This window comes from Delftia sp. ASV31 (assembly GCF_016428765.1).
Classification (GTDB): domain Bacteria; phylum Pseudomonadota; class Gammaproteobacteria; order Burkholderiales; family Burkholderiaceae_C; genus Comamonas; species Comamonas acidovorans.
On record NZ_JAELTK010000042.1, the window covers coordinates 1 to 51,236 of the forward strand.

At 64.0% G+C, this 51,236-nt stretch carries 44 protein-coding genes; 2 read left to right on the forward strand and 42 right to left on the reverse strand.

The window, feature by feature from the left end:
- The 15 genes from JHD82_RS16035 to JHD82_RS16105 all read right to left on the reverse strand — a co-directional run.
- Positions 1-859, reverse strand: an 859-nt coding sequence (locus tag JHD82_RS16035; RefSeq protein ID WP_199137393.1) for an acetyl-CoA C-acyltransferase, incomplete at its 3' end; no start/stop codon positions are given.
- Positions 860-1,042: 183 nt separating this feature from the next.
- Positions 1,043-3,445 (reverse strand): 3-hydroxyacyl-CoA dehydrogenase/enoyl-CoA hydratase family protein, encoded by a 2,403-nt coding sequence (locus JHD82_RS16040; RefSeq protein ID WP_199137395.1) that lies wholly within the window; start codon positions 3,443-3,445, stop codon positions 1,043-1,045.
- A gap of 54 nt (positions 3,446-3,499) precedes the next feature.
- Entirely contained in the window at positions 3,500-3,940 is a 441-nt protein-coding gene (locus JHD82_RS16045) for a DUF2147 domain-containing protein (RefSeq protein WP_012203268.1), read from the reverse strand.
- An 80-nt stretch (positions 3,941-4,020) separates the two neighbouring features.
- On the reverse strand, positions 4,021-5,826 hold the full coding sequence (locus JHD82_RS16050) for an acyl-CoA dehydrogenase C-terminal domain-containing protein (protein WP_012203267.1): 1,806 nt from the start codon (positions 5,824-5,826) through the stop codon (positions 4,021-4,023).
- A 63-nt stretch (positions 5,827-5,889) separates the two neighbouring features.
- On the reverse strand, positions 5,890-6,597 hold the full coding sequence (locus tag JHD82_RS16055; RefSeq protein WP_012203266.1) for a TetR/AcrR family transcriptional regulator: 708 nt from the start codon (positions 6,595-6,597) through the stop codon (positions 5,890-5,892).
- A gap of 149 nt (positions 6,598-6,746) precedes the next feature.
- The gene (locus JHD82_RS16060; RefSeq protein ID WP_074920489.1) at positions 6,747-7,289 is read right to left on the reverse strand and encodes a hypothetical protein; all 543 of its coding nucleotides are present in this window, start codon (positions 7,287-7,289) and stop codon (positions 6,747-6,749) included.
- A complete protein-coding gene (locus JHD82_RS16065) occupies positions 7,286-8,422 on the reverse strand; it encodes a hypothetical protein (protein WP_199137397.1) in 1,137 nt (378 codons plus the stop codon). Before JHD82_RS16065 ends, JHD82_RS16060 begins: the two co-directional genes overlap by 4 nt.
- Positions 8,422-9,123, reverse strand: a complete 702-nt coding sequence (locus JHD82_RS16070; protein ID WP_199137399.1) for a hypothetical protein — start codon at positions 9,121-9,123, stop codon at positions 8,422-8,424. The genes JHD82_RS16065 and JHD82_RS16070 overlap by 1 nt, the downstream gene beginning before the upstream one ends.
- The gene (locus JHD82_RS16075) at positions 9,101-10,036 is read right to left on the reverse strand and encodes a hypothetical protein (RefSeq protein WP_071954353.1); all 936 of its coding nucleotides are present in this window, start codon (positions 10,034-10,036) and stop codon (positions 9,101-9,103) included. Before JHD82_RS16075 ends, JHD82_RS16070 begins: the two co-directional genes overlap by 23 nt.
- Entirely contained in the window at positions 10,033-15,027 is a 4,995-nt protein-coding gene (locus JHD82_RS16080; protein WP_199137401.1) for a tape measure protein, read from the reverse strand. Before JHD82_RS16080 ends, JHD82_RS16075 begins: the two co-directional genes overlap by 4 nt.
- A gap of 70 nt (positions 15,028-15,097) precedes the next feature.
- Positions 15,098-15,388 (reverse strand): DUF1799 domain-containing protein, encoded by a 291-nt coding sequence (locus JHD82_RS16085; protein WP_012203260.1) that lies wholly within the window; start codon positions 15,386-15,388, stop codon positions 15,098-15,100.
- Positions 15,389-15,417: 29 nt separating this feature from the next.
- A complete protein-coding gene (locus JHD82_RS16090) occupies positions 15,418-15,873 on the reverse strand; it encodes a hypothetical protein (RefSeq protein WP_012203259.1) in 456 nt (151 codons plus the stop codon).
- 43 nt (positions 15,874-15,916) lie between these two features.
- On the reverse strand, positions 15,917-16,843 hold the full coding sequence (locus JHD82_RS16095; protein WP_012203258.1) for a phage tail tube protein: 927 nt from the start codon (positions 16,841-16,843) through the stop codon (positions 15,917-15,919).
- Between the two features lie 129 nt (positions 16,844-16,972).
- Positions 16,973-17,458 (reverse strand): hypothetical protein, encoded by a 486-nt coding sequence (locus JHD82_RS16100; protein ID WP_199137403.1) that lies wholly within the window; start codon positions 17,456-17,458, stop codon positions 16,973-16,975.
- 440 nt (positions 17,459-17,898) lie between these two features.
- Positions 17,899-18,513, reverse strand: a complete 615-nt coding sequence (locus JHD82_RS16105; protein ID WP_026062523.1) for a S24 family peptidase — start codon at positions 18,511-18,513, stop codon at positions 17,899-17,901.
- A 146-nt stretch (positions 18,514-18,659) separates the two neighbouring features.
- On the opposite strand from JHD82_RS16105, the gene JHD82_RS16110 reads away from it, so the two are divergent.
- Positions 18,660-19,172 (forward strand): Mor transcription activator family protein, encoded by a 513-nt coding sequence (locus tag JHD82_RS16110; RefSeq protein WP_199137405.1) that lies wholly within the window; start codon positions 18,660-18,662, stop codon positions 19,170-19,172.
- A gap of 102 nt (positions 19,173-19,274) precedes the next feature.
- Here JHD82_RS16110 and slmA read toward each other — a convergent pair whose 3' ends face one another.
- The 6 genes from slmA to JHD82_RS16140 all read right to left on the reverse strand — a co-directional run bounded on the left by slmA (position 19,275) and on the right by JHD82_RS16140 (position 25,300).
- Positions 19,275-19,970 (reverse strand): nucleoid occlusion factor SlmA, encoded by a 696-nt coding sequence (gene slmA, locus JHD82_RS16115; protein WP_012203254.1) that lies wholly within the window; start codon positions 19,968-19,970, stop codon positions 19,275-19,277.
- 82 nt (positions 19,971-20,052) lie between these two features.
- On the reverse strand, positions 20,053-21,540 hold the full coding sequence (locus JHD82_RS16120) for a sensor histidine kinase (RefSeq protein ID WP_199137407.1): 1,488 nt from the start codon (positions 21,538-21,540) through the stop codon (positions 20,053-20,055).
- Between the two features lie 37 nt (positions 21,541-21,577).
- Positions 21,578-22,297, reverse strand: coding sequence for a response regulator transcription factor (locus tag JHD82_RS16125; RefSeq protein WP_012203252.1), 720 nt, complete (start codon positions 22,295-22,297; stop codon positions 21,578-21,580).
- A gap of 120 nt (positions 22,298-22,417) precedes the next feature.
- Positions 22,418-23,308 carry an acetylglutamate kinase gene (gene argB / locus JHD82_RS16130; protein WP_012203251.1) on the reverse strand — a complete coding sequence of 297 codons (891 nt, stop codon included), beginning with the start codon at positions 23,306-23,308 and terminating at the stop codon, positions 22,418-22,420.
- 109 nt (positions 23,309-23,417) lie between these two features.
- Entirely contained in the window at positions 23,418-24,521 is a 1,104-nt protein-coding gene (locus JHD82_RS16135; RefSeq protein ID WP_012203250.1) for a glycosyltransferase family 4 protein, read from the reverse strand.
- 5 nt (positions 24,522-24,526) lie between these two features.
- Complete coding sequence (locus JHD82_RS16140; protein ID WP_199137409.1) at positions 24,527-25,300, reverse strand: glycosyltransferase family 2 protein; 774 nt, start codon at positions 25,298-25,300, stop codon at positions 24,527-24,529.
- Positions 25,301-25,644: 344 nt separating this feature from the next.
- Between JHD82_RS16140 and JHD82_RS16145 the strand changes: the two genes are divergently transcribed.
- The gene (locus JHD82_RS16145; protein WP_199137411.1) at positions 25,645-29,436 is read left to right on the forward strand and encodes a methyltransferase domain-containing protein; all 3,792 of its coding nucleotides are present in this window, start codon (positions 25,645-25,647) and stop codon (positions 29,434-29,436) included.
- Here the strand turns inward: JHD82_RS16145 and JHD82_RS16150 are convergent.
- The 21 genes from JHD82_RS16150 to gspE all read right to left on the reverse strand — a co-directional run bounded on the left by JHD82_RS16150 (position 29,414) and on the right by gspE (position 51,100).
- A complete protein-coding gene (locus JHD82_RS16150) occupies positions 29,414-30,514 on the reverse strand; it encodes an acyltransferase (RefSeq protein WP_199137413.1) in 1,101 nt (366 codons plus the stop codon). The two genes, JHD82_RS16145 and JHD82_RS16150, sit on opposite strands and share 23 nt — an antisense overlap.
- A 23-nt stretch (positions 30,515-30,537) precedes the next feature.
- Complete coding sequence (locus JHD82_RS16155) at positions 30,538-31,569, reverse strand: acyltransferase (RefSeq protein WP_199137414.1); 1,032 nt, start codon at positions 31,567-31,569, stop codon at positions 30,538-30,540.
- 7 nt (positions 31,570-31,576) lie between these two features.
- Entirely contained in the window at positions 31,577-32,437 is an 861-nt protein-coding gene (locus tag JHD82_RS16160; RefSeq protein ID WP_199137416.1) for a bifunctional 2-polyprenyl-6-hydroxyphenol methylase/3-demethylubiquinol 3-O-methyltransferase UbiG, read from the reverse strand.
- A 40-nt stretch (positions 32,438-32,477) separates the two neighbouring features.
- A complete protein-coding gene (locus JHD82_RS16165; RefSeq protein WP_199137418.1) occupies positions 32,478-33,377 on the reverse strand; it encodes a bifunctional 2-polyprenyl-6-hydroxyphenol methylase/3-demethylubiquinol 3-O-methyltransferase UbiG in 900 nt (299 codons plus the stop codon).
- Between the two features lie 42 nt (positions 33,378-33,419).
- Complete coding sequence (locus tag JHD82_RS16170; RefSeq protein ID WP_199137419.1) at positions 33,420-34,493, reverse strand: acyltransferase; 1,074 nt, start codon at positions 34,491-34,493, stop codon at positions 33,420-33,422.
- Between the two features lie 3 nt (positions 34,494-34,496).
- A complete protein-coding gene (locus tag JHD82_RS16175; protein WP_199137421.1) occupies positions 34,497-35,780 on the reverse strand; it encodes an ABC transporter ATP-binding protein in 1,284 nt (427 codons plus the stop codon).
- Positions 35,777-36,577 (reverse strand): ABC transporter permease, encoded by an 801-nt coding sequence (locus JHD82_RS16180; RefSeq protein ID WP_199137465.1) that lies wholly within the window; start codon positions 36,575-36,577, stop codon positions 35,777-35,779. The genes JHD82_RS16175 and JHD82_RS16180 overlap by 4 nt, the downstream gene beginning before the upstream one ends.
- A 246-nt stretch (positions 36,578-36,823) precedes the next feature.
- Positions 36,824-37,687, reverse strand: coding sequence for a peptidylprolyl isomerase (locus JHD82_RS16185; RefSeq protein ID WP_307838103.1), 864 nt, complete (start codon positions 37,685-37,687; stop codon positions 36,824-36,826).
- 149 nt (positions 37,688-37,836) lie between these two features.
- On the reverse strand, positions 37,837-39,552 hold the full coding sequence (locus tag JHD82_RS16190; RefSeq protein ID WP_199137440.1) for a cell surface protein: 1,716 nt from the start codon (positions 39,550-39,552) through the stop codon (positions 37,837-37,839).
- A 211-nt stretch (positions 39,553-39,763) separates the two neighbouring features.
- The gene (locus JHD82_RS16195; protein ID WP_199137442.1) at positions 39,764-40,201 is read right to left on the reverse strand and encodes a hypothetical protein; all 438 of its coding nucleotides are present in this window, start codon (positions 40,199-40,201) and stop codon (positions 39,764-39,766) included.
- Positions 40,202-40,271: 70 nt separating this feature from the next.
- The gene (gene gspD / locus JHD82_RS16200; RefSeq protein WP_199137450.1) at positions 40,272-42,845 is read right to left on the reverse strand and encodes a type II secretion system secretin GspD; all 2,574 of its coding nucleotides are present in this window, start codon (positions 42,843-42,845) and stop codon (positions 40,272-40,274) included.
- A gap of 37 nt (positions 42,846-42,882) precedes the next feature.
- Complete coding sequence (locus JHD82_RS16205) at positions 42,883-43,569, reverse strand: hypothetical protein (protein ID WP_199137452.1); 687 nt, start codon at positions 43,567-43,569, stop codon at positions 42,883-42,885.
- On the reverse strand, positions 43,566-44,138 hold the full coding sequence (gspM, locus tag JHD82_RS16210) for a type II secretion system protein GspM (protein ID WP_097203741.1): 573 nt from the start codon (positions 44,136-44,138) through the stop codon (positions 43,566-43,568). Before gspM ends, JHD82_RS16205 begins: the two co-directional genes overlap by 4 nt.
- A complete protein-coding gene (locus JHD82_RS16215; RefSeq protein ID WP_199137454.1) occupies positions 44,138-45,271 on the reverse strand; it encodes a PilN domain-containing protein in 1,134 nt (377 codons plus the stop codon). Before JHD82_RS16215 ends, gspM begins: the two co-directional genes overlap by 1 nt.
- 65 nt (positions 45,272-45,336) lie before the next feature.
- On the reverse strand, positions 45,337-46,074 hold the full coding sequence (locus JHD82_RS16220; RefSeq protein WP_233174762.1) for a general secretion pathway protein GspK: 738 nt from the start codon (positions 46,072-46,074) through the stop codon (positions 45,337-45,339).
- Positions 46,075-46,121: 47 nt separating this feature from the next.
- Complete coding sequence (locus JHD82_RS16225) at positions 46,122-46,805, reverse strand: prepilin-type N-terminal cleavage/methylation domain-containing protein (protein WP_199137458.1); 684 nt, start codon at positions 46,803-46,805, stop codon at positions 46,122-46,124.
- Entirely contained in the window at positions 46,802-47,206 is a 405-nt protein-coding gene (locus tag JHD82_RS16230) for a type II secretion system protein (protein WP_012203233.1), read from the reverse strand. The genes JHD82_RS16225 and JHD82_RS16230 overlap by 4 nt, the downstream gene beginning before the upstream one ends.
- Entirely contained in the window at positions 47,206-47,652 is a 447-nt protein-coding gene (locus JHD82_RS16235) for a GspH/FimT family pseudopilin (RefSeq protein ID WP_199137460.1), read from the reverse strand. The genes JHD82_RS16230 and JHD82_RS16235 overlap by 1 nt, the downstream gene beginning before the upstream one ends.
- Before the next feature lie 58 nt (positions 47,653-47,710).
- Positions 47,711-48,151, reverse strand: coding sequence for a type II secretion system major pseudopilin GspG (gspG, locus tag JHD82_RS16240; RefSeq protein WP_016446465.1), 441 nt, complete (start codon positions 48,149-48,151; stop codon positions 47,711-47,713).
- A 32-nt stretch (positions 48,152-48,183) separates the two neighbouring features.
- Complete coding sequence (locus JHD82_RS16245; RefSeq protein ID WP_199137461.1) at positions 48,184-49,401, reverse strand: type II secretion system F family protein; 1,218 nt, start codon at positions 49,399-49,401, stop codon at positions 48,184-48,186.
- Positions 49,394-51,100 carry a type II secretion system ATPase GspE gene (gspE, locus tag JHD82_RS16250; RefSeq protein WP_199137463.1) on the reverse strand — a complete coding sequence of 569 codons (1,707 nt, stop codon included), beginning with the start codon at positions 51,098-51,100 and terminating at the stop codon, positions 49,394-49,396. The genes JHD82_RS16245 and gspE overlap by 8 nt, the downstream gene beginning before the upstream one ends.
- Positions 51,101-51,236: the final 136 nt, after the last annotated feature.

The window sequence follows — 51,236 nt, forward strand, 5'->3', positions numbered from 1 at the left end:
TGCTGGCATAGCTCACGAAGCGCGCCAGCGGCGTGAGGCCGAAGCGCTGCACGGCGGCGCCGCTGGCCAGGATCAGCACGCCTGCGCCATCGCTGGTCTGCGAGCTGTTGCCGGCCGTCACCGAGCCGCGCGCCGCGAACACGGTGCGCAGCTTGGCCAGGCCTTCCAGGCTGGTGTCGGGGCGTGCGCCCTCGTCCAGCTCCACGGTGCGCGTGCGTACCACGGGTTCGCCCTTGGCCAGGTCCAGGCCCCGGTCGGTGACCTCGATGGGCGTGATCTCGTCCTTGAACTCACCGGCCTGCTGCGCGGCCAGGGCACGGCGGTGCGACTCCAGCGCAAAGGCGTCCTGCGCATCGCGCGAGACCTTCCACTGCTGGGCCACCTTCTCGGCCGTCAGGCCCATGCCATAGGCAATGCCCACGTCGCCATCGCGCTCGAAGATGGACGGCGACAGCGAGGGCGCGTTGCCCATCATGGGCACCATGCTCATGCTCTCGACGCCGGCCGCGATCATCACGTCGGCCTCGCCCACGCGGATGCGGTCCGCCGCCATGGCCACGGCCGACAGGCCCGAGGCGCAGAAGCGGTTCACGGTGATGCCGCCCACGCTGGTGGGCAGGCCCGCCAGCACGGCGCTGATGCGCGCCACGTTCAGGCCCTGCTGGGCCTCGGGGATGGCGCAGCCGCAGATGATGTCCTCGATGGCAGCCGGGTCCAGCCCCGGCACCTGGGCCAGCGCGGCCTTCAGCGTGGTCGCCAGCAGGTCGTCGGGACGGTAGTTGCGGAAAAAGCCCTTGTGCGACTTGCCGATGGGCGTGCGCGTGGCGGCGACGATGTAGGCGTCTTGGATTTGTTTCATGGAGGTTGCTCCTCGATCTCAGTTATTCATCACCCCCGCAGCCCCCGAAAAGGGCGCGCCCCAGACAACTGGCGTGCTCCAGACCAGGGACAGCGAGCAAGGGCCTAAGCTGGCCGCGCCGCCCCGCCGCGAGGCTGTCGTCCCCCTGGGGGGGAAGGCGCGAAGCGACTCAGGGGGGACATATCAATTCCGGACGGGCTTGCCGGTGTTCAGCATTCCGAGAATGCGTTCATGGGTCTTCGGATGGCCGATCAGGTGGCAGAACGCCTTGCGTTCGAGCTTCATCAGATAGGCCTCGTCCACCAGGGTGCCCGCATCCACGTCGCCGCCGCAGACCACGTTGGCGATCAGGCTGGCCACATGCTGGTCGAACTCGCTGATGAAGCCGCCGTCACGCATGTTGACCAGCGAGCCCTTGATGGTGGCCACGCCGCTGCGTCCCGCCACGGGGAAGCTGCGCGGCAGCGGCGCGCGCCAGCCGCCTGCGGCCATGGACTTGGCCTCGTTGATGGCGACGAAGAGCAGCTCGTCCTTGTGCGGCACGATGAGGTCGCTGTCCAGCAGGTAGCCCAGCTTGCGCGACTCGATGGCGCTGGTGCCCACCTTGGCCATGGCCGCGGCCGTGAAGCCTTCGGTCAGGAAGGGCAGCAGGTCCTTGCCCGTGCTGGTGGCGGCGTTCTCTGCCGCACGGCGCGCGATATAGGTCAGGCCACCCGCGCCGGGCACCAGCCCCACGCCGACTTCCACCAGGCCGATGTAGCTTTCCATGTGCGCCACGCGGCGCGCGCTGTAGACGGCCAGCTCGCAGCCGCCGCCCAGCGCCATGCCATGGATGGCCGCAACCACGGGCACCTGGGCGTAGCGGATGCGCAGCATCAGGTTTTGCAACTCCTGCTCCACGCTTTCGATGGCGTCGGCGCCGCCGATCACGAAGGCCGGCATGGTGGCTTCCAGGTCGGCGCCCACGCTGAACGGCGCATCGCCCGACCAGATGACCATGCCCTGGAAGTCGGCCTCGGCCACATCCACGGCTTCCATCAGCGCTTCCATGACTTCGGGGCTGATGGCGTGCATCTTGTTCTTGATGCTGGCGATCAGGATCTGGCCGTCCAGCGTCCAGGTGCGCAGCGCCTTGGATTCGGCGATCGTGGTGCCGGCCGTCTTCCAGTCGGGCAGGCTGTCTTCGCCCAGCAGCTTCTCGGGGAAGATCTGGCGCTCGTAGACGGGCAGCACGCGGCGGGGCACGAACTGGCCCTTGGCAGGGCTCCACGAGCCCTGCGCCGTGTGCACGCCGCCGGCCTCGGCCACCGGGCCTTCGAAGACCCACTTGGGCAGGGGCGCCTTGCTCAATGCCTTGCCGGCATCGATGTCCTCCTGGACCATCTTCGCCACTTCCAGCCAGCCGGCTTCCTGCCACAGCTCGAACGGGCCCTGCTTCATGCCGAAGCCCCAGCGCATGGCCTGGTCCACGTCGCGTGCGGACTCGGCAATGCTCTCCAGGTGGATGGCCGCGTAGTGGAAGCTGTTGCGCAGGATGGCCCACAGGAAGCGGCCCTGCGCGCCCTCGGCATTGCGCAGCAGCTTCAGGCGCTCGGCAGCGGGCTTCTTGAGCATGCGGCCATAGACCTCGTCGGCCTTGCCACCTGCGGGCACGTAGTCCTCGCTGTCCAGCTCGAACTGCAGGATGTCGCGGCCGACCTTCTTGTAGAAGCCCTTCTTCGCCTTCTGGCCCAGATTGCCCAGCTCGATCAGCTTGGCCAGCACGCGCGGCGTGCCGAAGCTGGCGTAGAAGGGATCGGTCTCGGCGCTGAGGTTGTCCTGCAGCGTCTTGATCACATGGGCCATGGTGTCCAGGCCCACCACGTCGGCCGTGCGGAAGGTGCCGCTGGATGCGCGGCCCAGCTTCTTGCCGGTGAGGTCATCGACCACGTCGAAGGTCAGTCCGAAGTTCTCGACCTCCTTCATGGTGGCCAGCATGCCCGCGATGCCGATGCGGTTGGCGATGAAGTTGGGCGTGTCCTTGGCGCGCACCACGCCCTTGCCCAGGCCGCTGGTGACGAAGGCTTCGAGCTGGTCCAGCACCACGGGCTGCGTGGTCGGCGTGGCGATCAGCTCCACCAGCGGCATGTAGCGCGGCGGGTTGAAGAAGTGGATGCCGCAAAAGCGCGGCTTGATCGCGTCGGGCAGCGCCTCGGACAGCTTGGTGATGGACAGGCCCGAGGTGTTGGACGCCACGATGGCGTGCTTGGCCACATGGGGAGCGATCTTGGTGTACAGGTCGAGCTTCCAGTCCATGCGCTCGGCAATGGCCTCGATGATCAGGTCGCAGCCCTTGAGCAGCTTGAGGTGCTCCTCGTAGTTGGCGGGCTGGATCAGGTCCGCGTCCTCGGCCACGCCGATGGGCGAAGGCTTGAGCTTCTTGAGGTTGGCGATGGCGCGCTCGGCGATGCCGCTTTTCGGACCTTCCTTGGCAGGCAGGTCGAACAGCACCACGGGCACCTTGACATTGACCAGATGGGCGGCGATCTGCGCCCCCATCACGCCAGCGCCGAGCACGGCGACTTTCTTCACATTGAATCGGGACATGGATGTTCCACAAGTGGGAGGAAGGCGGCCGCTGCGGCCGCCCTCCGGAATGGTTTACTGCACGCGCACCCAGGTCTGGGTGCGGCCGAAGGGGCCGATGGAGCCACGCACTTCGAGCTTGGCCCCGCCTTCGATGGGCGTCAGGCGCAGCGTGTAGGTCTTGCCGTTTTCGGGGTCGAGGATCTTGCCGCCTTCCCAGACGTCCTTGCCCTCGGCCTTCTTGGCACCGCGGATGATCTCCAGCCCCTTGAGCGGCTGGCCCTTGCGGTCGTCAGAACATTCGGTGCAGGTGGCGGCCGGATCGGCGCCCTTGCGCAGGATCTGCTCGATGCGGCCCGTGACCACGCCGTCGTTCTCGGCCACGCGGATCTCGGACTTGGCCTCGCCGCTCTTGTCGTCGACGCTCTTCCACAGGCCCACGGGCGTCATCTGCGCCTGCGCTGCGGCAGCCGTGAGGCCCAGGACCATTGCTGCCAGTGCTTGATATGCCTTCATTTCAAACCCCCTTCGCCTAGAAAGGTGCGCAGGCCAGGCTGATGCGCACAGCCCGCGCTCCCATGTTGGAGTGAAGCCGTTCAGGCCAGCGCTGCGTCCGTGTCCATCAGCGACTTGCTGCCCGCGCGGGCCGTGCGCATCAGCGTGGCGGTCTCGGGCAGCAGCTTGGCGAAGTAGAAACGCGCGGTCTGCAGCTTGGCCTGGTAGAACGGGTCGGTGTTGCCCTTGGCGATTTCGCGCAGCGCCACCTGGGCCATGCGGGCGAAGAAGTAGCCGAACACCAGGTGGCCCGCCACACGCAGGTAGTCCACGGAAGCGGCACCCACCTCGTCGGGGTTTTGCATGCCCTTGAAGCCGATCTCGGTGGTGAACTTGGTCATCTGGTCGCCCAGGTAGGCGATGGGATTGATGAACTCGGCCATCTTCTCGTTGACGCCCTCTTCCTCCACCAGTTGCGCCACCAGCTTGCCGAACTTCTTGAGCGATGCGCCCTGGTTGCCCAGCACCTTGCGGCCCAGCAGGTCCAGCGCCTGGATGCCGTTCGTGCCTTCATAGATCATGTTGATGCGCGCATCGCGCACGAACTGCTCCATGCCCCATTCGGTGATGAAGCCATGGCCGCCATAGACCTGCTGGCTCATGGTGGTGGCCGTCCAGCCGTTGTCGGTGATGAAGGCCTTGACGATGGGCGTCAGCAGCGCCACCAGCTCGGCGCTGTCCTTGCGCACCTTCTCGTCGGGGTGGTTGAACTCCTTGTCGATCAGGAAGGCGCAGTAGGTCACCAGCGCGCGGCCGCCTTCGGCATAGGCCTTGGCCGTCAGCAGCATGCGGCGCACGTCGGGGTGGACGATGATGGGATCGGCCGGCTTGTCCTTGGCCTTGGTGCCCGACAGGCTGCGCATCTGCAGGCGGTCCTTGGCATAGGCCAGGGCGTTCTGGTAGGCCACCTCGGTCAGGCCCAGCGACTGGTTGCCCACGCCCAGGCGGGCGGCATTCATCATCACGAACATGGCCTGCAGGCCCTTGTTCGGCTGGCCCACCAGGGTGCCGATGGCGCCGTCGATATTGATCTGTGCCGTGGCATTGCCATGGATGCCCATCTTGTGCTCCAGCGCGCCGCAGAAGATGGGGTTGCGCTCGCCCAGCGAACCATCGGCCTTGACCACGAACTTGGGCACCACGAACAGGCTGATGCCCTTGGAGCCGACCGGCGCATCGGGCAGGCGGGCCAGCACCAGGTGGACGATGTTGTCGGTGAAGTCGTGCTCGCCCGCGCTGATGAAGATCTTGTTGCCGGTGATCTTGTAGGTGCCCTCGGGCGCGCCGGCCACGGGCTCGGCCTTGGTGCGCAGCAGGCCCAGGTCGGTGCCGCAATGGGGCTCGGTCAGGCACATGGTGCCGGTCCACTCGCCGCTGGTCAGCTTGGGCAGGTACAGCTTCTTTTGCTCTTCCGTGCCGTGCACATGCAGGGCCTCGTAGGCGCCGTGCGACAGGCCCGGGTACATGGTCCAGGCCTGGTTGGCGCTGTTGAGCATCTCGTACACCGCCGAGTTCACCGCAAAGGGCAGGCCCTGGCCGCCGTAGGCCGTATCGCAGGACAGCGAAGGCCAGCCGCCTTCCACATACTTCTGGTAGGCCTCCTTGAAGCCCTTGGGCGTGGTGACCTCATGGGTTTCCTTGTTCAGCACGCAGCCCTCGGCATCGCCGCTGATGTTCAGCGGAAACGTCACATTGGCCGCAAACTTGCCCGCCTCTTCGAGCACGGCATTGATGGTGTCGGCATCGACCTCGGCATGCGCCGTCATCTGCTGGTAGTCGTCCGTGACCTTGAACACCTCGTGCATGAGGAATTGCATGTCGCGCAGGGGCGGGTTGTAGCTGGGCATTTGTCTTCTCCTGTGATGGCGGGGTTTGCAGTGGATGCGGTGAAAACGGTGGAAGCGAAAAAATCAGGCCGGGCTGGCGTAGCGCGCCAGAATGCTCTCGAAGCCGTCGATGGCGCGCTGCATGGAGCCTTCGTTGCGCAAAAAGCGCGCCTCGTAATGCAGGGCCAGGATCAGGCCGTGGATCTCGAACAGCAGCTGGTTCTCGTCCAGGTCGGCACGCAGGTCGCCGCTTTCGCGGCACTGCACGATGGTGCGGCGCATGGCTGCGTGCCAGGTCTGGACCGAAGCCGTCAGCGCATCGCGCACCGGCCCCGTGCGGTCGTCGAACTCCACGGCGCCGCTGATATAGATGCAGCCCGAGTCCAGCTCGATCGACGTGCGCTTCATCCAGTTGTCGAACAGCGCCCGCAGACGCGCCACGCCGCGCGGCGCCTGAAGCGCCGGAAAGAACACTTCCTGCTCGAAACGGTCGTGGTACTCATGCACCACGGAAATCTGCAGCTCCTCGCGCGAGCCAAAATGCGCGAACACGCCCGACTTGCTCATGCCCGTCAGCTCGGCCAGAGCGCCGATGGACAGACCCTCAAGCCCGATGTGCGTGGCCAGGTTGAGGGCAGCCTCCACAATGGTGGCCTTGGTCTGCTGCCCCTTGTGCAGCGCACGGCGCGGCGCGGGCGCGGCAGCTTCGTGCACGGAAGAGCCCGCCTTGGGATCGGCCGTGGCGTCAGCGGTCAAACGGGTGGTGCGGCGTGGGGCGGAAACGCTGGACATGCAAAATTCTTGTTAAAACGAACGTTCGTGCTATTTTGCATGGAAAGCTTGTCGCGGCGAAGACATGCGGGGGAAAACACCTAGCTTGTGGGCAGGCGAAAAAAAGCCGGCAGGTGCCGGCTTGGTTGTTTGTCAAGCCTCAGAGCAAGTCATGCCTCCACGGCAAATACCTTGATGCCCTTGAAGCGCATGTGGCGTTCGGGAGGAAGGTCGGAATTGACCATGGCTTCGGTCACTTCCCAGACCCGACTGTCTTCGAAGTGGACAGAGAAACGGATGAAGCCCTTGGCCATGGAGGCCAGCACCACGCGCTCGCGGCCATCGCGCGACCGGATGGGCAGTCGAAAGCTGTCATCCTTGGCCAACACCTGCGCGCCTGCCCGCAGCTCGGCAGAGAAGGCCAGCGTGGCGCCCACCGGCACCGTCGCATCGGTGAAGTCGGGAGTATGTACAAAGTCCTCCTTGTCGGCCGCGATGCCGGTGATGACGATCTCCGGCATCGCGGGTTCGGGCACCGGCTCGGGCGGGGCCTCATAAGGCAGTTCGACCCAGGCCAGGCCCGTGAAGTTGCTGCGCGGGCGGCCCGCTATCTCGTGCGTCTGCATGTTGTCGGGCGGCAGTGTCGTCGTGCGCGCGCCGGGCGTGGTGGACATGCCTGCGTACCAGCCCCAGAGGTTGAATTCGTAGTTCATGCGGCACCCAGTTCGTAGTAGAAGTCGCGGTCGTTGCTCATATCGGAGGTGAGCCCGAAGTCGTTGTTCAGCCCGGGCGCGTAGTAAAGGCCTTTACCGGGAGCCAGGGGACATAACAGCCCGGCATAACCACCCGTGGATGTCATGCGTCCGGCACTGATGCACGAAGTGGAGTTCCAAGTCAGCCCGGCATCCGTTGAAACCAGCAAACGGGAACGCTGTACGTTCTGCGCGTCGGAGCACGTGGCGCGAGCATAGATGACGCCTTCAACCACACAGGCATGGGTGACGGCCTGGATGTCATCACCATCTTCCGTGTTGAGTAATTGCGAATGCACGTTGAACCAGCGCCCATTGTCCGAACGCAGTGTGCACAGGCGTTTTCCATTGCCACCGACCAGCACGAATGTTGTGCCCACAACTACTGCCTGTGTGGGGCGGCATGTACTGGGCAGTTGGTTTAGGGCCGTACTCCATCCATCGGAGACAATAAACGAGGCCCCACTGTCCGAAAAGGCGGATGACCTTCCATAGCTTGCCAAATCTGCCAGGGCAAGGTAAACGCTTCCGTTGTGCAGCATTTGGTTCCAGTAGGCCATGCTAGGCATGGGTACCGTGGCCCAGGGCGATTCAAGCCCTGTCGCAGACCGGTAAATGCTGGATACCCCAGATTGCCCTCTTGCTGCGCCGAAGAAATACTCTCCAGCGCTCATCATGTAGTGTCCAAACCAAGAATCCGTGAAAGATGCGCCATCATTGGTACTGATCTTGGAAATGTTCATAGGAGTGATCCCCGACATATAGGACATTCCCACGATGATGGTTCCCCCCCGCTGCACGACGGAGGTGATCGCACCATAGTCATTTGGTGCACCCGGCACAGAAAAGCGTAGCGTTAGAGTTTTGAAATCCGGCGTGGTGTAGACCTCCTTGCCGAAAACCAATACATGGACACGACCGTTGAACACGCAAAAATCGGGCGGGGTATTTTTGATCGGGAGGAAGCCGGTATGCATCTGAAAGTCGTTTTCCTGGAGAACGCTTACGCTCGGCAGCTTTCGCTCCTCCCCGCTCCAGATACGCCGACGCATCAGCGCAGCAGGTTGTCCATAGATATTGTTGAAGGAAAGCATCAGATCCACCCCAGGGTTGCGGTTTGAGTAAATACGCGGTCGGCATAGCGCGAGTCCAGCGCCAGGTCGTCCTCGATTCCGGAAAACTTGCCCCCGTTGCGTCTGAGCACGGGCGTCAGCGCACCGGAGCGGTTGGTGACGCGCAGTTGCTCCTGCGGCGCGGACCCGGCCGGCATCAGGCATTCGCACTGCGGGTGCAGGACGATGTAGTGCATGCCGACGATCAGGTGATGGGGCCCAGCCGTTGTCAGCTCCTGCTGCGGCATGGACTGCGGTGAACCGGACAGCCGCCAGCCCGCGGGATCCTGGGCCGGGTCGAGCGCGCTAGCCGTGGTGCCGGCTGGTACGCGCCGATAGGTCAGCAGCGACTGGGGCGACCACACGGCGTCGCCCTGGGAGTAGCTGCCCGGCGCCCATCGGGAGGCACCGGCGACAATGGCAGCGTTCTGGGCGCTGGTCGCGGCGGCGGAGGCGGCGGCCTGCGCAGCGTTCTTGTTGCCCTCGACCGTCAGCATGGCCTGGGCCATTTCCGTCAGAAACGTCGTGAGCCACGTCACCAGGCCCGCCGTCCAGTTACGAAAGCCCGTCAGCCAGTTCAGATAGACATCCGTCTTGACGTCGAAGACGTCCTGCGGGTCCGTGCGGCGATTCGGGATCGCCACCGATTCCTCGGGTGCACTAGGTGGGGGTGTGAAGTTCATCGTCTTCCAGTCCTTCAATGGTTAGGTTGCAATCGGAGAAGCCATGGGCCACCAGAACCTGGTCGAAACCCGTGATGTAGCCGTAGGTGGTGAGCACGCCGTAGCCGCGCGCACCTATCCAGACGACCGGTCTGGCGCGATACGCCAGGATTTCGTTGCGCACGCGCTCGTACTGCGTGCCGTGAACGAGGACCTGCAGCTTCAAGCGGTCGCTGTAGGCGCCGGGCTCGGCCATCCAGCCGCCCCAGTCGTCGCGCTTCTTGAGGCTCCAGTCGTCGAAGCTGACCGAGGGCCTCCACTGCGTGTTGCCCAGCCAGACGGCACGGCCGATGACGACTTCGGCGCAGCGCGCCTTGGCCCCCAGGTTGGCGATGCGTATCGTGATGCTGGCCTGCGTGTAGGCCGGCAGTCCCGAGATGGACAGCTTTCGTTCGCGCTCTATGGGGTTGAAGAAGTAGCCCCAGTGCGAATTGCCAGAAGGGCGCAGCACCAGGCGCTGCCCGCTGTGGAACACCTCGCCGGCCACGGGGTCGGTCATCACCACCTCGACCGTGTGCGCCTGCAGGCCCAGCAGCTCGATGTCCGTGACCACGCGGCCGGGCTTGATGGTGACCTCGATAAGGTCATCGGCCTCGGTGTAAGAGCCCAGGCTGGCATCGAACATGCGCAGCCGGTTTTCCACACCGCGCCTTTGCCACTTGCCTTCCGAACTGGCGGGGTCATTGCCGGTATTGCTGCCGGCCATGCTGCGCCAGATCACGCGCGAGGCGTCGATGATCTCGTCGTTGAGCGCATAGGCCTTGCTGGCGGACCAGGGCTGCAGCCCGCTTGCGGCGACGTTCGTGCTCATGTTGTCGAGCGTGATCGGCAGGGGCGGCACAAATCCCATGCCGCGTGTGAATTCGTCGTTCATGCGGTCTCCCTTTGCTTGACGCCGATGGCGTCGCTCTTGCGAGCCATCTTTTCGAGGCTTTGCAGCAGCACGATCTGCTGGCGCCCCAGGTCATAGGTCAGACGCTGCAGGGACTCGAGGGCCCTGTGCAGGTCGCCGCCCTGCATGCCCTCCAGCAGGCGCCGCGTCTGCTGGGCGCTGTGGATCCGTGAAGGTCCGGTGAACTCGAGTTCGGGGCCGTTTTCCCCGACCAGGCGCAGGCCGCCGAAGTGCTCGCCACCCGAGGCGAAGCGCGGAATGCCGAACTGATCCAATGCCGCCAGCACGTCGCGCTCCGAGTAGCCATACAGATAAGCAAGATCCAGCGCCGTGCCCCCCTGGGCCTTGATGTCATTGGCCAGTCCCACCAGGTCTCCGGTGCCGTCGTACTTATGGAAGGTTGGCGAGAGCGCATCGAGCTTCTTGACTCGCTCGGGATCCGTTTCGTAGTCGTAGATCGCGAAGCCATCACCGAGCACGGCAACAGGCATCTTGTACTTGCTGTGCACGGTGGAACGGCCACCCCCACTTCCAGGACCTGGCCCAGGACCAAAGTCCGCACCCCCGCTGCCGCCACCGGAACTGCTTTCACCAGAACCAGCACCACCTCCGGTATCCGCTCCTTCCTTGAGCAGTGCAGCGCGGAATTCCGCCCATGCGAGATCGGACGACAGCAGCCGCGTGTCGATGCCACGCGCTATATCCAGCGCCTCCTTCTCGGTCTTGAGCAGCCGCTCCAACGCATCGACCTGGCTTTTTTCCTGCTCCAGAATCAATTCATCGGCAGACAACTGCTCGCCCGCCGCGTCATGCAGCACTTCGAGCTTGTTGGCCAGGATCAACTGCGCGGCCTCATAGTCCAGGCGCGAGCGGAAGCTGCCCGAGGAAATACCGCCGCGCGCAACCGAGACGGCCTCGCCGATGTCAGCCGATTCGGGCAGATAGCCCGTGCGCCGGTACGCAGCCAGTGCCTGGTCAATGACCTCGTTGGCTCTGGCCAAGGCCATGGCCTGGGTGCTCTCTATCTGGCCGCGCAGTTCGACGACATGCCCGCGCAAGGTGTCCATGAGGGCGCGCTCGGTATCCACGCGCTCCTGCGCGACATCGATGCGTGCCTGTATGGCCGAGCGCTCCGCATCGACGGAACGCTGCAGCAGGCTCCACGCCGCATCCGTATCGGCCTCGTTCTTCTTCCTCGCCTCCTGCGCCTGCTCCTCCTGCTTGCGCTTGGCTTCCTCGGCCTGCTTGGCAGAAGCCGCCGCAGCATCCTCGGACGTCTTGGTAACGGCCTTGAACGTGTCGTTGAGCTTGAGCAGCTCGGCAGCGGTCTCGGCCGAAGATTTGCCGGTGCCGCCGATATTGCCGATCAGCTTGTCCATACCGGCAGTAAAGTCGGCCAGCGACGTGCTGGTGTTCGCCAGGTTCTCGAGATCGGCCGCGAGTTTTCCGATATCGCCCGAACCTTCTCCCAGGGTGGAGCTGGCCCAGTCCTTGAAGGCGCCGCTCTTGGCCATGTCCTTGAGGCCTTGCGTGCCCTGGACCTTGGAGATGGCGTCCTTCAATACCTTGGCATTCGCCTCCTCGGAGTTGGCTGCCTTGAGCTTGTCCTCCACCAGCTTGCGGAACCGGGCCTGGGCGTCGTCGGCATCCAGGTCGATGTCCACGCCCAAGTCCTTGAGCTTGCTGCCCACCTCGCGCTTGGCGATGGTCTTGCGCTCGTCCTCGCTGTAGAAATTCTGGTAGAAGCTGCCGGCGTTGGCGTTCAGCGCCTCGATGCCGCCCGAAGCCTTGATCAGGGACTCGAAGGCCAAGTCGGTCAGGTCGGCAAAGCCCGTGATCTTCTTGCCCAGTTCGTCAAAGGAGCGGCCGATCAGGTCGATGGTCTGGAAGGCGGCCTGCAACGCCTCGACATTGGGTGCTTCGCCCAGCGAGTCCAGCGTGGTGCGCATCCAGCTGGGCAGGTCCGCCTTCTTGAGTTCGGACACCAGCAGGGAACCGGTCTGGCCCAGGAAGGCCTTGTAGGCCTCTTCCGGGTTGTTGCCCAGCGAGCGGTTTTCGAAGCCGGCCAGGATCATGCCGGTCGTCTTGTCGATGATCTTGGCGTAGCCGTAGGCGTCCTCGTCGGTGTACTTTCCGTTGGCGGCAAAGCCGCCCACCAAGTCGATGTCGCGCACTCCGCCCGTGGCGTACTTGCCCAGGGATCCGTAGACCAGGGCCAGTCCGTCCAGACTGGTCTTGAGCTGCTTTTCGATGCCATCGCTGTGGCGGCGTGTCAGATCGTCATACCAGTCGCCTGCCGCGCGGCCGAACAGCTGCTCGGCCGCCTTGTCATTGCCAATGCCGGCCGTGCTGTAGGCCGCGCCGCCATGGTTGGCGCCGCGGGAGCCGAAGGCCTTGTCGAGCGCTCCACCGAGGAAGCTGCCGATCATCGAGCCGATGCCCGGAAGAATCCAGGTTCCCACCGCCTGACCCGCAGCGGCTCCGTACTGTCCTTGGGACAGGCTGTACAGGCTTCCCAGGTAACCGGCAGCAGAGCCAATCCCTCCCTGGAAACCGGGAATGTCTTTCAGCCAGGTGTCGAACCGGCCCACGGTCTTGCCCAGGTCCTGCAGTGCTTCACCGGCCATGTTCCAGCCATTGGACATGAGCTTGAGTGCGGATTCATTCAGGTACTTCTGCGCCGAGGTACCCCAGGTGGACCAGTCCGTCAATCCACCGCCCAGGCCCGTGCCCTGCGCATCACCAGCGCCCGCTGTTCCCGGAGCACCGCCTTGACCGAGGAAGTTGCCGACGAACCCCCTGAGCTGAGCGAAGACAGGCACGAGAAACGGCCGCGCAAACGCCTTGTACATCTCATCGGCCACAGAGGCCTTGAACGTCGCACTCAGGCTCTTGGTAAAGGTGCGCCAGCCTTCGGTGCCGTTGGCCAGCATGTCCGTGAAGCCCTTGCGGAACATCTCGTCCATCTGGTCGACCGATTTCTGGGTCTCCTGCATGCGGACACGTTCGGCAACATTGGCCTTGGCCTGGTTGGCTGCGGCCGTGGCGTCGTCCTTGAGTTTCTGGGCGCCAGCCGCATCATCCGGATTCTTGGCCGAGATGTCTTCGAGCTTTTTCTTGAGCTCGATCGCGACCTGGTACTGCTCCAGCGCGATCTTGCGGTCGCGTTCCGACATGGCTGCCAGAGACTGCTCGAACTGCACCGCCTCACTGGCCGCCTTCACGCTTTTGGTGTACTCGTCCACCTTGCTGGCAGACTCGTTGTAGCCCTTGACGCGGGCGAGTTCGCGCGTGGCATCGGCCTCTTTGCCCACGGCCTCGGCGACGTCCTTCGAGCATCGGACGCTCTCTTGCTTGGCTGCGTTGTCTTGCAGTTCCGCGATGGTCTTTTCGACCTGCTCCTGCCGCAGCTGTCCCAACGCATCGCCAGTCAGACCGATCGCGAGGGTCTCCTGCCGGGCGAGGTCCAGGTTCTTTTCGGCCAGTTCGGCCTTGGTCTGGTGTTCCTTGACGAGCTGCGCCACCTCCTGCTGCCTTTTCTGCAGTTCCTGATCGCGCTTGAGCTCCTCATTGTCCTGCTGCGTTCTGGCTGGCGCGGCCGGTGGCGCGTAGCTGACGGTGCGGGGTACCGCAGGCGGCTCTTTCTTCTGCGCAGGCGCATCGGTTTTCTTGCTTTGCTCCTGCGGCTGTGGCTGTGGCTGTCCCACCAGCGGCGGGTTGATGAACCCGCGGCCGCCGCCTGCATTGCGCTGACCCTGTGCCGCCATCAATTCGCGCTGCACCTGCTGCAATTTTTCGACCAGGCGCTGGGCATCGTCATGGGCCGTGCGCACCCATACGTTGCGCGACGTTGCAGCCCCCTTGGCCTGCAGCATCTCCAGTTCAGCCCTGGCGCGCGGAAGCTCCTTGGCCAGATAGGCTGCCTTTTCCGCATTCGACTGGAAGGCCGTGCTGACATATTGCAAGCCCACCGCGCGCCCGGCGATGTTTCCCAGCCCGCTGCTGATCTGGCCCAGGAAGCCCGACCCGTTGTCACGCGCGCGCGACATGGACTCCGAAAAGGCGTTCATGTCGTTGGCCGCTGCATTCATGCCAAAGGAGATCATCTGGCTGATGCCGGAATCTCCCACGGCGGACTTGAGCTTGTCCCAGGCGTTGGCCATGCGTTGGGTGCCGGCATCCAGCCTGTCCGCCGCCTTGTCCGTCCCCTCTCCCAGGGAGCTTTGCAGCGCCTGCGAGAAACGGGGCAGAAAGTCCTGCGTCACGATCTCGCCGGTCTGCAGCATCTGGGAGAACCGCTCCTGTGTCACACCCAGGGCCTGAGCGCCGACCAGCGCCGCATTCGGGATATGTCCCAGTTTCTCGCTGAAGTCCGACGCGCCTATCGTCCCCTTGCCCATCAGGTCGAGTACGGCTGCCAACGAGGCATTGCCCTGCTCCACGGAAAGGCCCATGGCCGCGTTGGCCGAGGCAATCCCCGTGAAGATGGTCTGCACCTGCGCGCCTTCCAGCGCCGTACCACGCGCCTTGGTGGCGAAGTCGGCGTAGGCCTGGCCGGTGGCATTGAGCTGCAGGCCCAGCCGATCGGCCAGGGCCGTGACATAGGCCAGTTCCTGCGCGCCCTTGCCGCCGGTGGCAAGGTCCAGCCGTGTACGCAGATTCTCTGTCTGGGCACTGGCCGTGTAGAGCGCCTCTCCCACCTTGGCCGCCGAACCCGCCACCTCCAGCAGGGCATTGGCGCGGCCTGCAATCTTGCCCATGGAAGTAGACAGGCTCTCGACATCGACGCTGGCACGCGCCGACACAAGTGCCGTGTCCGTTGAGGCACCTGCGAACTGCGACATGCCGGCATACGCCTGCTGCAGCTTGCCGTGGAGTTTGTCGAGCTCCTGGGAGAACTGGGCATTCTGCGCACGCAGCTCGCTCAGGCTGGGCGTCTCGGCGATGCCTATGCTTTTGACCGCTGTACTCATGCTGATCTCTGTTCGGTATGCTTGACCGCTTGTGTTTGTCTTGAAAGGCCGGAGCCGAGGCCCCTATGCCTCAGCCCCGGTTGAGCTGGCGCAGCGCCTGCGCCTCCAGTACCTGCAATTGCGCGAAGACCTCGCCGCGCTGCGCGGCGGGCACCGCGTAGCGGCGCATCACGATCTCGGCCCCGGCGTAGTCCAGCCCGTCCCAGTGCCACTGGCCCCAGGGCGTGGCCGTCCTGCGCCACTGGGTGGAGCAGCCGAGGTACACGCTCCAGGCCATCGCATGCTCCGGCCACAGTTCGTAGTCCTCGGGGTGCTGGCGTTGCAGATCGCCGGGCACCATCCGGTCGGGGTCGATCCCCATCTGCGCGCACTGGGCGCGCAGCTCATCGTCTACGAGATAGCGGTCTGCGCCGTCGAGGCCGAGGTGATGCCGGACAGCGCCACGGAGTTTTTTGTGGCGGCATCCCGCTGGTGCACGTTGAGTCCGTCGAACCAGGCCACGGCCATGGCCTGCTCCAGTCCCGGGTAGGCCTCCTCGGCCGCCAGGCGCTCGTCGCGGCTGTAGGGCACGGGTGTTCCTTCGTCGCCCAGCATCCCCTCCCAGCCCACAACCACTTCGTCGAGCAGCTCAGGGATGGTCATGCGCCGTACCTCCTGCGAGCCATCGGGCTGCGTGGCGGGCTTGCCGACGACGATGAGTTCATTGATCTCGTCGCGCCGCGCCTTGCCCAGGCGCTTGAACACGACGGCAAAGTGATGGGCTCCGAACCTGCCCTCATCGACGGGCAGGTACAGCGTTGCGGGAACGGAGATGGTGGGCTTGAGCCCGGAAATCTTGACGGCCATGGTGATCCTTGGATGTGTAGTTGTCAGGCAGGGAGGTGAGGCGTCAGATCTCGATGGACCACTCGTCGTTGCCCGCGTCGGAGGGAATGAACGACAGGGGGATCGTGATCATCTGCACGCCATCGCTGTCGCTGTAGGTCGGCTTGCCGATCTGGGCGCGCGCGCTCTTGAAACTGACGGTGTTGGTGGCGCCGGGGCCGTGCTTGAGCGTGACGGGCACGATGGCGCTGGCACGCGCCAGGCCGATCCAGTCCTTGGTGGCCACGCTGGTGTTCTCGAAGGTGACGCTGCCCGTGGACTTGCGGTCCGTGATTTCCACGGTGTCCACGTTCATCAGGTCGCGCTTGACCACCTGGTTGCCGCACTTGAAGCTGAAGGCGCTGCAGGCCACCGCCAGGCCGTCGAGGGTCAGTTGGGTGTTGGTCTTGTTGACGCCCAGGGGAGCGACGAAGTCGCTGTAGTCCACTGCCGGCAGGGCCTCATCCACGGCGGGGACGAAGGAGCCCGTGAACTCGAACTTCCACTTGGGAATGGCCTTGGCATCGGTGCTGAACTCCACCTCGCCGCGTGCACCATGCATCTTGTAGAGGGTGCCGTCCACGTTGCCGTAGATGGTCACGCTCTGGATGCCGTCGGTCACGGGAGAGAAGACCGTCTTCACGCCAGTCTCGGTGCTGGCGCTGGCGGCGCACGCACGCAACAGGTCGGTCACGCCGGGACGCTCGCCCGCTGCGGCCACACCCGCGAATTCCACGGAGAACGCCACCTTCTGGTATTCGGTGACCAGGGTGCTGCCGCTGGAGCCGAAGAAGGGACGGATGTTATTGCGCTCGACCACGTCGCCCTCGATGGGGGTGAGGGTCACGTCGCTGACCAGCATGGCATTGGCCGCCAGCGGTACGACGGCCGTGCCGACAACAGTTTCAACCAGGGCCAGGAGGGCCATCTTGCGCATGATCTTTGCTGCCATTTGGAAAATCCTTTGAAGAGATGAGGAGAGGTTTCGCGGCCTTTGGCGCCGTTCTCCAGCGCCGCAGACCACAGGGGTTGCGGGAAAGTTGCGGGTATCCGGTCTAGGCCCGGTTCGGTGGTGTGCAGGTCACAGGTAGCTCCAGGTTCTGAGTTGCAGGACAACGGAGTGGCAACGCACTCCCGCGAAATCCACAGGCTCGGCACGCATGACCTGCACGCCATCGGTGCTGTCGTCGCTGCCTGCCAGGGGACCGGGCTGGCAAACGCCACCCAAGGTCGGATCGGCTCGCACCAGGGCGCGGAACTGCTCGACCAGGTCGTCCAGCAGCAACTCGCTGGCCTGGGCGTCGGCGATGGCCAGGTAGCCATGCAGCGTCCACTGGTGCACGCTTACCGTGCGGGCCGTGCTGCTGCCGTGCTCGGCCGTGCTGCTTCTGCGCAGCCACCAGCCGCGGACATGGGCCGTGCCTGCTGCAGGCGGCGTATACGTGAACAGGGCGGCCAGCTCGGCATCGCTGGCGGCATGGCGTTCGCGGTCCTGCACAACGCCGATCTGCGGCACCGAGGCCAGGATGGCCACGATGGCGTTGCGATGCTGGGCCAGGGCATTCATGGGCGCAGCACCGGAAAGGCCGCTGCCACGCTCGCCGCAGCCTCGGCCACGATGGGCCGCAGATGGGCGGCAAAGAGCAGGAACAGTTGTGCGATGGCGTACATGGGTCACTCCGTGGGAGACGCAGAAAAAGATGCGTCGTTGCGATGGAGTGACTGTGCCGAGGTAGGCAAAAATGAATAAGGCCTGCATATGCAGGCCCGATTTCAGCGTCCACAGGAGCGCGCCTTCTCAGGCGCAGCAGATCTGGATGCCAGGCACATGTGCCTTGGCCCGGCACATCCCAACGGCCAGGCAAGCGCAAACGTCCTGCCGCTCGGGCAGGCACAGACGCACGAAAGAGGAGGACGAGAAAGGCAGGGAGAAGACGGAAGCGCGCAGGCTGGCCTCAGGCCTGCGGCAAAGTCTCTGGAGCGATGCCGGGCGGCGCGGCCCGGGGGCTAGAGTTCTCCGCCGTGCCAGAGAACCCGGCCGCAGATGCGCAGCCGGTTGGCCGCTTCGCCTTCCAGAACCTGGGGCGGATAGGCGGGGTTGTAGCTGACGATACGCACACCGCCCGTGCTGAAGTCGCGCTCCAGCAGCTTGACGTAGTTCTCACCCTCCAGCTCGATCACATAGACACCATCCTGGGTCAGCGTATCGACCGAGGTGTTGACCAGCAGGATGTCGCCATCGTTGATGCGGTCCGCCATGGATCTTCCACGGGCACGCACGATCTTGGCGTTGTGCCTGCCCAGTCCTTTGGACTGCAGCCAGGACGAACGGAAGGCGAAGCGGCCTATCACCTCGTCGGGGCCGTTGACGGCCCCATGCCCTGCGCTGACGTGCGCATCGAGCATCTCGATCTGCGTGAACTCGTCTTCGGCCGCCCCACCATGCCGAGCGACAGGCTTAGCCGCGCCCGTGCCGTTGAAATACTCCAGCGGCCGGCCCGCTCGCTGCGAGGCCCGCAGCAGTTGCCGTGCTGGCACTTCCCCGCGCTTGCGCCAGGTCCGCACCGTTTCAGGCTGAACCTCCATGCCCGCCATCCAGTCGGGGCCCAAGGCTTCAGCCATGCGCGCCAGTACCTCATCAACGTTGGATGTAAGCGCATCAGTCACAGGTTTTGCAGTCATGGCGAATCTTGACAGTGGTTCGTTATGGACCAAGAATATGGTTCAAATTGAACCGTTTCCTTTTGAACCAAGAGCGTACAGCCAAAATGCATTCCGAACACCATCCGGCACCTGCCTTCCAGGGCTTTCGGCCTGCTGCCCTGCCTCCCGCCATCGGCATGCACACGCCCGCGTCAGCCGCCTCGCACCCGCACCATGGCACTTGCAGCGATCTGCTTCCACCGCTGCTGCAGGACTTCGAGCGCCTGATCGGGCTGCAGCCCACGATGGCCCTGGTGCAGCGCTGGGGTGGACTGCGCATCTACATTCCCACACCGGACAAGGTCACAGCCGAGCATCCCTATGCGGCCACCATCGGCGTGCCAGCCTTGCTCCAGCTCGCACGTGAGTATGGCGGCCTGCCCCACTTCCAGCTGCCCAGGGCAGCGCGCGCACTGCAGGCACTGCGCAACCAGCGCATCGCCGCAGACTACGCCACGGACAAGACGGCCCGGCAACTGGCTGCCGAGCATGGGATTACGGAAGGCCAGGTGGGGCGCATCGTTGCGGCGCTGGGCGTGACAGCACCGGCCAGGCGACGGCGCAATCTCGTGGGCTGAGCACGGCCCCCGCGACGAAGCAAGGCCTGGTCGCAAAAAAAGCCACCGGCGCAAGCGGGTGGCTTTGCTGCAAAGCGGACCCTGGGGTCCGCTGGGCCATGTTCAGACCATCAAGGCCAGGCTGGCTTCCAGATGCTCGGTCGGCAGGCGGCGGAAACCCGAGCGCGCGTAGCGCTGCAGGCGGCCCAGCGCGAACGATGTCAGCACGCTGGCGGCCACCTGTGCATCGACCGTCGGGGCGGAAGAGCCCAGCGCACCGGCGGCGGGGCGCAGGCACTGGCGCAGCGTGGATTCGATGCGGTCGAAGAACTGGTTCATGCGGGCCTGAAGGCGCTCGTGCTCGAAGACGATGGCATCGCCCACCATGACGCGCACCATGCCGGGGTTGCGCTCGCCAAACTGCAGCACCAGGGAGATCACGCGGCTGGCCTGGCGCATTCCGTCCACTGCGGGCCGCTCTTCCTCCGGCACATCCCGCCCGACGATCTGCTGCACCAGCGTGAAGACGGATTGCTCGATGAACTCGATCAGTCCTTCGAACATCTGGGCCTTGCTGGCGAAGTGGCGGTACAGGGCTGCCTCGCTGACGCCCAGATGGGCTGCCAGCGCTGCCGTGGTGATGCGTTCTGCGCCCGGCTTCTCCAGCATGGCCGCAAGCGCCTGCAGGATCTGCTCGCGCCGCTCCCCGGGTTTGGGGCGTTTGCGCGCAGGCGTAGGGGCGGAAGCGGAGGCGGCTTCGTCGGAAACGACATCAGCGCCAGGAGCGGATAAAGGCGACAGAACTTCAGACTCGGACATAAGCAGATCAACTATTTGTAAGTAATTCTCTCACAGCCCTCGGCGGCAACTCCGCACAAAGCTGTCCCCATGAGCGCAACCGTCAGGATCGCTTGCCTGTTGCTTGCGCTGCTATTGTTTCCGAGAGCACGGCCGGCATTTGCAGTGGAAGCTCCAAGCGTACCAGCAGGCCTTTGCCCTGCGTGCCGGCGCCAAAGGCCAGAGTACCCTGGTGCAGCAGGGCGATTTCATCGGCAATTGCCAATCCCAGCCCCGTTCCATCGCCGGACGCGCCCTGCGCGCGGTAAAAGCGCTGCGTGATCTGCGAGCGCTCGGCCTCGGGCACGCCGGGGCCGTCGTCCTCGATCTCCAGGAAGGCCCAGCCTTGCGGTTCATCCGCAGACTGCCCCGCGCCATGGTACATGCCGCAGCGCAGCGTGACGCTGCCGCCGGGCGGCGTGTACTTGATGGCGTTGTCCACGAGGTTGGACACCAGTTCACGCAGCAGCCAGCTGTGGCCCCAGACACTGGCCGGAGCAACGTCAAGGCCGAAGTCCAGCCCCTTGGCGCTGGCCTGGTCGAAGAACATTTCCAGCATGCTTTCGCACAGGTCCTTGAGGTCCACCTTCTGCAGCGGCTGGACTTCAGCATTGCGCGCATCGGCACGTGACAGCGCCAGCAGCTGGCGTGCCAGCTGCGAGGTGCGCCGCGTGGCATCGCGCAACTGCTCGATCTGCGTCACGCTGAGCACCACCTGGGCCTCGGTGCCCTTGCGCCTCGCCTCGGCCTGGGCAGCCTGCGCGCTCAGCGCCCAGGCCTCGACCTGGGCCTGCAAGGCTGCCAGGGGCGTGCGCAATTGATGGGCCGCATCGGCCACAAAGCGCCGCTGGCCTTCGGCCTGTGCGTTGACCAGTGCAAACAGGCGATTGAGCGAGCGCACCAGCGGACGGACTTCGGCCGGCGAGCTGTGCTCCGAGATGGGACTGAGGTCGCGCGGCGAGCGCCGCTCGACGGCCTGGGTAAGAGTCAGAAGCGGCCGGAAAGCCCGGCTGACCGACCAGTAGATGGCAATGCCGGCACCCGCGATCAGCAGCACGCTGGGCAGCAGCACATGCAGCAGCAACTGGCGTACCCATTGCTGGCGCACATCGCCACCGTCGGCCAGCACCAGCACCATTTCACCGGCGCCATAGGTTTCGGCGCGCATGACGGCCACGCGGTAGGTCAGGCCGTCATGCTCCTGGCTGTGGAACTCGGCCAGCGGCGTGGAAGGCACGTCGAAGCGGATCCAGGTGTCGCCGGCAACGACATGGCCCTGCAGGTCGCCGATGGCGTATCCGACGTCGTCGCCGCGCTGGCGCAAGACGTCCTCGATGGCGGGCGTCAGCGCCACCAGGGGCGGCGTTCCCTCGGCGATCGACGGCGCCAGCACCGAATCGGCCAGCGCAGGCAGCAGGCGCAAAAGGCGCTGGTCATGCTGGGTGGAGGCTTCGTCTGCCGAGCGATAGCCGAACCAGCCGCCCATCAGTGCCAGCAGCGTCAGCGGCACCACCAGCAGCACCAGCAGGCGAAGGCGCAGATTGGCCGTCATGGGCGGTCAGCGCCTGGGGCCATGCGCCATGTCCGCATCAGGCGGCGGTATGCGAGAGCTCCAGCCGATAGCCGAAGCCACGGATGGAACGAAGCGCCACGCCATGCGGCTCCAGCTTGCTGCGCAGGCGAGAGACATAGACCTCGACCGCATTGGGCGTGATCTCGCGGTCCCAGCCCGTGAGCGCCTGCAGCAGCTTGTCCTTGCTGGCGGGCTTGGGCGCGTGGATCAGCAGGTATTCCAGCACGGTCCATTCGCGCGGACCCAGGTCGATGGGCAGCAGCTTTCCCTCGCTTTCATCGTCTTGCGCAGGCTGGCGCGCGCCGGCGCGGCGGCCTGCCGTGTCCAGCTCGATGGGACCGAAGCTCAGGACGGCCGATGTGGCTGCCTGTGACCGGCGCAGCAGCGCACGCAGCCGGGCCAGCAGTTCGGGAAGCTCGAAGGGCTTGACCATGTAGTCGTCGGCGCCCTGGTCCAGGCCCTGCACGCGGTCCTGCAGCGCATCGCGCGCCGTCAGGATCAGCACGGGCATGGCCGAGCTCTCGACGGCGCTGCTGCGCAGGCGGCGTGTGAGTTCCAGCCCGTCGATGCCCGGCAGGCCGATGTCGATCACGGCCAGGTCGAAGGCTTCCTGGGCCAGCACCTCCAGGGCGCGCTCGGCACTGCCGACCCAGTCCACGGCATACCCCGCATCGGACAGCCCCAGCTTGATGCCGCTGGCCACCATCACATCGTCTTCCACAAGAAGCAAACGCATATCAAACCTAAAAACAAAAGCCGCCCAAAGGCGGCTTGCAGCAAACCGGCCCAGGCCGTCAGACCACGCCCGGGCCATGCGCGATGGTAACGCGAACCGCAAAGTCCGCGCCATCGGGCCTCAATGGCTGCGGATCATGGTGCCGTAGGCCTGGTCGGTCAGGATTTCCAGCAGCATGGCATGCGGCACGCGGCCGTCGATGATGTGCACTGCGTTGACTCCCGCCTTGGCGGCATCCAGGGCGCCGCTGATCTTGGGCAGCATGCCGCCCGAGATGGTGCCGTCGGCGAACAGGGCGTCGATCTCGCGCGCCGTGAGGTCGGTCAGCAGGCTGCCCGCCTTGTCCAGCACGCCGGGGGTGTTGGTCAGCAGCACGAGCTTTTCGGCCTGCAGCACGGTGGCCAGCTTGCTGGCGACCACGTCGGCGTTGATGTTGTAGCTCTCGTTTTCCTCGCCAAAGCCGATGGGGCTGATCACGGGGATGAAAGCGTCATCCTGCAGCGCGCGCACCACGCTGGGGTCGATGGAGACGATATCGCCCACCTGGCCCACGTCGTATTCGATGTTCGGATCCTTGTTGTCGACCATCTTGAGCTTGCGTGCGCGGATCAGGCCACCATCGCGCCCTGTCAGGCCCACGGCCTTGCCACCGGCCTGGTGGATCAGGCCCACGATGTCCTGCTGCACCTCGCCGGCCAGCACCCATTCCACGACTTCCATGGTTTCCGCGTCGGTCACGCGCATGCCCTGGATGAACTCGCCCTTCTTGCCCAGGCGGTTGAGAGCCGTCTCGATTTGCGGCCCGCCGCCATGCACCACCACCGGATTCATGCCCACCAACTTCAGCAGCACCACGTCTTCCGCGAAGTCGGCCTGCAGGGCCGGATCGGTCATGGCGTTGCCGCCATACTTGATGACCATGGTCTTGCCATGGAACTTGCGGATATAGGGCAGGGCCTGGGCGAGGATTTCGGCCTTGTCGCGGGGGGCAATCGAGAGGATATCGTTCATGGTGCTAGCCCTGGGGCGTGGAAGTAGTCAACAACAAGGCGGGCATTGTGCCGCAACTGCGCGGCAGTGTTGCATGCCCGGATGACGGAACGCCCATGGCGCCCGGACATCATCCATTGTTCTGCATCCAGCCCGGCAGCTTGAAGCGCACGATGGCCAGATAGGCGATCACATAGCTGACCACGAACAGCAGGCAAAAGCCCACCAGAACGGGCGTGTTGCTCCAGAACAGCAATGCCGGCACCACGGTCAGCAGCGTGAAGGCCCACAGGTAGGGCGAAGTCCGGTTGTTGCGGCGCAGCATGCGCCGTGCCAGATCGTCGTCGAACACGCCGCGCACGATGCGCCGGTAGATCAACTGGTGGAAATGCAGGGCATCCGCCATGCCCGGCGACATGCCGCGCATCAGCTTGCGGTAAATGGAAAACACCGTCTCCCAGACCGGATAGATCAGCAGCAGCATGGGAAACCATGGCGAGACTGCGGAATTGCGCTGCACCAGGGCAATGCTGGCCAGGGCAATCGCCAGTCCCCAGACATAGGCCCCGCCATCGCCTGCAAACATCATGCCGCGCGGGTAGTTCCAGACCAGGAAGCCGCAGGTGGCGGCGGCCAGCGTCACCAGCATGGCGGCCAGGGTCCGGTCCCCCACCTGCAGGGCCACGTGGGCCAGCGCCAGGCAGATGATGGTGGCCACCATGCCGGCCAGCCCGTTGTAGCCGTCGATGATATTGAAGGCATGGGGCAGCCCCGTCAGGGCCAGCACGGCCAGGCCCATGCCCAGCCAGGGCATGGCCGGACCCAGTGCCTGTTCCAGCCAGGGCCAGCCGAGCCGGGGCACGGTGAGGCCGCACAGCAAAACCGCCAGCACGGCGCTCAGCAGGGTCAGCACCAGCCGGTAACGCACGCTCAGGCGCTGCGATACATCCTCGATGACGCCGCCGACCACGGCCGGCAGCATGGCGGCCAGGCACACGACAACCCACAGCTGCATGCGCAGCGAGGAAGGATCTCCGCGCATGCTCAGCCAGGTGCCCACGCCCCAGGAGACAGCCAGTCCGAGGTACATCGGCACACCCCCAAGCCGGGGTACCTCGCCGATGTGAAAGCGCTGCGGCTTGTCATATCCGTAAGAGGACGTAGAGGACCGCCCGGCCCAGCGCACCAGCAGCGCACAGCCGGTGCAAGACACCATGAAGGCCAATACCGCCATCCAGATCACGACGGCTCCCCGTTCAGGCTGCGAAGCGAGGGCGCAGCCTGTGGCAAGGCTCGGGCCTTGCGGTAGGCCGGACGGCTCCACAGCCGCAGCAGACTGGCCACGTGCCATGCGCCATGGCGCAGGCTGCGCCGGCTCGCCCTCTGACCCGCATGGACGACAGGTAACTCACCGCGCCGAAGCTCTCCGCCCAGCACCCGCAGGCGAAGGCACAGATCCACATCCTCACAATACATATAGAAACCTTCGTCAAACCCACGCAGCCGCATCCAGCTGTCCCGGCCCAGCACCAGGCAGGCCGCATTGACCCATTCCACACGCTGCTCCACACGTCCGTGCAGCTTGCGTCGCAGCAAATTCCAGAAAGATGGCAGCTCCCGCTCGGAATCCTGCAGCGTGCCGTCTTCGCCGATCTGCGGGGGATAGGCCAGGGCCAATCCCGGCCGGGCCGCCAGCGCCAGAAGCTCTTGCAGCGGCTCTTCCTGCGCTCCCCAGTACACGTCAGGATTGATCACGCAGACAAACGCCTCCCGGGCATTCGCCAGCGCCCGGTTGTGATTGCAGCCAAAACCCAGGGGTTGCGCATTGCGCCGGATCTCCAGGACAAAAGGCCAGCCGGTCGCTGGAGCCAGGGGCTCCGGTTCGGGAATATTGAGCGTCAGCACCACGCGGGACATCGGCGCAAGGCGCGCCGATGCCAGGCATTCAAGCAGCCTCTGTATATGAGCGCCATGTCCGTGGCTCACCACCGACACGACCAACGATGAACCCATCAATGCCGCCCTTCAGATCTTCAAATTCCAACCCGCATACCTGCGCCGAAAAAACGGCGGCTCCGAGTATTCAGCGGAAGGCGCCCGGAAGGCGTCAGCGGGTATGCCGTGATGCAAGGAAATGCAACAGCCGCACAAAATGTCATTAACCCGCCATGCCATGCAATCACTGCGGTGGCCGGGATTATGATGCGCGACAATCTGCCGCCCGGACTTCCGGGATTTTTTGCGCCTGGCGTGGGCATGCCCTGCTGCTCTCTGCGGACCGGCCACGGTCGACTGGCGCAGATGAATATGACGGGCGATCGATCCCTGCCCGGACCGCGCCTGGCACCTCATTTCCTATGACCACACCCATTCCCGATCCCCACGTCTACCTGCGCACCGTCGATCTGAACGAGCGCACGTCGCTGTCCGTGCTGGCCGGCCATGTCCGGGCCCAGGCGCACATACTGGATCTGGGCTGCGGCAGCGGCGCGCTGGGCGCCTTCCTCACCGAGCACAAGCAATGCGTCTGCGACGGCGTCACCCTGAGCCAGGAAGAGGCACGCCATGCAGCGCCCTTCTACCGCCATGTCCATGTGGCCGACTTGGAGGACTGCGACCTGGACCAGCTCTTCGGCGACGCGCGCTATGACTACATCGTCTGCGCCGACGTGCTCGAGCACCTGCGCCAGCCCGAGCGCATCCTGGCTGCCTGCCGCAAGCGGCTGACGCCTGAAGGCCGTCTGCTGATCTCCGTACCCAACGCAGGCTACAGCGGCCTGGTGGCAGAACTGCTTCACGGCGAATTCCGCTACCGCGAAGAAGGCCTGCTGGACCGCACCCACCTGCGCTTTTTCACGCGGCGCTCGCTGTCGCGCTTTCTGGCCGAGCAAGGCTGGCAGGTGGATGACATCGACACCATCGAGCGCGCTCTTCCCGAATCGGAATTCCGCGTCGCCTACGACAGCCTGCCCCCGGCCGTTGCCCGCCACCTGCTGGCCACGCCGGATGCACTGGCCTACCAGTTCATCGCCAGTGCGGCACCCGCCGCCCAGGCGCTGCCCATCGAGCCGCCGCTGAACTACCCCCAGGGGCATGCGCTGTTCACGGCCCAGCTCTACATGGCGCGCGCTGGCCGCTATGAGGAAGAGAGCAAGCTCTCCACCACCGGCATCATTGGCCAGGCACGTCAGACATTGCGCTTTGCACTGCCCGACCACAACACTTCGCTGAGCCATCTCCGCCTGGACTTGGCCGACCGGCCGGGCTTCGTACATCTGCACCGGCTGGCCTTGCTCGATGCGCAAGGCGCCGTCGTCTGGCAATGGCTGCCCGAGGATTCGGACGCCGCCTTGCTGGGGCAACGCCCGCATCATCAGCTCGTGTGGAATGGACTTCATCCGGCAGGCGCCTTCTCGCTGATGCTGCTGCTGACCGGCGATGACCCTTGGTTCGAACTGCCCATTCCTGCAGAAACCCTGGCTGCGCTGCGTGGCGCCTCGCTGGAGATCGAGATGGGATGGCCCATGTCGGCCGACTATCTGGCGCTGGCTGGCGCCGTGCAGCCGCTTGAACGACAGATCGCTCAGGAGCGCAGCCGGGCCAATGATCTGCAGGATCAGTGGCACACACAGCGCATGCTGCTTGAGCAGCAGCATGCGCAGGATGTCCAGCAACTGGAAGAGCACAGCGCTACGATCCATAGGCTGCAGCACCGCAATGCCCTCCTGGAAGACAGCCACCAGTCACAGAGCAAGGAGCGCGCCATCTGGCAACAGGAAGCCACCCGCGTACAGCGGGACTTCGCGCGCCTGGAGCAGCACCTGCGCGACATCGAGAACTCCACCGTATTCCGGGCCACGCGCCCCCTCGTCCACGCCAAGATGCGCATTGACCGCCTGCTGGGCCGCACGACAGTGCCTGCCCCCGTCCTCCATACAGCCGTACCCCAGCCGATGCCCCAGCAGCCCGTCGATGTGATCGTGCCCGTGTACCGCGGCCTGGACGACACACGCAACTGCATCGAATCCGTTCTGGCCAGCCCCTGCCGCACGCACTGGCAACTGGTGGTCATCAACGATGCCAGCCCGGAGCCCGAAGTCACGGCCTGGCTGCGCGAGAAGGCGGCACAGGAGCCCCGCATCACCCTGCTGGAGAACGAGGAGAACCTCGGCTTCGTCGGTACCGTCAACCGAGGCATGGCGCTGAACACCGCCCATGACGTGCTGCTGCTCAACAGCGACACCGTGGTCGCCAATAACTGGCTGGACCGCATCCGCCAGGCTGCCTACGGCGATGCACGCATCGCCTCCGTCACGCCGTTCTCCAACAACGCCACCATCTGCAGTTACCCGCGCTTTTGCGAGGGCAACGACCTGCCGCCCGGCATGGATACGGCCGCCATCGACGCACTGTGCGCGCGCACCAATCCCGGCCAGGTGGTAGACGTGCCGACCGGCGTGGGCTTTTGCATGTACATCCGCCGCGACAGCCTGAACGCCGTCGGCCTGTTCGATACCGAGCACTTCGGCAAGGGCTATGGCGAGGAAAACGACTTCTGCCAGCGTGCCGCAGCCGCTGGCTGGCGCAACCTGCATCTGCTGGACACCTTTGTGCTGCACACGGGCGGCGTGAGCTTCGGCGAAAGCAAGAGCCCGCGCGAACGTGCCGCCATGGAAACCCTGCGCCGCCTGCATCCGCGCTACGAAGCCGATGTCATGGCCTTCGTCCAGGCCGACCCTGCACGCACGGCACGCCTGGCGCTGGATGTGGCACGCCTGCAGGCCGAGGCAGCGCAGCAGCCCGTGGTGCTGGCCGTGCTCCACGATCGGGCGGGCGGCACGGTGCGCCATGTGCGCGAACTGGCGCAGTTCCTGCAAGGCAAGGCGCTGTTCCTCATGCTCTCGCCAGCCGCAGGTGGCACCGTGGTATTGCGCCGTGCCGAGGAGAAGGAGGCATTCGAGCTCGCCTTCCGCATCAACGACCAGATGGAGGAGCTGGTGCAGGCCCTGCGCCAACTAGGCGTGGTGCACGTGCACTACCAGCATCTCCTGGGCCACAGCGAAGCCATCCTGGACCTTCCCGCCCGTCTGGGTGCGGCCCATGACTTCACGGCCCATGATTTCTATACCTACTGCAAGAACATCTCGCTGACCGGCATCGACAACCGCTACGTTGTGCCGCTCCGTGCGGGCGAGTGCGGCTGCTGCGAACCCACGGACACAGCCCCCTATGCCGGCACCGTGGCCCAGTGGCGCCACCGCAATGCGCTGCTGCTGAACAACGCGCGCCATGTGCTGGCCCCCAGCCAGGACACGGCCAGCCGGATCGCCGGTTTCGTGCCCGGTGCCCGCGTCCAGGCGGTTGCCCACACCGACCTGCCGGCACAGCTGCCGGCCCCGGTGGCACACCCGCTGGCCGCCACTGCCCCGCTCAAGATCGTCGTACTGGGAGCCATGAGCGCCATCAAGGGCGCCGACGTACTGGAAGCCGTGGCACAGGAGGCCGCCAAGCGTGGCACCCCGGTGGAGTTCCATCTGCTCGGCTATGCCTACCGCAGCCTGCAGACCCAGCCCCGCGCACGCCTGACCGTGCACGGCGGCTACAAGGAAGAAGAACTGCCTGCTCTGCTGCAGTGGTTGCAGCCCGACCTGGCCTGGTTCCCCGCCCAATGGCCGGAGACCTACAGCTACACCCTGAGCGCCTGCCTGGCCGCCGGGCTGCCGATCGTCGCGCCCGACATAGGAGCCTTCCCCGAAAGGCTGGCGGGCCGCGACTGGTCCTGGGTCATGCCCTGGGACGCCAGCGCCGCCCAATGGCTGGACTTCTTCGCGCAAATACGCGAACGCCACTTCATTGAAGGGCAGCCACCGCAGCAACCCACCGCAGCAGGGAGTGCGGCCGCCCAGCCGGGAGCCACTTTCTATGGCGACGCTTATCTCCAGGGGCTGCAGCCGCGCGATCGGGCCATGCTCCAGCCGCTGGATGCGGCCTTCCTGGCCACACATCGCCTGCAACGCCAGGACCATGCGGCAAGATCTGGGGCCTTGATCCTGCTGGCCCATCTGCGCTCGCTACCCATCCTGCGCGGCGTGGCCAGGCGCATTCCCGCGCACTGGCAACGCCGGGTCAAGAATTGGCTGCAGGCCTAGGCTGTGCCCCTCCAATGGCAGGCCAGCGCTTCAACCAACGCTTGGCCGCCTGAATGCAGGGGTGCTCAACACAATGCCAGGACAGCAGGGCCAACGCCAGGATCAGTCCCAGAGACACCAGCAAGCTGACCCACAGCGGCCACACCCTGCGCAGACACAGTTCAACGACGGCTTGCTGCACAGGGAAAGCGTAGATGTATACGCCATAGGACAAATCTACACGCCAACGGCTGCCAGCCTTCGGATTGCCCACGAAGGCCACATAGAACGTCCCGCAGGCAATCAGAGCCCAAACGGCAACCTGCCGCCAAAGCGCAGCGTCAGTCAGCAATGCGCATACGATGGCGCCCAATGCAATTGCAGCCATCCATGCACGGGGACGGACGCGGTAGGCTGCCATCGTGCTGCCCAGAAAAAACGGCACGCCAAAGCCACAGAAATCCCGCCATCTGAACAACTCGGCCACCGGACCACCTGTGGCTGCCAAGGCTTCATCCCACCCTCCGCTGCGGGCAAGCTGCCACGCAATCGCCAGCAGGAAAGCCGACAGGGGGTAAATCCAGCGGCGTCCACTGGCAAACCATGCCAGCGATGCCAGCAGCAGGTACATGAAAAGCTCGTAGCGTATGGTCCACAGCGAACCATTGACTGCACGCGCAAACGGATTTGACTCGAACACACCTGGCAGGGTCTGGACGGTCGCCAAGCCCATCACATTGTTCAGGAAGTTGTTCCAGGTTCCTCGCGCGGCCCAGTATTCAGTGGACGGCATCGTGGTGACGGCCCAGCCCAGCACAAAAACCGAAAAAGTGACAGCCACTGCCAGACCCGGGAAGATGCGCATCAAGCGCTTCAGCCAAAAGGCGCGCCACATGGGTGCCCGCGTCCAGCTCTCGCAAACCAGATAGCCGCTGATAAAGAAAAACACATAAACCGCCAACGACCCGAGGCTATGCCCCGGAAATGGCACGGGCAGATGGAGTCGATACAGAAAATCTCCGTGCGCGGCGAAGACGGCCAGAGCCGCCGCAAGGCGCAGTAGATCAAAGCGGTTGCCGATGCTTTGGGAATTCTCCATGCAGCATTAACCCCCTGCCAAACTCAAAAACGATGTGCCAGACGTTTGAAACGCAAGGCGGGAGCCTCCACCAGATGCCAGGAGGCATAACCAGCAACCAACGCCAGCATGAGCGCGGCCAGAAGGCTCCAGGCAAACGGCAAGTGTGGCCACGTCGCCTGCACTGCCTGCTGTATCGGGCATCCCAATACATAGATGCCATATGAAGGATCTCCTGCCCGGTGCAGCCAGGAAAAGACAGGGGCGCGCAAAGATCCAAGATAGACCAGAAGCGGGGGAAGCAGCAGCAGCCCCGCCGTATGCTGAAGCGTCAACCCGAAGAACAGCACGGCAGACAACGGCAGCAGTACCAGCACCATCACACCGCCGTGCTCAGCAAACCGCTGTTGCCACAAGGCAAGCAGGCTGCCGAAGGCAAAGTAGGCAGGATACTCAAACCAATGCCGCATTGACCCTGTCAGGTCCGCGTTTCTCATTGCCAAAAAGAAGGCCAGATAGGCCAGAAGCAAGGTACATGCCAATGGCCTCCAACGGAAAACCCCCAGGGCGCCAGCACCCACAAGGACGGCGTAGCACAACAGCTCCAAGGGAATCGTCCATAAGGGGCCATTCATCAGTCCTGCCAGTGGATTTGCAGGGAACACCCCAGGCATCACGACATAGGCCTTGACCAGCAAGAGATTGCGCCAATGCGCCAGCGTTTCCGGATGAATCAGGAATTCGCCCAGTGGCAACGACGTGAAGATGGGACCGAACAGAAATACGCCCAACAAGACGGCGACAAGCATGCCTGGCCAAAGTCGCAGCAGCCTCTTGAAAACGAATGCCAGAACCCGAGGATCGCGCAACCAGCTCAATGTGACAAGAAAGCCGCTGATGCTGAAAAAGGTCATCACGGCCACTCCGCCCACCATATCTGCGTGCAGCCACCCGGGAGGCTTGGTGCCCGTGATGTGGAAGTGATGGCTGAATATCACGGCAGACGCTGCTGCCATGCGCAACACATCGAAGCCATTGTGATGCGCAGGCCGCGCCGTGAGGCCAGGAGCACTCATCGCGAGCTCAGCTCTTGCCCAACAACAGCAAAATCTCGTTGTTGCGCAGCCACTCCTCGGGATAGCGCCCCACCAGCGCCTCGGGAATGGCCATGTCCACCTGGCGCCGCTCCTCACGCAACACCTCAAAGCCGGCCTGACGAGCGATATCGACCAGTTCGTCTGCCGTCAACCGGTTCAGCGCCTGATACTCCTTGAAGACAAAGCGCTTGTAGCCATCGACACCGAAATCGGCAAAGCCGAAGTCCACCTCGGCGGCGTCCAGCGGACCTTCATGCTTTTCGATGATGCTCCACAACTCCTCCTCCGACGCCAGCAAGTGGTGCCAGGGCACATCGTCGTAGCGGCGCAGGTGCGAGCCCCAGGGAGAATGAAACAAGGGCTCGATCTGCAGGAAGAACACGCCTCCCGGGCGCAGGCAGGCATACAGGTCGGACAGGATCGGCAGCACCTTGTCGCGCTGCACATGCTCGAAGGTGGACCAGCTGAGCAATCCGTCATAGTTCGCATGCCGGCCGGCCAATGGCGAATTCGGTTCGATGGTCTCGAAGCTCAGCGCAGCGGGAATACGCGACATGCCCAACTGCTCGCGTGCAATGCGCGGCAGCTTGGCGTACTCCTGGCGGATATCGATGCCATGGATGGAGGTTGCGCCATGGCGCAGCACCAAAGCCAGATCGGTGATGCCATCGCCGCAACCGAAATTCAGCAACCTGGCCTTGGACAAATCCAATGACTGTCCCAGCCAGTCATGGGCCAGATCCGCTGCATAGTTGAAATGCGCACGAAACCACTCATCGGTGATCTTGCCGGCATCCCATGGCGCCAGGCCCAACAGCCTCTCCTGCAAGCGCAACATCCAACTCATGCAATCGTCCTCTTTGTTCTATATACAGTCCTGCCAGCGCTTACAGCCGCTGCAGCACATAGGCATCCTGGTGGTTCCAGAAATGCACAAGTGATCGGTGACGCAGTGCATCGCCCCCCCAGGTTTCGGCAATGCGGTCCAGGACGAATCGCTCGGAAGTGAACGCCGTTCCATACTCATTGGCATCGATGGCATTCGACTCGCTTGACGGGGCAAAGAAAAATCCCTCGTCATCCAGCTTCACGCTGTCGAAATCTGCGGCCTTCATGCCGTGCGTGCTGAAAACCAGCAACCCGCCAGGAGCCACCGCATCGCGCAACACCTGCAGCCAGCGCGTCCAGGTCGAGCGCGGCAGATGGCTGAACAGCGAGAGCACGAACACCAGTTCGTACTGCTGCGGCCAGCGTACCTGCTCCGGCACGCTGGCCGACGCAAAGCCCTTCACGCCGAAGGTCTGCTGCGAAAAATCCACAGCATCGACCACGATGTCCGAGACCGTGACCCGTTCCGCCCCCAGCGCCTTGACCAGGTGCCGCGTAAAGCGGCCGTGACCACTCGCGAACTCCAGGACGCTGGCCGTGCGCAGCAAAGGCTTGTCCACAGCCTCCAGCAGCAGCATCAGCTCCGACAGCGTGCGCCAACCGTCGGCGAAGTAGTCGCGCAGGGGATTCAGGCTGGAAGGGTGGCCGCAGAAAAACCCGAAGATATCGTCCTGGGGCGAAATCCGGCACTCCAGCCCCATGATGTTGGAGAACGAGCCCACAAGGCCATGGGCCTCAATCAGTTCATGCGCCTGAAGCAGCGTATCGCGCTCGCTGCGGGCCCGCACCAGGACCTGGGCAGCACCTGCCAAGTCTCCTTGCACCAACAATTGCTGTGCCTCGAGCAACAGTCGCTGTCCTTCACTGGTTATCGCGGGGGAAGAATTCGTTGTATTCATCGGTATATCAAAAATTGCGAGAGATTGGCTTTGCCGCCGACCTCAGCTCACCAGGCGCCTCAACCCGGGAATCGAAAAAAGAGTCAGCGAGGTCAGGGCAGACAAGGCAAACACCACCAGCGTCAGTACTGGCCAGTATCCGCCTGCCTGCGGCAGGCCATAGCCCCAGCGCGCCAGCATGTCGATCCAGAATGGGTGGATGGCATAGATGCCCAGGGTCGCCTTGCCCAGGTGGTTGACCCAGGCTGGCACGGCTTGAGGCGGCAGGCGCAATGCCAGCAAAAACACCGAGAAAGTCAGCAGCATCGCAAAGGGGCTGCGGTTGCTGTAGAAAAGCACGAAGGCCCAATCCTTGAGCACCGAATAGGCCACCGCCACGCCAACCGCCATGCCCGCAACAGCCAGCACTACACCGGCCACAAGCTGCCAAGTGGCAACGCGCACCGGACGCCGCAGCAGATAGTAGCCACCCAGGAAATAGACAACAAACAAGGGAGCAAGGCCAATGAAGCTGGCATGCGATGTCTTTTGCAGTGTCTGCGCGATGGAGGCAAACCAGGTCATTCCTGCCGCCACCACCAAAAGGTGACGCCAGCCTGGCCCCTCCCCCACGCCCAGGACCGCGTAACGCATGGCTGGCATCATCAGATACAGGCCCAGCATCATGTACATGAACCACAGGTGGTACCAGGGGCTGCCCAGCACGACATCCTGCACGATACCGGGCCAGGTGATGCCGCCCCACATCCATTCACGCCAGGTGAAATAGAACACCGACCAGAACAGCAGCGCGGGCAGCAAGCGGGACAGTCGCTGGCCCACAAACCCCCAGGGATCACGCTCGGCGGGACGCGCCAGCAATACGGCGCCCCCGACCATCACGAACATCGAACTGCCAAAACGCCCTGCCGCATCGCCCACATTGGCCACCCACCAGCCCAGGCTGTGCGCATCCACATGGGAGACCCGCAGCACCGCCGTGTGCACCATGATCACGGCGAAGGATGCCAACACCTTGAGCAAGCTCAGACGCGGATCCACACCGCTTTTAGTGCCCCCCTTCGCAGCGCCCTCTGCCACCGCCGCCTGCGGCAATCCGTCCTGTGCCTGCGCCATGCTTCAACTCCAGTGATGGGGCAGGCGCACCAGCCCCGGCAGTGGCTTCGGAAAGATGAAGCGAAGGTGCAGAAACTGAAACCATTCATCGTAGACAGCCAATCCCGTCTCATCGAACAGGAAGGCACTGATCACATAGTCCCCGCTGTGCAAAGGCAGCTCGGGAAAGGTCAGCACCGTCTGCCAGGTTCCATCCGGCAGTTGACGCGGGAACGCATTGTCTTCGTGGGTGGCCAGCGAGGTGATTCCCACGCCTTTGGATTGCTCGATCATGAAGCCTATGTGGGGCCGCTCATTGCCACGTCCTCGCGCCGTGATGGTAACCACCAGATCCTGGCTCTGCAGCAGTCCAGGTTGGTCGCCCACGGGCTCCGCAAGGTCCTTCACATCCACCGACAGGATGCAGGCCGTGCCGCTGTCCACCGCAGCCACGGGGCTTGCAGGAGGCGCCGTGGCCTCGCGTGCCTTTTCCTCCTCATGGCCCGGCACCCGCGGCACGACCGCGCCCTCCAGTGCCAGCTGCTCACGCTCCTGGCGTTCGCGGGTATGCAGATCGTAGGCGGCCAGCACCGGCTCGGTATCGCCGAACTGTGCCACCTGCCCACCGCGCAGCCACAGCGCAGCATCACAGAGATGGCGAATGTGATATGGACTGTGGGAGCAGAACAGGATGGTGCAGCCGCTGTTGCGGAATGCCATGATGCGCTCTATGCACTTCTTCTGGAAATGCTGGTCGCCCACGGCAAGAGCCTCGTCGATGATCAGCACATCCGGCTGCACCGCCGTCACCAACGCAAACGCCAACCGAACGGTCATGCCTGACGAATAGGTCTTGACCGGGCGCTCCATCGCCTCGCCCAGCTCTGCAAAGGCAGCAATCTCAGGCTCCAGCTCGCGCATGCGTTCGGGACTGATGCCGATCAGGCTGCCGCCGAAATACAGATTGTCCCGGCCGCTGAAATCAGGATGGAAGCCCGCGCCCAACTCAAGGATGGCCGTCACCCGGCCCACCCGCTCGATCGTTCCGCAACTGGGCTGCAAGGTGCCTGCCAGCAGCTTCAGCAGCGAGCTCTTGCCCGCACCGTTATCGCCGATCACGCCAATGCACTGGCCACGGTGCAGTTCGAACGACACATCACGCAGCGCCCAATGGCTGCGGTGCGTGGCAGCGCCCGTCAGCAGCGCCCTGAACCGTGCACGCGGCGACGGGTACAGCTTGTATTCCTTGCCCAGGTCACGCACGCGCAGGACCAGATCTTCGGGCAGCTCGACATGCTTGGCGTTCATAGCCAGTCCACCAATTGATCGCGGCTGCGCCGCACCAGGCCGTTGAGCAGCACGGCCAGCACCAAAAGCCATGCAACAAGCGCCACCCACACGGAGGCCTGCGGCCACAATCCCTGAAGCAACACGTTCTGGTAACCCAGCACCAGCGCCGTCATGGGGTTGGCCCAGAGCACCCAGCGCCACCGCTCAGGAAACAAGGCCAAGGGAAACAGAATGGGCGACAGATAAATCCCCACCGACAAAAGGAAGGTCACCAGCTGGCCTACGTCACGCAGTGCCGCCGTCAGGATGGCCAGTGCATAGGCCAGCAGTGCGCACAGCAGCAATTGACCCAGCAACAGCGGCACCAAGGCCAGCATCGATGTGTTCAATCCGTGCTGCGGCAGATAGGCCAAAGCCACCAACACGAGCAGCGGCCCGAAGATCACGCTGCTGGCCAAGACGGCCCGCAGGGGGAAGAGCACAGGTGGCAAAGGATTCTTCTGCAGGATGCCGCCCGCCTCGACAAGACTGTTCATGCCGCGCGACGTGGCGTCGCAGAATGCCATCCAGGGCAAGGCGCCCACTACCAGAAACGCACCCACGGCATGCGTAGGCGCGTTGTCCCCCAGGCGCATGGAGAACACCACATCAAACACAAGATAGTAGGCAGCCACCGTGAGCAGCGGCTGCAGATAGGGCCAGAGCACGCCAGCGGCCGTGCCTGCGTGGCGAGCCGCCACCTCGCGCCGGGTCATCACCCACAGCAGGCTGCGGGCCTGCCACAGCGCGCGGCATTCGCCGAGTAAAGAGTACATGCGTTGTAAAGCAAAAAGCGCCGCGCCCCAGAAACGGTGGCGCAGCACTTCATTCATGCCAAACCTGCGATTTTCGCGCATTACACACGCCATGTGTCAGTGCGACATGGACGGCTTGCGCAAAGATTGTCAGTTTTTGCAGCTTGACCTCTAAGGCAAGCAACGTGCAGCAAGGTCCAGACCGGTATCTGGACCTTGCTGATCCCATCTGCTCAAGCCGCTAGGCGGCCCTGCGCAGCAAACAGGTCAGGGCTTTTTGACGCCTTCGCTGAAGGCGCGAATCGCATCCGCATTCAACTTGCCCTGGCTGCGCAGCTTTTCGGCTTCCAGGTCAATCGCTTCCTGTACCGCCTTGTTGCGCACCTCAGTCAGCAACTGTTCCCGCACTTCGGCATAAGGCTGTACACCGGCCGGGCGACGCGCTTCCAGGCGCAGGATGTGGTAGCCAAATTTGGTCTTCACCAGATCGCTCAGCGCGCCGGGCTTGTCGAGCGCGAAGGCGGCCTGATCGAACTCGGGCACCATGCGGCCGCTTTCGAAGTAGCCCAGATCGCCTCCCTTGGCAGCACTGCCCTTGTCGTCCGAATTGGTCTTGGCCAGCTCGGCGAAATCAGCGCCCGCCTTGAGCTGGGTCAGAAGTTCTTCGGCCTTGGCCTTGGCTTCCGGGGTGTCGCCAGCCACCAGGATGTGGCGCACCTGGACCTGCTCAAACTGCTCGAAGCGGACGGGCTTGGCGTTGTACACATTGCGGGCCTGTGCTTCGGCCAACTGGTCCGAAAGGCGATGCTTGGTCTGCATGTGCTGCAGCCATGCATCCGACAACACCTTGTCGCGTGCCAGGCGCAAGGCGGCCTGCACATCGGCCTGCTTGGCAAATTCCATGTTCTGCGCCTCGTCAGCCAGGGCGCGGCGCACATACAGGTTGGAGACGACCTGCTCCACCTTCTTCGGATCACTGAGCACCTGGTTGCGCAGCATCTCGGGCATGCGCTGTGCGTCGGCATTCACATCGGCGGCGGTGATCCGGGCAGGACCGTCCATCAGTGCCGCAGCTTGATCAGCCTGGGCCGTAGCGCCCAGCAGATAGCCAGCAGCAAGGGCCAGCGCCACGGAGTTGCGTGACAGGGAAGAAAAAGCAGTCTTGGTCAATTGCATGTTGCGTCGGATGTCATCGATACAAATAAAAAAAGCGGGACTTGCGTCCCGCTTTTTTAGAGTGCCACTTAGTTCCTAAGTTGCCTGCTTACGCAAACAATCTATTAGGGAGCCACAGGGGCGGTCGAGCGGTGGGGCCAGGTGATGCCGTAGGTGCCCGAGAAGCCAGCGCCAGCGCTGGGGTTGGTCAGCTTCTGGAAAGAAGCGCCCAGGATAGGCAGACCGTTGCCACCGTTGTTCACGTTGGCGTTGGCCCAGCCGCGCATGAAGGCGGAAGCACCGGTGTCTTGACGGGCAACCGAAGCACCCAGCACGGAGTTGCCGGTGTCGGCGAAGCTCAGCACGCTGGTTTCGCCGCAGAAGCGAACTTGAGCGACTTGACCGGGCGACAGAACGGCACCGTCTTCACGGAACTGTTCTTCACGGCCGTAGAAGGACTGGCCGTCGGCGGTCACGCAGATGCGAGCGTCGCCAGTAGCAGCGGTCACTTCGGTGTTGCCGTCGTGGAAGAAGGCCGTGGTGCCAGCACCCAGGATGTTAGCCGTGAACACGCGGGCAGCGGGCGTGGTGCCTGCGCCGTTGTAGTTCAGTGCCACGCTGTAGCGACGGGTGGGCATGGAGAACACCCAGTCGGTCTTGCCGGAGATGCTGGTGTCGTTGGCGTACTGGTTGATCACGCTACCCACAGCCAGCTGTTGCGACAGGGCCTGGGCTTGATCCAGAGGAGCCGTAGTCGAAGGTGCAACGAAGTAAGGCGTGGACATGTCGGGCAGGTCGTATTGGCCTGCGCGGATCACGGGGTTCGTGAACGTGCCACCGGACACAGCACCAGCAGCATCCTTAGCCAGACCGACGTCAACCGTACGGAACAGCGGGTCAGCCGTGGCATTGTTGGCCACAGCAGCCGTCACAGCGGTAGCGCGCTGGGGGAACAGCACGAAGTTGCCGCGAGCGGCCACGGGCGTAGCGCCAGCGGTCACAGCGGTCAGAGCCGTAGCGGCGCCCGAGAAGGTCGTCGTTTGCGGCACGTTCATGATGTACCAGTCACCCATCAGACCGGTGGTCGGAGTAGCCAGGCCAACGCGTGCAGCATTCGCTTCAGCAGCGGCGCCGTCATAGTCCGTGGTCAGCACAGCGGGGTTCAGCACGGTGCTGTCGCAAGCAGCCACGCCAGCAGCGTTGTGCTTGATCGTCTTGTACAGGTTCGACTGCGTGTTGTTGCCGTTGTAGACAGCAGCGCTCGGGATGTCAGCCATGTTGAAGATTTCAACATAACCTTCACGCGAACCGGAAGCCAGGGCGTCAGCCGACAGCTTGGGGTTCAGGCGGGCAGTGGTGCCGTTGAAGAAGCCGACTGCGTTAGCAGCCTTTGCGCCATCGGGAGTGGCTTGCAGAGGAGCAGAGTTCAGGCGGGGCAGCGTGCAGGTGTTGTCCGAGCTGACCAGTTGCAGAACGCCATTGGCGCCTTGCGTCACGGCAGCAGTGAACACGTCTTGGGGCGACAGGAAGACTTGGAAGTCCATCAGGTCGTCAGAGTTGGCGGCGCCGCGGAAACGCACCTTGACGGCCTTGCCGTTTTGGGTGTCGGTGTTCACCAGGTGCAGAACGGTCATGTTGCCGTTCTGCGCGCTGAAGTAAGGCACCACCAGGTTGTGGCCCGTGCCGCCTTCGCTCAGCTGGAAGCCAGCCGCGTTGGTAGCGCCCAGGGTCGTTGCCGTAGGAGTGGCAGTGCCTTGGATGATACCGGCCGAAGCCACGCCTGCAAAGCCCAGGCCACCAACCATGGCAGCAATGCTCAGGGCCAGAACATTTTTCTTCATAAGAACTATCTCCAGTAAAAAAGATAAGGTAGTTGCAACCACCACGATTGATCGCCGAGGAATCGTAGCACAGCCGGTTACGCCGCCATATGGCTTTCTGGGGGCTTGCAAGCGCTGCTTTGCGAAAAAAACAACACTTGTCCGACATGCACTACCGCAGGGACGGCGAATTATCCCTTCAATCTACCACTTCACACAATGGCGCCTGAACTTATTCCAGGAACAGCCACCACTGGCCATCTTCGACCACCCAGGCTTCGGTGATACTGATGGGTACATCCACGCCAGGCATGGTGGGTACTATGGTCGTGAAGTTGCGGCGTACCACGCAGCGCTCGGGCACGCAGGTGGTAGACAGCAGCTCACCGCCCTTGAGCACGGTGGCTGCCCCGTTTTCCAGACGGAAGCGCTCCTTGTTCTTGAGCGCGCGGTAGGTAGGGGTCAGATAGGTGTAAGCCTTGTCCACATCGCCGCTCTGCCGTGCCTTGAGGTAGGCCGCCGAGCGGGCGTTCACGATGTCCTCGGGCGTCTTTCCGCCATCGCCCATGGTGGCGCAGCCTGCCAGCAGCGCGGCGCAGGCCACCCCCACACCCCAGGTCAGCCAAGGGGAGCGCCGTGATGGCGACAGATTGATGATCTTGTTGCTCATATGGTTTTTTTCCTCTACAAAAGAAGTTTCGAGGCGAGTAGGGTTCGAACGTTCCGCCATGCCAGCAAGTTCAGCGCGAGGCGGGCGCCAGAGGACCCACTTCTACAGAGGCCTTGGATGGCGCAGGGAAGGACTCGTCGGACGCTGCGCGCCCCGAGGATGGTGATTTGAGCAGCGGAGCCAGGGAACGCATCTGCTCGCGCAGGTCGTCGCTGACCTCGCGCACGTCGATGTCGGTACGCACCACGCGCGGGGTGATGATGACGATGAGTTCGGTACGGGCGCCGGAGTTGTTGGTGGTACCAAAAAGATTGCCGACAACAGGCAAGTCATACAGATAGGGAATGCCGGCACGGCCCGTACTGGAATTCTCCTGTATCAGGCCACCCATGACGATGGACTCGCCCGACCGAACCGCCACACGGCTTGAAATCTGACGTTGCAAGAACGCCCGCTGCTGCGTAATGTCATCCTTACCGCCCACGTCGGTCACTGACTGATTGACTGTCATGGTGACCAGATTACCCGCATTGACCGAGGGAACGACTTGCAGGCTCACCCCGGTATCCTTGTATGCATAGTTACTGATGGGCGTTCCCGAAGTACCAACCACCGCGGTGCCGGCTTGATAGGGTTGCTGCGCCCCAACGGTGATTGCAGCCATATGGTTGTCAAGCACCATCAAGGTAGGGCTGGCCACCACCTTGACCTGCGTCTTATTTGCCAAGGCCGTAAGCACGGCCTTGATATTGCCAAGTGAGTTCTTGAGCGTGTAATTGAAGCCAGCGCCCTGAGCAACGGCACCCAACAACCCCGTCCCACCCAGCGCGCCGGTCGTCGTATCCATGTTCGAGGCGCCAACGGTACCGGTAGTTGATGCGCCCAGCAAACCTCCAGCGCCGCTGTACCCCTTGTTGCCCACATCGCCAGTGAAGGCCCACTGCAGGCCATACTGCAGCGAGTCATTGAGCGTTACTTCCACGATGCTGGCCTCGATCAGCACCTGTGTCGGCGGCAGATCCAGCTTCTTGAGCGAGGCCTCGATGCGTTCAAACTCTGCCGGCGTACCCCAGACCAGCACGGAATTGTTGAGCTCATCCGCCATGACGCGCACGCTGCCCAGATTGGCGCTGACCATGCCTTGACCCGTTCCCGCCTGATTGCCAACCCCGGATGTCGTGGAACCGAAGCGTTGCCCGGAGTTCGATCCAAAGCCACTATTGCCAAAACCGCCACTTCCGAAGCCGCCACCTCCGAAACCACTGCCTCCGAAGCCGCTACTCCCGAAGCCGCCTCCTCCGAAACCACTGCTTCCGAAACCGCTATTGCCAAAACCGCTATTGCCAAAACCGCTGTTACCAAAGCTGTTGTTCCCGAAAGCCGAGGTCCCTGAAGTCGAGGTTCCCAACCCGGGAGCCACACCGCTGTTGGCCGTACTGCCGCCCGCAGAGCCACCGAAGATGCCGGCCAGCACGCCGGCCAGATGCTTGGCATTGCCGTTCTGCACGCGATAGATGTTCAGTTGCGGCTGCGAGCCTCCGGAGCCCGGCTGGTCCAGCTTGGCCAGCCAGCGCCGCGCCTCGTCCAGATAGGCCGCCCGGGGCGTGATGACGATCACGCTGTTGAGACGCTCGATGGGGATGATGCGCAGCGCGCCGAACATGGGGTTGCCCTCGCTCAGCGATGTCACCGCGCCTGCGCTGGCCGCCGCAGCTGCGCCAACGGCCGCACCCGGCCGGACTGATCCACCGACAGCGCCGGGCGCCCCAGGAACTGCGGCACCGCCAGCGCCTCCACCATTCATGACCTGCAGCGCCGCACTGACTTCCTGGATGGAGACATATTTGAGGGGAAAGACGCCTACGGACATACCTTCAAGCAGGTTCACGTCGAAAGTCCGCACCATGTCCAGCCAGCCTTCGGCCTGCGCCCGCGAACCCGCCATCACCAGCAGGTTGCGGATGTTGTCCACGCGCACGATGGCATCGCCAGGCACCATGGGCCGCAGGATGGCGGCCATCTCGTTGGCACCGATGTACTGCAGCGGCACGATGATGGTTCCGTATCCTGGTGCCAGCGGCTTGTCGGTCGTGGCCTGGCGCACGGTGGCACCTATGCTCTTTAGTGCATCGACCCGGCCCACATGGTAGGTGCCGCGCGCATCGCGCACCATGGCCATGCCATTGGCCTGCAGAGCAGTCTCCAGCAGGTTGAGGATCTGGTCCGCCGGAATGGCACTGCGCGTGCTGAGCGTGATGTTGCCCGTGATCGGCGGATGCAACACATAGTCGAGCGACAGGATGTCGCCCAGCACCGTGCGCACTACCTGGGACAGTGGCGCGTCCTCGAAGTTGAGCTTGGAGGGCTTGCCAGCCACCGGAGGAAATGCCTTGGCATCGCCCAGCAACTTGCCCGTCCCGGACAGGATGCGTGGCTTGGCGCCATCAGCATCGTCCGAAGTTTTTTTGCCCTGCGATGCGCCATCGGCATCCTCTCCTTCGGGCAGAAAGACATAGTCCCGTTGAACGGTATCGTCACGGAAATGGCTCACGAAGTTGTTCTTGGCCGGCTGGGCACAGGCCAGCAGCAACTGGCACACGGCGAGTGCCAATGCGGTTCGGATAGGTCGATTAGGCAGTTGCATAGATTCTCTTGACTGGTTCTTGAGGTTGCGGCGGCTCTCAACGGACAATGCCGCCACCCAACGAAGCGCCTTCTTCCTGAGGCGCTGGCCCGGTGTTCTGAGGCTGATCCGCCTCACGTTGCTGCCCGGCGTAAGCCCCGCCCCTGGGCATCTGTGCCACTGAAGCGGGGGGCGACGGCACACGTACGCTTGCGGGAATGGCCGGTCCTTTGTCCATTGCGGCCCGCGTCATTGGCAGCCTGCGCTTGCGGCCGCCACGTTCCAGTTCGATTTCACGGTCCAGCACGCGAGACAGCGTCCAGCCGCCAAGGCTTTGGCTGAGCATGAAGCGCTGTTCCTTGCCTGCGTACTGGACGATGGCGCCCGTGACGGCTCCATCAAACAGGCCCAGCACCTTGGCCTTGGACCATTGGTCCTGCTCGACCGGTTCTTCGTCCGACTTTTTGGGAGGCGGTGGGGGGGGGGGAGGAGGACGGCGGCTGAGCGCGAACAAAGGCCGTTCCTGCATCTGGAGCATCAACTGATCCTCCTGGCGTGTTCCAGGTTCCGGGGTCTCGGGCTGCTTTGGCAGCAATGCCTGAACGTCCGCCTTGATGGCTTCAGGCGGCTGCCAGCGGCTGTTCTTGATCTCCATCTGCGGCGTGAGCCAGGCCATCGCCAGGGCACCGCACAGCAATACCTGGGTGGCTCCTACGCCCCATCCCAGCCAGTTGATCTGATTCACGGCGTCTTGCTCCGGAGAATGCTGAAGGTAAATTGCGCACTCAACCTGGGCGCCACTCGGGGGTTGGCATTTTGCAGGCTGCCCGGCAGGTTGACCTCCAGGTCGTCGAGCCAGACCGTGGGACTGATGTCGCGCAGGGACAGCAGTGCCATTTGGATCGAGGGCCAGTCGCCCTCCGTGGACATCACAACATCAATGCGCTCATAGTTGCCGTCTTCAGGATTGGGGCGCACCTGGCTGCTGACGATGGCCAGGCCCGCACGGTCCAGCACCGTACGCAGGCGCTGCTGCACCGCGTTACCGGTCTGGGTAGCGTCACTCTCGCCTGGATAGACATGCTTGGCCTTGGTCTCGGCCAGGCTTTCCAATGCCTGCTGAATTTCCTCTTCCTGCTGCTGCAGACCCAGCAACCGCGCATGGCGTGGCTCCACGACATCCAGTTGGCTCTGTCCCCAGTTGTGCTTGGCATGGACCCAGAGCCCGCCCACAACCAGAGGGAGCAACAATGCCAGGGCAGGCAGCGACAGGATTGCCAGTTGGCGCCAGGGCAGTCTTGGCTTCTCGGCCATTACGCACCCTCCTTCGCCGGCACGGAGGGCGTACCCGTTGCTTCAGACTCATCCTTGGCCTCGTCCATGGCGTGCACACCGAGCACGGCTGGATCCAGCGTGGCTTCGAGCGTAAAGCTCTCTTTGCTGGTTCGCGAGGACCGTGTCACGGCGCTGGGCAAACGCACATCGCGCAATCCAGGCTCCTTGGAGAGCAGGCGCACCGCTTCGGAGGTGTCATCACTCAGGCCCTGCACCGTGAGCTTGTCTCCCTTGAACTGCACGCGTTGAACGGCTGTGTCATCAGGCAACACCCGCGTCAGTAGCGCCATTACACGCAGATGGTCGATCTGCTGATTCCTGCGATCCATCAGGGCGGAAACGCTTTCCGCTTCAGCCACCAAGGCCTGCCGCTTGGTCACCACATCCCGGGTAGCCTGGGTCAGCCGGGCAAATTGGGCGTTAGCATCCTCGGCACGCAAATAAAGCTGTGCGGTAGGCGTGGCGGCCAGGGCTGCAGCCAGTGCCGCCACGACCAATACGCCAGTCAGTAGCCAGATGCGTTGTCGCGCCTCACGGGCCAGACGGCGCTGCTCGCCAAACCCGGTGATCATGATGGTCTGCGTCACGGCATCTGCCCAGACCTCGGGCGCCATGCCGGCCGGCAGGCGGTATCCCTGCTCCTTCAGAGCCCCTTCCACCTGATCGCGAGATGTGATCACCACATCGACCAGCCGGACTGAAGATGCCCCCCCTGGGGAACGCGCAGCATAGGCCCAAAGGGTCTGCTCTTCAGTGAAGGGCGACATCATCTGCACATCGAGCTGTACAGCCCCATGCAGCGCCTTGGGAGACATGGCAGGCAGGCGAAGCGTGCGTACCAGCACCTGCTCGGACGGCAGCAAGACGGCAGCATAGTCAGGCGATGCGGTGGTCCCGCCATTGGCCCGCTGCACCCACTCGAGACGATCTCCCCTGACCCACGCCATACCATCAGGCCGGGACTCCCAGCCTGCCACCTTCACGGGGAACCGCGGCATAAAACGCCGCATCCAGGGCAGGTGTGCCAGTTGCTGCCATGCCTCGCGCAATTGGCCACCCAGCGTACTCAGGTCGATGCCGAACAGTTTTGCGTCGGAACTCAGCAGCGGCATGGACTACCCCCTCCACTCTCACGTTGAGCCATCTTGAAATTCTTCCTTTCTTGGCACTTGAAGCGCTACAAGCGCCCTTTCCAGGTCTGGGAGGCAGCAAGCACAGTCCAGGGCAAACGCCCGGGCCCCATTCCGCCCGGCACGTCCACCTGCCGCGTGATCAATGCCTCCCCCGCGCCGTCAAACGGCACCTTGGCAATGAGGGTGTAGCGCGAACCGGTTACGCCCTGCTGGGAGCCCGCGCCCCCTTCCAACCAAGGCTTGAGCCCTTCCGGAGCGGCCCCGGGGTTCACAACGCCACGCCCGTCCGAATCCGCAACAATGAAGTCACGAATGCTGGCAAAAATCCCATAGGTCATGCCCGGCACCTGCAGCAAATCTTCAGGTGCGTCCCAGGCAGGGCGCAGCGGCTGGCGATTGTCTACACCAATGCGCGACTGCACAATGGCCTGGGCCAATGCTTCGGCGGCACCCCCACCGAGACCGGCCGCCTTGGACAGCAACAACGCCAGCAAAGCAGGCGGCGCGTCGTTGATGTTCACCAAACCGCTCCAAGGGACAAGGGCAACCTCTATTATCCCTTTTGCCGTCGGCACCGGGATTACGGCGTACTCACGGAACTCCGTCGGTTTGAGAGCGATCCGCTGCAGAAGCTGGTAGATGGCGGCTTCGCCCAGCGCCCGCCCCTCGGCCATTTGGCGGGTCACGCCTATGAGCGAAGCCTCACTGCGCACCACGCGCCCCAAGCTGCTCGCGAAGATGGCCAAGGCAGCCACGATCCAGAGCACCAGCACCAGGGCCATGCCACGCTGCATAACAGAACGACGCATGAACGTAATTGAGCGGCCTTTCACCAGACGGAGCCTCCGCCCAAAGTGGCTCGAACAGTGCTTGCGGGATTCGAACCTGCAGGCGTGTTCATCGCGATGATCATCAACGGCCACGCCCCAGAAGCCGACTGCAACTCGATCTGCACGGCAGATGGCAGTTCCTTTTCGTTGTCCTTCTCGGGCCCCCATTGCGGCTGCCAATGTGCCACGCCCAGCTTGGCGTTCTGGTAACGCAAGGCAAAAGCCGTGACACCGCGATCAATCACATAGGACTGGCTTTGCCCCCAGTTGGGCATGACATCGGGCCCCTGCCAAGGCGTGAAGCGCAGCATCAGCGCATCGCCTTCGACGGAGAGCTGGAAATGGGTGCGGCCGCCCATGCCGAAGCGCGCAGGCATGATGCCCAGCCAGCGCATGCCTTGCGGGCCGCCTTCGAAGAACAATTCGCTCTCGCCCTGCTTGCGCAAACCGGCTTGGCGCCGCACGGCGGACACCTGCCCCAGGACTGAACGAAGAAAACCAATCGAGACACGTTGATGGTCCATGCGGTCCAGCCGCGCATCCACACGCTCCTGCGTCTGCGAGACCGTGGACATGGCCGACGCCAGCCCGAGCATGAGCAGGGACAGAAGGGCCATGACCACCAGCAGCTCCACCAGCGTGAAGCCCTTTTGCCTGCCCGAAGATGGAGCGCGCCCAGTCATCGCGTCACCTCGCCTTGCTGCAAAGGGCGCTGCGGGCGCAGGGTCTCGAAGACCCAACTGCGGTTTTCAACGGAGATCGTGATGCGCAAGGCATGCAGGGGAACCGCGGTTTCGGGCAGGCCGCCCACGGAGAAAGGCGCGGAAGCCACCTGCCAGGCGTAGACACCATCCTGCCCTGAGGCCTGGGTGCCACCAGGATCGACCATGGGAAAGGCGTCCATCAGCGAATCGGCCAGCAGGGCCACTCCCTGGTTCTGCTCCAGTTTGGAAACACCGCGCGCGGAACCACCAACGGCCCGATAAATGAGCGCCAGCGAGATAGCCATGATGGACAGCGCCACCAACAGCTCCAGCAAGGTCATGCCCCGCACCCTGGGGCGGGAAGCGGCGCGCCGACGCATTACAGAGCCTCTTTGGTGACTTGGCCGGACAGCCAGTCCACACGCAGACGCACGCCACCGCCGCTTTGCGCGCGGGCGAGCGAAATGCTGCCCCCCGTGGCGCCGCCTTCGGGCAGAAAGACGATGGTCTGGCTGCCATCGGCCAGCGCCATGCCGGCTGCCGTGGTCAGTTGCACCGTCAGGCTGTCGGGCAACTTGGCCGTGGCCTGTCCGGCGATGCCGTACTGCCTGCTATTCGTATTGACAGCGAATGCCACAGGCATGCCCTGCAGCGTGGCCTGCTGGCGCGCCTTGCGCAGCAGGGACGTCACGTCCTGCACCGTCTGCCGATAGTCCACGGCATCGCGCAGCTTGCCCATGGCAGGCGGCACGATGCCGATGATGGCGCCAAGAATGGCGAACACCACCAGCAGCTCGATCAGCGTGAAACCCTGGGCGCGCTTCAAGACTCATCCTTGGCAAAACGGTGCGGCAACGGTGGCTACAGCAGTGTTCAAGAGCACCTTACTTGGTGTTGCGCACGTCGGCTGCTTCACCTTCGCCGCCCGGGGCACCGTCAGCACCCAGCGAGAGGATTTCGAGGTCGCCATTGGCAGCCGGGTAGGTGTAGCGGTAAGGGTTGTTCCAGGGATCATTGGGCACGCCGCCCTTGAGGTAGGGGCCCGCCCAGCCGGCAACGCCGGCAGGCTGCTTGACCAGCGCGTCCAGGCCCTGCTGCGAGGTGGGATAGCGGCCCACGTCGAGCTTGTACAGCTCCAGCGCCTTTTCGATGTCGGCGATCTGCACGCCGGCCGTCTTGGTCTTTGCTCCACCCAACTGGTTCAGCACCTTGGGGCCGACCAGGCCGGCCAGCAGGGTCAGGATGGCCAGCACGACCAGCAGTTCGATCAGCGTGAAGCCACGCTTGCGGGCGCGGGAGGACAGTTGCTTTTGCATGCGCATCATCTTCTACATACCTTTCAGTCAATTCAGATTCATCAGACGGCCAGATCGTTGACGGACAGGATTCCGAGCAGGATCGACACGATGATGGAGGCGATAAGGATACCGAGGACCAGGATCAGCGCCGGCTCCAGCATGGTCAGGAGGCGTTTGATCGCGTTTTCGACCTCGCGGTTCAATATGTTGGACAGCTCCAGCATCATGTCGCCCAGGCGGCCGGTTTCCTCGCCGACCCGCACCAGATTCAGGGCCAGGGGCTCGAATTCTCCGGTTTTCTGGGCGGCATGGGCCATGCGATGGCCTTCCTTGACCATGGGACCCATTTTTTCCAGGCGCTCGCGGATGGCAACGTTGGAGACCGTGTCGCTGGCAATGCGCAGTGCGGTCAGCAGCGTGACGCCGTTGCCCAGCAGCGTGCCCAGCGAGCGGCTGAACAGGGTCAGCTGGTACTTGCGCACCACGCCACCCAGGCCCGGCAGGCCCAGCAGCCACGATTGCCAGGTCTGGCGGCCCTTGGGACTCTTGGCCCAGCGGGCGAAGACCCAGCCCAGCGCGCCCAGCACGATGAACACCGCCCAGCCGTAGCTGCGAAACGCATGGCCCAGCCCCATCACGAACTGCGTGGGAAGGGGCAGCGCGTCACCCATGTCGTTGAAAAGCTGCTCGAACTGCGGCACCACGAAGCCCAGCATGGCCACCAGGGACAGCACAGCCACGCCCAGCAGGATGGCAGGATAGATGGTGGCCGAGACCACGCTGTCGCGCAGGGCACGCTGGCGCGCCATGTGTTCCACCAGCCGGTTGAGCACGCCCGACATCTGGCCGCTGGCCTCGCCCGAGCGCACCATGTTGATATAGAAGTCGCCGAACAGGTCGTGGTGCTTGCCCAGTGCCTGGCTCAGCGGCATGCCGGCCTTGACGCTGTCGAGCACGGACTGGAGCATGGCCTGCATCTGCACCTTGTGGCTCATCTCGACCAGGACCTTGAGCGCGTTGTCCAGCGACAGGCCGGCACGCATCATGATGGCCAGCTCGGTGGTCATGCCCTGGATGTCGTCGGCCTTGATGCGGCCTTTCTTGAGCGCACGCGCCGCCAGCGGCACGTTGCCCAGGCTTGCGGCTTCCTCGACCTTGATGGGCGACAGGCGGCTCTTGCGCAGGTGCACCACCACCTCGGCCACGGCTGCGGCGGAATAGGTGCCCTTGACCATTTGACCGCGGCTGTCCACGGCCTCCCAGCTGTAATCAGGCATCGCTCTGGTCCTGGGTCACGCGCAGCACTTCGTCCAGCGTGGTGACGCCCGAGGCCACCTTGCGCAGGCCGTCGTCGTAGAGGCTCAGCATGCCGCTCTTGGCCGCCATGGCATGCAGGGCGTTGGCGTCCTGGCCTTCGATGATGGCGCGGCGCAGCGGCTCGTCGATGACCATGAGTTCATGGATGCCGGTACGGCCCTTGTAGCCCGTGCCCCGGCAATGCTCGCAGCCGACGGCGCGGTAGATGGGCGAGCCTTCGCGCAGAAAACGCTTGAGGCCGCTGCCCTCGACGGCGGCGGCCGGCAGCGTGTCAGGCTGCTTGCAGTGCGAGCACAGCGTGCGCACCAGGCGCTGGGCGAGCACGCCGTTGACCGAGGACGTGATCAGGTAGCTCTCCACCCCCATGTCGCGCATGCGGGTGACGGCGCCTGCGGCCGTGTTGGTGTGCAGCGTGGACAGCACCAGGTGGCCTGTCAGCGCGGACTGCACGGCGATCTGCGCGGTTTCTCCGTCACGCATTTCGCCGATCATGATGATGTCCGGGTCCTGGCGCAGGATGGAGCGCAGGGCGTTGGCAAAGGTGAGGTCGATCTGCGGATGGACCTGGATCTGGTTGATGCCGTCGAGCTGGTACTCGACCGGGTCCTCGACGGTGATGATCTTGTTGGAAACCGCGTCGATCTTGGACAGGGCCGCGTACAGCGTGGTGGTCTTGCCCGAGCCCGTGGGCCCAGTGACCAGCACGATGCCGTGCGGCTTGGCCAGCAAGGTGTTGAAGCGCTCCAGCGTATCGACCTCGAAGCCCATGCTTTCCAGGCGCAGGCGCACGTTGGCGCGGTCCAGCACCCGCATGACGATGCTCTCGCCATGCACCGTGGGTGCGGTGGAGACACGCAGGTCCAGTTCGCGGCCCTTGGCGCGGGTCTTGATGCGGCCGTCCTGCGGCAGGCGCCGCTCGGCAATGTCCAGATGGGCCAGCAGCTTGACGCGCGAGCCCACGGCCGCGCTCAGCCGGGGCGGCACGAGTTCGGCCGCATGGATCACGCCGTCCATGCGGTAGCGCACCTGCAGGCCGGCCTCGAAGGGCTCAAGATGGATGTCGGAGGCGTGCAGCTCGATGGCGCGGGAAATGATGCCCGTGACCAGGCGGATGACCGGCGCCTCGCTGGCTAGGTCCTTCAGATGCTCGACGAAGTCGCCACCCGTGGCGTCCGACCCCCAGTCCTGGCCTTCTTCGCCTTCGGATTCCTGGCCGGCTTCGGACAGGGCCTTGCGGATATCGGCTTCCAACGCCAGCACGGGCTTGATCTGCAACCCGGTGGCAAGGCGCAGCGCCTTGGTGATAAAGGGGTCCTGCGGCACGGACATGGCCACTTCGAGCACGCCGTCCTGCAGCGAAATGGGGCAGACGCACTGCGCATCCAGAAAGCTGGCCAGCAGGCCCGGCACATCGGGCAGCAGGTCGGGAAACTCTTCCGCGCGCAGCCAGCGCATGTGCAGCTGTTCGGACAGCGCCTGGGCCACGTCGGTTTCCGCCACCACGCCCAGCTGGACCAGCACCTGGCCCAGGTAGCCGCCCAATTCCTGCTGCGCCTGCAGGGCGTTTTGCAGATCGCGCTCGTTCAGCTTGCCGGCGGAAAGCAGGCGTTCGCCCAGCCGCCCCTTGATCGGGGCTTCGACACCGGCAATCGGTTCCATGACGTGATTGGTGGAAGACATTGCCGCGGATTATCCACTGTCGCCGCATCCCCCGCGAAAGGCTCCGGATGCGGGGTCCACGGCCGCCCCCGCACCCGGCACCAGCGCTGTCATCAACTGTTACGCAACGGATACA

Bases quoted from the DNA above. Each gene is read 5' to 3' on its own strand.
- JHD82_RS16040 (WP_199137395.1), bottom strand. From the start codon at position 3,445: ATGTCCCGATTCAATGTGAAGAAAGTCGCCGTGCTCGGCGCTGGCGTG.
- JHD82_RS16045 (WP_012203268.1), bottom strand. From the start codon at position 3,940: ATGAAGGCATATCAAGCACTGGCAGCAATGGTCCTGGGCCTCACGGCT.
- JHD82_RS16050 (WP_012203267.1), bottom strand. From the start codon at position 5,826: ATGCCCAGCTACAACCCGCCCCTGCGCGACATGCAATTCCTCATGCAC.
- JHD82_RS16055 (WP_012203266.1), bottom strand. From the start codon at position 6,597: ATGTCCAGCGTTTCCGCCCCACGCCGCACCACCCGTTTGACCGCTGAC.
- JHD82_RS16060 (WP_074920489.1), bottom strand. From the start codon at position 7,289: ATGAACTACGAATTCAACCTCTGGGGCTGGTACGCAGGCATGTCCACC.
- JHD82_RS16065 (WP_199137397.1), bottom strand. From the start codon at position 8,422: ATGCTTTCCTTCAACAATATCTATGGACAACCTGCTGCGCTGATGCGT.
- JHD82_RS16070 (WP_199137399.1), bottom strand. From the start codon at position 9,123: ATGAACTTCACACCCCCACCTAGTGCACCCGAGGAATCGGTGGCGATC.
- JHD82_RS16075 (WP_071954353.1), bottom strand. From the start codon at position 10,036: ATGAACGACGAATTCACACGCGGCATGGGATTTGTGCCGCCCCTGCCG.
- JHD82_RS16080 (WP_199137401.1), bottom strand. From the start codon at position 15,027: ATGAGTACAGCGGTCAAAAGCATAGGCATCGCCGAGACGCCCAGCCTG.
- JHD82_RS16085 (WP_012203260.1), bottom strand. From the start codon at position 15,388: ATGGGGATCGACCCCGACCGGATGGTGCCCGGCGATCTGCAACGCCAG.
- JHD82_RS16090 (WP_012203259.1), bottom strand. From the start codon at position 15,873: ATGGCCGTCAAGATTTCCGGGCTCAAGCCCACCATCTCCGTTCCCGCA.
- JHD82_RS16095 (WP_012203258.1), bottom strand. From the start codon at position 16,843: ATGGCAGCAAAGATCATGCGCAAGATGGCCCTCCTGGCCCTGGTTGAA.
- JHD82_RS16100 (WP_199137403.1), bottom strand. From the start codon at position 17,458: ATGAATGCCCTGGCCCAGCATCGCAACGCCATCGTGGCCATCCTGGCC.
- JHD82_RS16105 (WP_026062523.1), bottom strand. From the start codon at position 18,513: ATGGCTGAAGCCTTGGGCCCCGACTGGATGGCGGGCATGGAGGTTCAG.
- JHD82_RS16110 (WP_199137405.1), top strand. From the start codon at position 18,660: ATGCATTCCGAACACCATCCGGCACCTGCCTTCCAGGGCTTTCGGCCT.
- slmA (WP_012203254.1), bottom strand. From the start codon at position 19,970: ATGTCCGAGTCTGAAGTTCTGTCGCCTTTATCCGCTCCTGGCGCTGAT.
- JHD82_RS16120 (WP_199137407.1), bottom strand. From the start codon at position 21,540: ATGACGGCCAATCTGCGCCTTCGCCTGCTGGTGCTGCTGGTGGTGCCG.
- JHD82_RS16125 (WP_012203252.1), bottom strand. From the start codon at position 22,297: ATGCGTTTGCTTCTTGTGGAAGACGATGTGATGGTGGCCAGCGGCATC.
- argB (WP_012203251.1), bottom strand. From the start codon at position 23,308: ATGAACGATATCCTCTCGATTGCCCCCCGCGACAAGGCCGAAATCCTC.
- JHD82_RS16135 (WP_012203250.1), bottom strand. From the start codon at position 24,521: ATGGCGGTATTGGCCTTCATGGTGTCTTGCACCGGCTGTGCGCTGCTG.
- JHD82_RS16140 (WP_199137409.1), bottom strand. From the start codon at position 25,300: ATGGGTTCATCGTTGGTCGTGTCGGTGGTGAGCCACGGACATGGCGCT.
- JHD82_RS16145 (WP_199137411.1), top strand. From the start codon at position 25,645: ATGACCACACCCATTCCCGATCCCCACGTCTACCTGCGCACCGTCGAT.
- JHD82_RS16150 (WP_199137413.1), bottom strand. From the start codon at position 30,514: ATGGAGAATTCCCAAAGCATCGGCAACCGCTTTGATCTACTGCGCCTT.
- JHD82_RS16155 (WP_199137414.1), bottom strand. From the start codon at position 31,569: ATGAGTGCTCCTGGCCTCACGGCGCGGCCTGCGCATCACAATGGCTTC.
- JHD82_RS16160 (WP_199137416.1), bottom strand. From the start codon at position 32,437: ATGAGTTGGATGTTGCGCTTGCAGGAGAGGCTGTTGGGCCTGGCGCCA.
- JHD82_RS16165 (WP_199137418.1), bottom strand. From the start codon at position 33,377: ATGAATACAACGAATTCTTCCCCCGCGATAACCAGTGAAGGACAGCGA.
- JHD82_RS16170 (WP_199137419.1), bottom strand. From the start codon at position 34,493: ATGGCGCAGGCACAGGACGGATTGCCGCAGGCGGCGGTGGCAGAGGGC.
- JHD82_RS16175 (WP_199137421.1), bottom strand. From the start codon at position 35,780: ATGAACGCCAAGCATGTCGAGCTGCCCGAAGATCTGGTCCTGCGCGTG.
- JHD82_RS16180 (WP_199137465.1), bottom strand. From the start codon at position 36,577: ATGTACTCTTTACTCGGCGAATGCCGCGCGCTGTGGCAGGCCCGCAGC.
- JHD82_RS16190 (WP_199137440.1), bottom strand. From the start codon at position 39,552: ATGAAGAAAAATGTTCTGGCCCTGAGCATTGCTGCCATGGTTGGTGGC.
- JHD82_RS16195 (WP_199137442.1), bottom strand. From the start codon at position 40,201: ATGAGCAACAAGATCATCAATCTGTCGCCATCACGGCGCTCCCCTTGG.
- gspD (WP_199137450.1), bottom strand. From the start codon at position 42,845: ATGCAACTGCCTAATCGACCTATCCGAACCGCATTGGCACTCGCCGTG.
- gspM (WP_097203741.1), bottom strand. From the start codon at position 44,138: ATGGCCGAGAAGCCAAGACTGCCCTGGCGCCAACTGGCAATCCTGTCG.
- JHD82_RS16215 (WP_199137454.1), bottom strand. From the start codon at position 45,271: ATGCCGCTGCTGAGTTCCGACGCAAAACTGTTCGGCATCGACCTGAGT.
- JHD82_RS16220 (WP_233174762.1), bottom strand. From the start codon at position 46,074: ATGGCCCTGGTGCTGGTGCTCTGGATCGTGGCTGCCTTGGCCATCTTC.
- JHD82_RS16225 (WP_199137458.1), bottom strand. From the start codon at position 46,805: ATGACTGGGCGCGCTCCATCTTCGGGCAGGCAAAAGGGCTTCACGCTG.
- JHD82_RS16230 (WP_012203233.1), bottom strand. From the start codon at position 47,206: ATGCGTCGGCGCGCCGCTTCCCGCCCCAGGGTGCGGGGCATGACCTTG.
- gspG (WP_016446465.1), bottom strand. From the start codon at position 48,151: ATGATGCGCATGCAAAAGCAACTGTCCTCCCGCGCCCGCAAGCGTGGC.
- JHD82_RS16245 (WP_199137461.1), bottom strand. From the start codon at position 49,401: ATGCCTGATTACAGCTGGGAGGCCGTGGACAGCCGCGGTCAAATGGTC.
- gspE (WP_199137463.1), bottom strand. From the start codon at position 51,100: ATGGAACCGATTGCCGGTGTCGAAGCCCCGATCAAGGGGCGGCTGGGC.